General features: G+C 39.0%; 52 protein-coding genes and 2 tRNA genes (1 of these 54 running past the window's edge). 31 read left to right on the top strand and 23 right to left on the bottom strand.

Annotated elements, in window-relative coordinates; genetic code table 11:
* The 7 genes from ku to CSEC_RS12515 form a co-directional block, all read right to left on the bottom strand.
* Positions 1-125: the beginning of a non-homologous end joining protein Ku gene (gene ku / locus CSEC_RS02095; RefSeq protein ID WP_041016777.1), read on the bottom strand. The gene continues 679 nt to the left of window position 1, outside the view; the window shows 125 of its 804 coding nt (coding positions 1-125); it begins with the start codon at positions 123-125; its stop codon lies off the left edge, out of view.
* A gap of 126 nt (positions 126-251) precedes the next feature.
* Positions 252-1106, bottom strand: a complete 855-nt coding sequence (locus CSEC_RS02090) for a bifunctional methionine sulfoxide reductase B/A protein (protein ID WP_041016776.1) — start codon at positions 1104-1106, stop codon at positions 252-254.
* A 79-nt stretch (positions 1107-1185) separates the two neighbouring features.
* Positions 1186-2280, bottom strand: coding sequence for a hypothetical protein (locus CSEC_RS02085; protein WP_161780946.1), 1095 nt, complete (start codon positions 2278-2280; stop codon positions 1186-1188).
* Positions 2281-2454: 174 nt separating this feature from the next.
* Positions 2455-3951 carry a putative Na+/H+ antiporter gene (locus CSEC_RS02080; RefSeq protein WP_041016774.1) on the bottom strand — a complete coding sequence of 499 codons (1497 nt, stop codon included), beginning with the start codon at positions 3949-3951 and terminating at the stop codon, positions 2455-2457.
* A 6-nt stretch (positions 3952-3957) separates the two neighbouring features.
* Positions 3958-4587: an NADPH-dependent FMN reductase gene (locus CSEC_RS02075; RefSeq protein WP_053331696.1), complete on the bottom strand. Its 630-nt coding sequence runs from the start codon at positions 4585-4587 to the stop codon at positions 3958-3960.
* A 52-nt stretch (positions 4588-4639) separates the two neighbouring features.
* Positions 4640-5713 (bottom strand): serine hydrolase domain-containing protein, encoded by a 1074-nt coding sequence (locus CSEC_RS02070; protein ID WP_053331695.1) that lies wholly within the window; start codon positions 5711-5713, stop codon positions 4640-4642.
* Positions 5688-7346, bottom strand: a complete 1659-nt coding sequence (locus CSEC_RS12515) for a cytochrome c biogenesis protein DipZ (RefSeq protein ID WP_053331694.1) — start codon at positions 7344-7346, stop codon at positions 5688-5690. The genes CSEC_RS02070 and CSEC_RS12515 overlap by 26 nt, the downstream gene beginning before the upstream one ends.
* 410 nt (positions 7347-7756) lie before the next feature.
* Here CSEC_RS12515 and CSEC_RS02060 point away from each other — a divergent pair, with 410 nt between their 5' ends.
* From CSEC_RS02060 to CSEC_RS02035, 6 genes are all read left to right on the top strand, one after another.
* Positions 7757-9829, top strand: coding sequence for a DEAD/DEAH box helicase (locus CSEC_RS02060; RefSeq protein WP_161780944.1), 2073 nt, complete (start codon positions 7757-7759; stop codon positions 9827-9829).
* A 122-nt stretch (positions 9830-9951) separates the two neighbouring features.
* A complete protein-coding gene (locus tag CSEC_RS02055; RefSeq protein ID WP_041016773.1) occupies positions 9952-10863 on the top strand; it encodes an NAD-dependent epimerase/dehydratase family protein in 912 nt (303 codons plus the stop codon).
* A 48-nt stretch (positions 10864-10911) separates the two neighbouring features.
* A complete protein-coding gene (locus tag CSEC_RS02050) occupies positions 10912-11955 on the top strand; it encodes an Lpg1974 family pore-forming outer membrane protein (RefSeq protein ID WP_041016772.1) in 1044 nt (347 codons plus the stop codon).
* Positions 11956-12014: 59 nt separating this feature from the next.
* Positions 12015-12470: a DUF4442 domain-containing protein gene (locus CSEC_RS02045; protein ID WP_041016771.1), complete on the top strand. Its 456-nt coding sequence runs from the start codon at positions 12015-12017 to the stop codon at positions 12468-12470.
* Positions 12457-13239 carry an alpha/beta fold hydrolase gene (locus CSEC_RS02040; protein ID WP_041016770.1) on the top strand — a complete coding sequence of 261 codons (783 nt, stop codon included), beginning with the start codon at positions 12457-12459 and terminating at the stop codon, positions 13237-13239. Before CSEC_RS02045 ends, CSEC_RS02040 begins: the two co-directional genes overlap by 14 nt.
* A 138-nt stretch (positions 13240-13377) precedes the next feature.
* Positions 13378-15114 carry an ABC transporter ATP-binding protein gene (locus CSEC_RS02035; protein ID WP_041016769.1) on the top strand — a complete coding sequence of 579 codons (1737 nt, stop codon included), beginning with the start codon at positions 13378-13380 and terminating at the stop codon, positions 15112-15114.
* Here CSEC_RS02035 and CSEC_RS02030 read toward each other — a convergent pair.
* Positions 15111-16004, bottom strand: a complete 894-nt coding sequence (locus tag CSEC_RS02030) for an aminoglycoside phosphotransferase family protein (RefSeq protein WP_237559195.1) — start codon at positions 16002-16004, stop codon at positions 15111-15113. The two genes, CSEC_RS02035 and CSEC_RS02030, sit on opposite strands and share 4 nt — an antisense overlap.
* Positions 16005-16295: 291 nt before the next feature.
* Positions 16296-17684 (bottom strand): DUF952 domain-containing protein, encoded by a 1389-nt coding sequence (locus CSEC_RS02025; RefSeq protein ID WP_053331692.1) that lies wholly within the window; start codon positions 17682-17684, stop codon positions 16296-16298.
* A gap of 211 nt (positions 17685-17895) precedes the next feature.
* Between CSEC_RS02025 and CSEC_RS02020 the strand changes: the two genes are divergently transcribed.
* From CSEC_RS02020 to CSEC_RS02000, 4 genes are all read left to right on the top strand, one after another.
* The gene (locus tag CSEC_RS02020; protein WP_041016768.1) at positions 17896-18975 is read left to right on the top strand and encodes a linear amide C-N hydrolase; all 1080 of its coding nucleotides are present in this window, start codon (positions 17896-17898) and stop codon (positions 18973-18975) included.
* Between the two features lie 94 nt (positions 18976-19069).
* Positions 19070-20026, top strand: coding sequence for a class I SAM-dependent methyltransferase (locus CSEC_RS02010; RefSeq protein ID WP_079977944.1), 957 nt, complete (start codon positions 19070-19072; stop codon positions 20024-20026).
* A 67-nt stretch (positions 20027-20093) separates the two neighbouring features.
* Positions 20094-21176 carry a histone deacetylase family protein gene (locus CSEC_RS02005; RefSeq protein ID WP_053331691.1) on the top strand — a complete coding sequence of 361 codons (1083 nt, stop codon included), beginning with the start codon at positions 20094-20096 and terminating at the stop codon, positions 21174-21176.
* 3 nt (positions 21177-21179) lie between these two features.
* On the top strand, positions 21180-23108 hold the full coding sequence (locus CSEC_RS02000) for an aconitate hydratase (RefSeq protein WP_041016765.1): 1929 nt from the start codon (positions 21180-21182) through the stop codon (positions 23106-23108).
* A 4-nt stretch (positions 23109-23112) separates the two neighbouring features.
* Here CSEC_RS02000 and CSEC_RS01995 read toward each other — a convergent pair whose 3' ends face one another.
* Positions 23113-24084, bottom strand: a complete 972-nt coding sequence (locus CSEC_RS01995; protein WP_041016764.1) for a tRNA dihydrouridine synthase — start codon at positions 24082-24084, stop codon at positions 23113-23115.
* A gap of 115 nt (positions 24085-24199) precedes the next feature.
* Here CSEC_RS01995 and ycaC point away from each other — a divergent pair, with 115 nt between their 5' ends.
* On the top strand, positions 24200-24838 hold the full coding sequence (gene ycaC, locus CSEC_RS01990; protein ID WP_041016763.1) for an isochorismate family cysteine hydrolase YcaC: 639 nt from the start codon (positions 24200-24202) through the stop codon (positions 24836-24838).
* A gap of 26 nt (positions 24839-24864) precedes the next feature.
* On the opposite strand, the gene CSEC_RS01985 is transcribed toward ycaC, so the two are convergent.
* Positions 24865-25065: a dodecin family protein gene (locus CSEC_RS01985; RefSeq protein WP_041016762.1), complete on the bottom strand. Its 201-nt coding sequence runs from the start codon at positions 25063-25065 to the stop codon at positions 24865-24867.
* Between the two features lie 159 nt (positions 25066-25224).
* On the opposite strand from CSEC_RS01985, the gene CSEC_RS01980 reads away from it, so the two are divergent.
* Genes CSEC_RS01980 through CSEC_RS01970 form a run of 3 tightly spaced genes read left to right on the top strand, consistent with a single transcriptional unit; the run spans position 25225 to position 26641 of the window.
* Entirely contained in the window at positions 25225-26019 is a 795-nt protein-coding gene (locus tag CSEC_RS01980) for an SDR family NAD(P)-dependent oxidoreductase (RefSeq protein WP_041016761.1), read from the top strand.
* The gene (locus CSEC_RS01975; protein WP_041016760.1) at positions 26016-26288 is read left to right on the top strand and encodes a GIY-YIG nuclease family protein; all 273 of its coding nucleotides are present in this window, start codon (positions 26016-26018) and stop codon (positions 26286-26288) included. Before CSEC_RS01980 ends, CSEC_RS01975 begins: the two co-directional genes overlap by 4 nt.
* Positions 26285-26641 carry a peptide chain release factor family protein gene (locus CSEC_RS01970; protein ID WP_041016759.1) on the top strand — a complete coding sequence of 119 codons (357 nt, stop codon included), beginning with the start codon at positions 26285-26287 and terminating at the stop codon, positions 26639-26641. The genes CSEC_RS01975 and CSEC_RS01970 overlap by 4 nt, the downstream gene beginning before the upstream one ends.
* Before the next feature lie 36 nt (positions 26642-26677).
* Here CSEC_RS01970 and CSEC_RS13310 read toward each other — a convergent pair whose 3' ends face one another.
* Both CSEC_RS13310 and CSEC_RS12510 read right to left on the bottom strand, forming a co-directional pair.
* Positions 26678-27178: a BON domain-containing protein gene (locus tag CSEC_RS13310; protein ID WP_202593677.1), complete on the bottom strand. Its 501-nt coding sequence runs from the start codon at positions 27176-27178 to the stop codon at positions 26678-26680.
* Entirely contained in the window at positions 27147-27296 is a 150-nt protein-coding gene (locus CSEC_RS12510; protein WP_202593676.1) for a CsbD family protein, read from the bottom strand. Before CSEC_RS12510 ends, CSEC_RS13310 begins: the two co-directional genes overlap by 32 nt.
* 377 nt (positions 27297-27673) lie before the next feature.
* Here CSEC_RS12510 and CSEC_RS01960 point away from each other — a divergent pair, with 377 nt between their 5' ends.
* On the top strand, positions 27674-28552 hold the full coding sequence (locus CSEC_RS01960) for a DMT family transporter (protein ID WP_041016758.1): 879 nt from the start codon (positions 27674-27676) through the stop codon (positions 28550-28552).
* Between the two features lie 3 nt (positions 28553-28555).
* On the opposite strand, the gene CSEC_RS01955 is transcribed toward CSEC_RS01960, so the two are convergent.
* Entirely contained in the window at positions 28556-28960 is a 405-nt protein-coding gene (locus CSEC_RS01955; protein WP_041016757.1) for a VOC family protein, read from the bottom strand.
* Positions 28961-29148: 188 nt separating this feature from the next.
* The gene (locus tag CSEC_RS01950; RefSeq protein ID WP_041016756.1) at positions 29149-32025 is read right to left on the bottom strand and encodes an IPT/TIG domain-containing protein; all 2877 of its coding nucleotides are present in this window, start codon (positions 32023-32025) and stop codon (positions 29149-29151) included.
* 208 nt (positions 32026-32233) lie between these two features.
* Here CSEC_RS01950 and CSEC_RS01945 point away from each other — a divergent pair, with 208 nt between their 5' ends.
* Entirely contained in the window at positions 32234-33004 is a 771-nt protein-coding gene (locus tag CSEC_RS01945) for a cyclase family protein (RefSeq protein ID WP_041017203.1), read from the top strand.
* A gap of 123 nt (positions 33005-33127) precedes the next feature.
* Positions 33128-34225: an NAD(P)-dependent alcohol dehydrogenase gene (locus CSEC_RS01940; RefSeq protein ID WP_041016755.1), complete on the top strand. Its 1098-nt coding sequence runs from the start codon at positions 33128-33130 to the stop codon at positions 34223-34225.
* 14 nt (positions 34226-34239) lie between these two features.
* Here CSEC_RS01940 and CSEC_RS12930 read toward each other — a convergent pair whose 3' ends face one another.
* Positions 34240-35076, bottom strand: coding sequence for a GNAT family N-acetyltransferase (locus tag CSEC_RS12930; RefSeq protein ID WP_237559194.1), 837 nt, complete (start codon positions 35074-35076; stop codon positions 34240-34242).
* A 232-nt stretch (positions 35077-35308) separates the two neighbouring features.
* Here CSEC_RS12930 and CSEC_RS01930 point away from each other — a divergent pair, with 232 nt between their 5' ends.
* The 3 genes from CSEC_RS01930 (at position 35309) to CSEC_RS01920 (ending at position 40087) form a co-directional block, all read left to right on the top strand.
* Positions 35309-35767, top strand: coding sequence for a hypothetical protein (locus CSEC_RS01930; protein ID WP_154017599.1), 459 nt, complete (start codon positions 35309-35311; stop codon positions 35765-35767).
* A gap of 293 nt (positions 35768-36060) precedes the next feature.
* A complete protein-coding gene (locus CSEC_RS01925) occupies positions 36061-38547 on the top strand; it encodes an ankyrin repeat domain-containing protein (RefSeq protein ID WP_041016753.1) in 2487 nt (828 codons plus the stop codon).
* A 544-nt stretch (positions 38548-39091) separates the two neighbouring features.
* Entirely contained in the window at positions 39092-40087 is a 996-nt protein-coding gene (locus tag CSEC_RS01920; RefSeq protein ID WP_041016752.1) for an aminoglycoside phosphotransferase family protein, read from the top strand.
* An 18-nt stretch (positions 40088-40105) separates the two neighbouring features.
* Here CSEC_RS01920 and CSEC_RS01915 read toward each other — a convergent pair whose 3' ends face one another.
* From CSEC_RS01915 to CSEC_RS01905, 3 genes are all read right to left on the bottom strand, one after another.
* Positions 40106-40510 carry a hypothetical protein gene (locus tag CSEC_RS01915; RefSeq protein ID WP_041016751.1) on the bottom strand — a complete coding sequence of 135 codons (405 nt, stop codon included), beginning with the start codon at positions 40508-40510 and terminating at the stop codon, positions 40106-40108.
* Positions 40511-40522: 12 nt separating this feature from the next.
* Entirely contained in the window at positions 40523-41725 is a 1203-nt protein-coding gene (locus CSEC_RS01910) for an acetamidase/formamidase family protein (protein WP_041016750.1), read from the bottom strand.
* 62 nt (positions 41726-41787) lie between these two features.
* Positions 41788-43071: a carbohydrate porin gene (locus CSEC_RS01905; protein ID WP_053331690.1), complete on the bottom strand. Its 1284-nt coding sequence runs from the start codon at positions 43069-43071 to the stop codon at positions 41788-41790.
* Between the two features lie 245 nt (positions 43072-43316).
* On the opposite strand from CSEC_RS01905, the gene CSEC_RS01900 reads away from it, so the two are divergent.
* The 5 genes from CSEC_RS01900 (at position 43317) to CSEC_RS12925 (ending at position 48865) form a co-directional block, all read left to right on the top strand.
* The gene (locus tag CSEC_RS01900; protein ID WP_041016749.1) at positions 43317-43643 is read left to right on the top strand and encodes a DMT family protein; all 327 of its coding nucleotides are present in this window, start codon (positions 43317-43319) and stop codon (positions 43641-43643) included.
* 49 nt (positions 43644-43692) lie between these two features.
* Positions 43693-44544 carry a class I SAM-dependent methyltransferase gene (locus tag CSEC_RS01895; protein ID WP_161780943.1) on the top strand — a complete coding sequence of 284 codons (852 nt, stop codon included), beginning with the start codon at positions 43693-43695 and terminating at the stop codon, positions 44542-44544.
* A gap of 885 nt (positions 44545-45429) precedes the next feature.
* Positions 45430-46470: a pyridoxal phosphate-dependent aminotransferase gene (locus tag CSEC_RS01880; RefSeq protein WP_041016744.1), complete on the top strand. Its 1041-nt coding sequence runs from the start codon at positions 45430-45432 to the stop codon at positions 46468-46470.
* A 1-nt stretch (position 46471) separates the two neighbouring features.
* Positions 46472-47641: a hypothetical protein gene (locus tag CSEC_RS01875; protein ID WP_041016743.1), complete on the top strand. Its 1170-nt coding sequence runs from the start codon at positions 46472-46474 to the stop codon at positions 47639-47641.
* Between the two features lie 18 nt (positions 47642-47659).
* On the top strand, positions 47660-48865 hold the full coding sequence (locus tag CSEC_RS12925; RefSeq protein WP_079977941.1) for an amino acid permease: 1206 nt from the start codon (positions 47660-47662) through the stop codon (positions 48863-48865).
* Positions 48866-49076: 211 nt separating this feature from the next.
* Here CSEC_RS12925 and CSEC_RS01865 read toward each other — a convergent pair.
* Positions 49077-49159 (bottom strand) — tRNA-Tyr (locus CSEC_RS01865).
* A gap of 10 nt (positions 49160-49169) precedes the next feature.
* Positions 49170-49242 (bottom strand) — tRNA-Thr (locus CSEC_RS01860).
* Positions 49243-49428: 186 nt separating this feature from the next.
* On the opposite strand from CSEC_RS01860, the gene CSEC_RS01855 reads away from it, so the two are divergent.
* Entirely contained in the window at positions 49429-51114 is a 1686-nt protein-coding gene (locus tag CSEC_RS01855) for a hypothetical protein (protein WP_041016742.1), read from the top strand.
* On the opposite strand, the gene CSEC_RS01850 is transcribed toward CSEC_RS01855, so the two are convergent.
* Complete coding sequence (locus CSEC_RS01850) at positions 51052-52527, bottom strand: hypothetical protein (RefSeq protein ID WP_041016741.1); 1476 nt, start codon at positions 52525-52527, stop codon at positions 51052-51054. The two genes, CSEC_RS01855 and CSEC_RS01850, sit on opposite strands and share 63 nt — an antisense overlap.
* Before the next feature lie 217 nt (positions 52528-52744).
* Between CSEC_RS01850 and CSEC_RS13305 the strand changes: the two genes are divergently transcribed.
* The 5 genes from CSEC_RS13305 to rny all read left to right on the top strand — a co-directional run bounded on the left by CSEC_RS13305 (position 52745) and on the right by rny (position 56573).
* Positions 52745-52918 carry a hypothetical protein gene (locus CSEC_RS13305; RefSeq protein ID WP_202593674.1) on the top strand — a complete coding sequence of 58 codons (174 nt, stop codon included), beginning with the start codon at positions 52745-52747 and terminating at the stop codon, positions 52916-52918.
* A 13-nt stretch (positions 52919-52931) separates the two neighbouring features.
* Entirely contained in the window at positions 52932-53090 is a 159-nt protein-coding gene (locus tag CSEC_RS12920) for a small basic protein (protein WP_079977940.1), read from the top strand.
* 40 nt (positions 53091-53130) lie between these two features.
* Positions 53131-53586 (top strand): rRNA maturation RNase YbeY, encoded by a 456-nt coding sequence (ybeY, locus tag CSEC_RS01845; protein ID WP_041017199.1) that lies wholly within the window; start codon positions 53131-53133, stop codon positions 53584-53586.
* A 142-nt stretch (positions 53587-53728) separates the two neighbouring features.
* The gene (locus tag CSEC_RS01840; RefSeq protein ID WP_237559193.1) at positions 53729-54973 is read left to right on the top strand and encodes a hemolysin family protein; all 1245 of its coding nucleotides are present in this window, start codon (positions 53729-53731) and stop codon (positions 54971-54973) included.
* A gap of 43 nt (positions 54974-55016) precedes the next feature.
* Complete coding sequence (gene rny / locus CSEC_RS01835) at positions 55017-56573, top strand: ribonuclease Y (protein WP_041016739.1); 1557 nt, start codon at positions 55017-55019, stop codon at positions 56571-56573.
* 84 nt (positions 56574-56657) lie between these two features.
* Here rny and CSEC_RS01830 read toward each other — a convergent pair whose 3' ends face one another.
* Complete coding sequence (locus CSEC_RS01830; protein WP_161780942.1) at positions 56658-57233, bottom strand: suppressor of fused domain protein; 576 nt, start codon at positions 57231-57233, stop codon at positions 56658-56660.
* Positions 57234-57671 lie beyond the last annotated feature (438 nt).

Genomic DNA, 57671 nt, shown 5'->3' with positions numbered 1-57671 from the left:
GGGGATAAATCTTTTTTATGAAGCATATCCAAGCTAATGCCGCCGCGTTCATTGACGCCGGAATAGAGATTTACAGGGATGTTAATAAGGCCAAAGCTTAAAGAACCGGAAAAGAGCGCTCTCATGGATAATCTCCTTAACTTTTTGAAATGCTCAAAATAAGGGACTTACAAAGTATAAGGGGGAATGGATAAGCGTTTTTGAGGTATGTAAACTTTACTTTATGTCATTTATTTTTTTTAGACCAGGGTTCAAAATCTTTTGGTGTAAAAATGACAATAAGGCTCTTTGCCGGTTTTCTCATAGTAATTTTGATGGTAGGCTTCTGCCGGATAAAAAGGGCTTGCCGGAACTAACTCTGTTGCAACCTTATACCCTTTATCATTTAGCTTTTCAATAAGCCTTTCAGCAACTTTTTTCTGAGCTTCCGTAAGATAGAAAACAGCTGATCGGTATTGCGGCCCGATATCAGGGCCCTGCCTTTGTCTTTCTTCGGGGTTATGGATTTCAAAAAAATAAGAGGCAACTTTTTCATACGAGATAACTTCGGGATCAAAAACAACTAGGACCGCTTCTGCATGCCCTGTCTTGCCGGTACAAACTTCTTCATAGGTCGGGTTTACAACCTGTCCCCCCATATATCCGGACTCAACGCTTATAACACCTTTAAGTTTTTTAAAAAGATGCTCTACGCCCCAAAAACAGCCGGCTGCAAAAAATGCCCTTTCATAACCTTCTTTTGTAAAGGCCGGAATAAAAGACATTGAGATTGAGTTGACGCAGTGCCTTGTATTTTTTTCTGTAAAATATTCTCCTTCAAAGACATGACCTAAGTGAGCTTTGCATCTATTACAAAGGATTTCAGTTCTTTCTCCATCAGAATCCGGCTTTCTCTCAACATGGTCATTGATTTCTTCATCGAAACTTGGCCAACCGCATCCTGAATCAAATTTTCTTGAAGAAAGATAGAGGGGGTAATCGCATCGTCTGCAAACAAAGACACCGGGTTCATCATGTTTATCGAATTTCCCGGTTCCCGGCCTCTCTGTCCCTTTGAACTTAATGACCCTTTCTTCTTCATTTGATAAATCGTGTGCGGTTTTCATTTTCACATCTTTTTTTGCCTATTTATAAAAAGCCTTTCTACAAACGAAAGGCTTTAAAGTTTTATTCATAGTACAGGTTTTATTTTTCTAAAATCATTTTATACATAGTCAGCATCCCCTCCCTAAGCTCCTTCTCTACCTTTTCTTGAATTAAAGGGTCTACTGCTGCGAAAAAAGGAGGCTCCGCATAGGATTTATGCTTTTGGTTTAACGAGACTTGAGAATCAATAGAATTTTGCGGAAGCTTCCAATGGCACTCGATAAAATGAAAATCAAACTTTCCTTCATTAAAAGTTAGGGCAAAAGCAACTCTCATAGTTCCGTCGAAGGATTGGCCGAATAAATGATCGACGGCAATCGGATCCGAAGAGATGAATTCCTCGACTAAGAAAGTCTCTGCCTTATCCTTGCTCCAATAACTATAAGAAGGATCGGGATGTTGTGCTTTTTGATTTTTTAAGATGAACTTAAGGGTACCTTTTAAATCATTTTTGGATACGATAATTACCCCGTTTCCTTTAGTGGAATAAAGAGGTTTAATCACAACAATTTCTTCCGGAAAATCACGATTTATATCTTCAATCAAACGATCTGAAAATTTTTTGGGATAGATTTTCCAGTTGGGCCTTAAAGACTTTAATTTCTCATGGTCCAAAAGTTGAGCGACCGCTTGTTTGTTGCCCACTAATCCCATATAAGGAAAAAAAGCCGCGTCAATCACAATAATCCCCGGAAAATTGTTTCTAAACTGATCCAAAGAGCCTATGCTAAAGGGCAGGGCATATAAGGCCCCGGCATAATCTGAAAGTTTTGAGGGATCGTAAACTTTTCTTGAAGCAGCCTGTTGAAAACTTTTTGAGGAAAAAATGGAATTGATGCCGGAAAGGGATTCAAAGCCATGCATTTTAAGTTTTGTTTTTATCCTTGGATCGCAGATGTTCCTATCTACAAACCATCCCTCCCTGCAATGCTTGAACATCACATGGCTTACCAATTCAGCCGCTAACCCCTCTTTCCCGTTAATAAAATCAAAACCGTACAATTTGGATAAGCTTAAGCTTTGGATTTCACAAATTTTTATGCCGCCAAGTTTTTCGTTATACTTCAAATCAGCAATAAGAAAGGTTAAATCTGCAGGAAGCTTTTCTCCAAGACAAATTTGTGTCTTGAACAAAAAAATTAATGCTAATAAAAAGCTGATTTTTCTAAAAATCACCGGATTCATCTTTGGAGCCTCTCTTTTATTAATTTAAAGAAGCTTTATAAGCTAACTTGGGCCCCTAAATCAAGTCTAGATAAATATAGCCGGCTGAGAAAGAGTTATCTCAAGATTTAAAAAAATCAAGGGTTAGATCAGGAAAAAAATCAAAATTGAAATCAAAGTAGGAAGAAAAGCCCCTTTAAAGAGATTTAAAGAAGATATCCCGTCTTTAAAATAAGGATTGAGGATTTGTTGTCCGGCAGGATTCGGAGCATTGGCAATAACTGTTAAACCCCCTGCAGAAACAGCCCCTACCATCACAGCATATTTAGCGCTTTCTGAAAGATCCGGAATCAAAGTCGCCATATAAGTTAAAGCGGCATTATCGGTAACGGGCCCAAGGATCATGGAGACCCCCATCATTTTAAACGCATCCACATGCTCAAAAAGAGGGGCTATCCACCATTCTTGAAGACCTGCATGAATGACAAGGCCTGCAATAAAAAAACCGACAAGAAGAGCCGACCTTAAATGAAGCTCTCCTTGAAAAGCGCTTGTCGCTTGATAAAAACCGAGATAAAAAAGATATAGTCCAATAAAAATTACGGGCTGGTGGACATTGTAGGCCACCCCAAAGAGAAAAATTAGATTCCCTATGAAAACAAAACAAGGAATAGGTTCTTTTTTTATTTGGGTTTCTTCTGATTGGTTTGCGGCAGAGAAAGACTTTTCGAGCCCTTTAAATTCATCTTTAAAAAGCCAATAATAAAAAAAACTGCTGACGGCTATTGCAATAATGGCTCTAAAGCCAAAGGTAAAAAACATATAAAATGAATCCCACTTCCATGCGTGAGCTGCAAGTAAAGCCGGTGGGGATGCAAAAACAGTGATGATCCCTCCTAAAGAAACATTGGTAAATAAAAGACCAAGAGAGGCATAGGAGAGTTTGGGGCTTGGGCGCATGTCATAAAATTTTTTGGTTAATAAAACCGCGGTTAGAATCATGGCGCCGGCTTCTGTGATGATTGAACCTAAAAGAGGCCCTATAATCATTAACGAGAGCCACCAAGCGGACAGGGTATTTCCAAAAGAACGGGCTATGAAACCAATAATTTTTTCGACAATATAAACCATTGGTTTTGACGCAGCGATTGACATAATGACAACTACGGCTATCGCTTCCGTGTAGTTACGGCTGTTTAAGTAATCGACTGCTGTCTCCCAGTTATAGAAAGTGGTGATGCAAATCACAAGAGGGATCACCCAAATTCCAAAAACAATTTCCACCTCTCCAAGAAAACGCAGAATTTCAATTAAAAATTTTTTTAATTCCGTATCGGGTTTAATCTCTTTAGCTAAAAGAGAAATTTTTCGAACCGAGAGGATGTGCAAGACAGCCAGAATAAAAATAACGCTTGAAAAAATATTTAGAGGAGCTTTTTCAGCCCTATATAGAATTTCCTCGGAGGTCGGCCCGGAAGGCTCCCCCTCGTATTCACGAAGGGGTAGAAGAGAATCATCTTCTTGGCCCGGCAGGATCCATTCTATGTCATCTTCTTTTTCATCTTGCGTGTCTTCAATAGAAAAACAGGTTGATAATGAAAAAATTAAAACATAAAAAATTAGAAAAATGGATTTATGCATTAGTCTTTATCTAACCGGGTTAGGTGTAGGCTTGAGGGATTGTTCAATTTCTTGCTTTAATGCGAGCTTATAAGTGTTATTGATAAGTTTTCCATCGGAATTAAAAGCATTGGTTGCATTGGTGATAGAAACTTGCCTTGGGGACACTTTAGCGCCTAACCTCTCAAGAATTTGAGTTAAATGATTTAGAACTGATTGCCCTCCCCCGCCAAGAGAGGCACTCATTACAAGAAAAGTCTTATTTTTAAATGCGTCTCTTGAGCCATTTCCTTTCTCATCTCTGGAAGCCCAATCGATGGCGTTTTTTAAAGCCCCTGATAGCGAGCCATTGTATTCCGGGGTTGCTATTATGATAACTTGGGATTCAAGAAGATGCGATCGAAACTTCCTTACACTCTCCGGCATTCCTTCACTTTGCTCAAGATCAGAATCATAGATCGGCATAGGAAACTCTTTTAAATCGATGACGGTGACCTCGGCGCCAAGGCCTTTTGCTATCTCTGCAGCCTCATTAATTAATTTTTTGTTAAAGGAATCATTCCTCAAGCTACCTGAGAAAGCTAAAACCTTAGTTTCCGCCTGCAAACCGGAAAAAAAACATAATGAAAGAAAAAATGATAAAAATTTAAATCTCATAACCATACCTCTTAAAGCTATTATCCACTTTCCCTTAACCTCGAGAATTAAGTCAAGATTTTGGAGCGGGCTTCTCTTTTTGAAAAAGTTCCATTATAGGATTTACAAAAGGAGAAAAGCGAACAGGATTGGCATTAGCAAGAAAAATCAGACTGATTTCATCATCAATATGCCTAACAATCAGGCTTCTAAAACCGGCTATGCCGCCATCTTTTTTAGCTATCAGCTTACCCTTGTCTTGGAAGAGGTGCCATCCTAAACCCCATCCGCTGGACTGTCCATTTTTTAAGGCTTGTGGACTCCACATTTCCTTATATGACTCGGTCGATAAAATTTTCTTTGCCGTCATCGCCTTATCCCATTTGATGAGATCCTCAAGATTAGAAACAATACCGCCGGATCCGGACATTTGCTTCCAGGGTTTCAAATTTTTTGCGAGAGAGATTTGCCCTTCTACAATATGATAACGAGTAGCAATCCCCTGTGGAAAAAGATCCTCCGGAATTCTTGTTGCATGCATATTAAGAGGGTTTAGAACTTTTTCTTTTAGAAACTCGGGGTAAGTTTTCCGAGTTACATTTTCAATTAACCTTGTTAAGACAATATAGCCAAAATTGTTGTATTTAACACTAGTTCCGGGTTCAAACTGAAAAGGTTTCTTTGAAATCTTCTCCCATGTATTTGGCCAAGGGAGATGGGGTCCTTGATACTGGGGAATACCGCTTGTATGGGATAAAAGTTCTCTTATCGTTACCTCATCGAAGTCAATAGGCGCCGAGGGGAGGTATTCTCTTATGGAATCATCAATATCAATCTGACGGTTCTGATTTAAAAGCATCACTAAAAAGGCAGTCATGGTTTTTGATACAGAACCAATCCCAAACAGGGTTTGAGGGGTAACTTTTATTTTTGCCTGTAAATCGCTATACCCATACCCTTTTGCGTGTATAACGTTGCCTTTTACAATAACGGCCGCTGCAAAACCCGGAATATTTTGTCTTTTCATCTCATTTAGAATGATTTGATCGACAGCTTCATTTATTTGAGCCTTTTCTCCGAAGGAAAAAAAGGGTAAAATCAAGACTAAAGGAAGCAACCCCCTAATCATCGCCGAAAGTAAAGGCATAAACTTTTACTCCTCCTTCAAAAATCAACTTCAAATTATGTCGGGCGATGTCTTTCGAGCGAAAGACATCATATTTCCGGGGAGTTTTCACAATTAAATCGCCTTCCACATAATCGAGAGTTTTATTGCTATCCTTTACAGGCTCCCCGTCAATTTCAACTTTAATGAGCGCAAAATCCTCAGATTCCATGACAAGAAATACTTGGGTGGCAAGAAAATTTAACTCTAAAACACTCCCTTTTTTAGAGAGAGCATATTCTTCTCCTACTTTCCATTCGCCGTCCAGTCTAATCTTATCCTCAGAAAGCGGCATTGCCGCTTTATAAGTCTTCCACTGATCCGGAATAACGTTATTTATGTAAGCTTGAGCTCTTGCATAACCTAGATAAGTTTCTTTTGTCGTTCTTCTAATTTTTCTTGAAGCTTCCTCTGTCTTAATAGGCTCAAGGCCTAATAGTCTTCTGATTTCGTTTTCGGTCTCTTGATAAGCTCCTTCGCCAAAATGCTGCTGAACAAGCAGGCCTTCCCTGTTATATAGATAATGAGCCGGCCAATAGAGGTTTGAATAAGCCGTCCATATCTTATAATCGTTATCAAGGACTATCGGGTAGGTTAAGCCAAAACGCCCTATGGCTTCTTTTACATTGCCTTCTTTTTTTTCAAACTCAAACTCCGGTGTGTGAACCCCTACAATAACAAACCCTTTGTCCTTATATTTTTCATACCAATCTTTTAAATAAGGAAAGGTGCGGATGCAGTTAATGCAGCTATACGTCCAAAAATCCACTAAAACAACTTTTCCCTTCAGAGACTCTTTAGATAGGGGTTCTGAATTAAACCACTTCATCCCGCTTAAGAATTCAGGCATTTCTATGATATTTGATTTATGACCCTTAAGCTTGGCCAATTCTTTCACTACCGATTCTTGGGTGTCCAATTGAACAAAAGGAACATATTTCAAGGTCAACTTTTGAAGGTAGGCCTCCCCATGAAAATAAAGCAAAAGAGCGGTTAATATCATTAGGGCTCCAAAGAGCTTCCTAATACTTTCAAGGTGCTTTTTAAGCGGTCCAAAAAAATGCAGCGCTTTTCTGCTTGCAAGCAGAATGACTAAAAGGGTTAAGGCCGAGCCTAAAGCATAAAAAACCATGAGGAGAACAGCGTTTAGTGTCAGAGATTCTGTAGCTGAAAGTATAATGACAGTTGCTAAAATTGGACCTGCGCATGGGGTAAACAATAAACCCAAAATAAGGCCTAGGATAAACCCGTCCAGGATCGTCTCCCCGAATTGGAATTTCCTTTGAATGTTGCTTCCGAAACTTGCGATTTTTCCCGTTTTTAAAGCAAACCAATCACTTGCTTTTGGAAATAATAAAACTCCGCCGAAAACAGCCATTAAAATAATAGCTGACATCCTTAGAAAATCGGCCGAGATTCCTGTAAAACTTACCAGTGTTTTTAAAAAGAGGGTGAAAAAAATAAAACTAAGGGTAAGACCTGCAATAATTGCTAAAACTCTCCTACCGCTGCCCGAGCTTCCGGCAGCTAAAATAGCCGGCAAAACCGGTAAAACGCAAGGCGATAGGACTGTCATTATTCCGGCTAAAAAAGAAAATACTAGGAGTAAAAACATGCAAATACCCTATTAAATTTTAAAAAAATAATTTTTTATTAGAAAAGAATAACCTTTTATTGTATTCTAATTAATCTTACATAAAGAAATTTGCAGTAACTAGCAAGAATCTTAAGATTCCTCAAACTGCCCAACCTTTTTTGTGCATTCCTTTATTAACTCACAAACTAGGTTACTAACTTGTCCTTATGACAAGTGAAAATAATGGAATTTTTTTCGCATTATTTATATGTGAGTTTGCCTTTTATACTAAAAAATATTCGGCCCTATAAGAATCACAATACTTAAGAGCTTCATCTTTCCGTATTCGAAAAAACAGGTGTCGAATGATTTGATTTAAGTCTGATATGCTTTTTTAGCATCATTCTTAGACATTTGTTTATTAACATAATTTTACAATGTGTGGTTTTGTGTCTCAATTTGCCCAATTTAATTTAAACGAACTTATTATGAAGACCCTGGAAGAAATTGGGTTTTCAACGCCAACTCCTATCCAGGAGAAAGCGATTCCTCATGTGCTTGAAGGCAAAGATGTTATTGCCTGCGCAGAAACAGGAACCGGAAAGACTGCAGCTTTTATGCTCCCTTTACTCCATAGGCTTGAAAAAGATAAAGAGAAAAAATCCAGCCCTCAAGTACTCGTTCTTGTTCCGACAAGAGAGCTTGCAATACAGTTAGCTGAGCAAGCAAAGAAATTTTGCAGACATCTTCCCTTTATTAAAACGGCTTGCATTTACGGCGGAATTCCTTACCCTGTTCAAAAGAAAGCCCTTTCTCAACGCTATCAAATTTTAGTTGCGACTCCGGGTCGTTTGATCGACCACTTAGAAAGAGGACGGATCAATTTATCCCAGGTGGAATACTTTATCCTGGATGAAGCGGATCGTATGCTTGATATGGGCTTTATTCCGGCTGTCGAGGCCATTTCTGAACTTATTCCGGCTAAAAGGCAAACGCTGCTTTTTTCTGCGACAATTGATGGAAAAATAGCGCCGATTGCAAAGAAGCTTTTGAAAAACCCGGTTGAAATTCGCGTTAACCCGGCATCTTTCGGAAAAGAATGCATTGATCAAAAACTCTATTATGTCGACAACCTTCACCATAAAGTTCAATTGCTTGAGCATATCCTAAAGCAAGAAGAAGTCGTGCAAGCGATTGTCTTCACATCAACTATTATTCAAGCAAAAGACCTTTCAAGAAATCTGATAGAAAAAGGGTATTATTCAGACACCCTTCACGGAGATTTAAGCCAACGTGAAAGAACAAGGACTATCAATAAATTAAAGCGCGGAGACATTGATGTTCTCATTGCAACAGATGTTGCCGCAAGAGGAATTGATATTTCGACAGTCACTCACGTCGTTAATTTTGACCTTCCTTTTAAGCCGGAAGATTTTATTCACCGCATTGGAAGAACAGGAAGAGCCGGCAGGGAGGGCTTTGCAATTACTTTTGCTGCCTTTAAAGAATCCCTTGCAATTTCTAAGATAAACAAACTTTTAGGTAAACCGATTGTCCTAAGCACTATTGTAGGTCTTGAGCCAAAAGGTAAACCCCTTTCCCTTGATGACAAAAGCCAAGTTAAGCCAAGATCTTCAAGATCAAGAAGATTTGGGAACACAAGACAAAGAGATAGAAGCGACTTTTCATCCGATCGTCCAAAAAGAGAACGTCCTTCAAGGCCAAGAGACTCAGATGAGAGAAGCGACTTTTCATCCGATCGTCCAAAAAGAGAACGTCCTTCAAGGCCAAGAGACTCAGATGAGAGAAGCGACTTTTCATCCGATCGTCCAAAAAGAGAACGTCCTTCAAGGCCAAGAGACTCAGATGAGAGAAGCGACTTTTCATCCGATCGTCCAAAAAGAGAACGTCCTTCAAGGCCAAGAGACTCAGATGAGAGAAGCGACTTTTCATCCGATCGTCCAAAAAGAGAACGTCCTTCAAGGCCAAGAGACTCAGATGAGAGAAGCGACTTTTCATCCGATCGTCCAAAAAGAGAACGTCCTTCAAGGCCAAGAGACTCAGATGAGAGAAGCGACTTTTCATCCGATCGTCCAAAAAGAGAACGTCCTTCAAGGCCAAGAGACTCAGATGAGAGAAGCGACTTTTCATCCGATCGTCCAAAAAGAGAACGTCCTTCAAGGCCAAGAGACTCAGATGAGAGAAGCGACTTTTCATCCGATCGTCCAAAAAGAGAACGTCCTTCAAGGCCAAGAGATTCAGATGAGAGAAGCGAGTTCTCTCGTTTTAAGAAATCAGATGAATCAAGGCAAAGACCTGAAAGAAGCGAAAAAGTCTTCAGCTTTTTTGATCGTCAAGAAAACTCATCAAGAAATGAAAGATCTAATGTTTCCGGCAACCGCTTCCAGAATGGGAGAAAACCCTCTTCTCGTTTCGGTGAAAGACAAGGCCGTCCGGGAGCCAATAGCAATCGAAAGACAGGAGCTAAAAAAAGCTTCAATAGACCAAGCTATAGAGACTAGAATCTAACTTATTTCAATCCCATCATTTTCATAAGAAGTGAAATTTTTAATTTCACTTCTTTTTTTTCTTGCAATTCCTAAAAAAAATCCCATGATTATCCTTCTTTTTAAAGGTAAAGGATATGTCGTTAAAGATTTTTATTGCAGGTGCCGGAGGCGCCATAGGCCTGCCTCTGATTTCTTATGCCCGTCAAAAAGGGTATCAACTTTTTGCGGCTACGAGAAATGAAAATCGGAAGAAAAAAATCGAGAGCCTTGGAGCTGAAGCTATTCTCCTAGATGTTTTGGATGAAAAAGCGGTTCATCAGAATCTAGAGGCTATCCGCCCTGATGTGATCATAGATGTTTTAACCTCCCTTCCTCAAGAATACACCCCTTCTGCTATGCAAGAATATGGCCCAAAAGATGCTGAAGTTCGAACTAAAGGAGGCGGCCACCTATTAAAATCAGCCATTCAATTAGGGGTTAAGCGTTATTTATTGCAATCAGCCGCCTTTTGGTATGAACAAGGAGAGGGATTAGCTATTGAAGAAACTCCTTTTGCCTTTAAAGCAACTCCCGGAATTGCAGCAGGCACAAAACTGCTTTTCGTAAACGAAACACGCTTAAAAATGTCGCCTATTCTTTCCACAATCTTACGCTATGGCTTTTTTTATGGGCCCAAAACATGGTTTGAAAAAGATGCAAGCCTCGGCCGGCAAGCAAGAGAAGGCAAGCTGCCCTTAGTGGATCATGGAAACGGGATTTGGAATTTTGTCCACATAGAAGATGCTGCAAAAGCCACAATTGATGCCCTAGATGCCAAAGAAGGCACCTATAATATTAATGACAGCAACCCCATAGAATTTTCAAAATGGCTTAATGCCTTCTGTAAAAAAGTCGATGCCCCACCGCCCATCACCCTTTCTCAAAAAGAGTATCGCAAAAATAGAGGGGATGATTTTTTATACTACGCGACCTCTTTAAGAGGAGCATCCAACGAAAAAGCTATAAAGGAACTTAAATTTAATCCTAGACCCCTAGAATGGCTCTAGATTAAAGAAAACAATGGAACCGAAAATCGATGACTACGAGGAACGCTTATGCTTAAAAAAATACCTTTTATATTTCTATCATTACTTGCTTTTCAAGCAAATGCAGAGTTTGAATACCCCTGCTATTCCGGGGAAAATGCTTCTGTCTTTTTGGAAGATTCTTCCTGCTGTCTTGAAACTTGCAATCCTTGCAATAATTGGGGTGTTTGGGTTGAAGGTGAATATTTATACTGGAAGGCTTGCTTAAGCGACAATCGAGTCGGCATCATAACAACCATACCCGCTCGAACCGGTGAAAATACTTTCCACTACCTTTCGTACGACAGACAGTCCGGGGTAAGAGCATCCATCGGAATTGACGGCTTATTTTCACGCTGGAATCTTTGGGGCTCCTATACTTATATAAGGCCCGAGGGAAAAGTAAACCTTGAAGCACCAATTGAAAAAGGAAGCTTCATTATATCTGACTTTATGGTAGCTAATTTTGGCAACGAAGTTGCGGCTTGGAACTACGATTTCTCAACGGCCCTTTCTCAAGAGCAAAAAATAAAATACCAAACTTACGATATCTTGCTTTCAAGAGATTTTGAAGCTTGCTGTTTAGAAATTCATCCTTTTTTTGGGGTGACAGGATTATTGCTTGATCAAACGCTCAACTTTTCTACTGCCAACGGTCTAAACACAATTTCATTTGATGGCACAACCGACTATAGCGGCGTCGGCTTAAAGACGGGAGTAAATATTGTTTACCCGATTAGCAAATGTTTTAATATTTTTACAAGATCCTCGTTTGCTATGGTCGCCGGAAGTAAAGACTATAAGTTGGAGGCAGATGGCGTTACAAATGACTCAACACCTCTTCCTGTCACTTTTACAAGCAAGGGCAATGCCTGTGTTTATCTGCCGGGTTTTGACATACAAGTGGGACTTAGCTATACAGCCAATTGGTGCAATAAATTCATTAGCTTCAAACTCGGCTGGGAATTCCTAGAGTGGAGTAATGTTCCTCAAATAAACCTACTTAATACTACAAATGATACGTTGACTTTGGGCATGCAAGGGTTAACCGCCGGTGCTTCTGTTTTATTCTAACGTTTTCTAAAATAGTGCCAAGCTAAAACTTGGCATTATTTTTAATACAAGGAACTGTTTTGAAAAAAAAGACTCTTCTTTTTTGGATCAATTTTTGGCCCCCCTTTTTAGGTTCAGGAATAAAGGTCACCTCCATTTCACCTGATTTTGCAACTATTGAAGTTCGGATGAAGCTCCGTTTTTGGAATAAAAACTATGTCGGCACACATTTTGGCGGCTCTCTTTATGCCATGACAGACCCTTTCTTTATGCTGATACTTATCGAGAAACTTGGCAGAGATTACATAGTCTGGGATAAAGCCGCCTCGATTAGATTTATTAAACCGGGAAAGGGAACCGTTTACGCAAGGTTCCATATTTCAGAAGAAGAAATTTTAGATTTGAAAAACCAAGTCGATCTACACGGCAAAATAGAGCCGTTATTTACGGTTGATATTTTGGATGAAGAGAAAAATTGCATTGCAAGCGTTGAGAAAAAGCTTTACATCAAGAAGAAGAAAGATGCCCTATCTTAAATTGACGGATAAAGAGATTTATTATGAAACTGAAGGCACCTTAGAGCCGCTTATTTTGATTTCAGGCTATGGCTGCGATCACACTTTCTGGTCTCCCCTATTACCCTCGCTAAAGAAAAAATTCCAAGTTATAGTGTTCGATAATCCAGGTATTGGAAAAACAATAGATAACGGCCGGCCCTTTAGCATAGAAGACATGGCAAAGACGGTTTTTGAAATAAAGGAAACGTTAAAATTAGAAAAATGCCATCTTGCAGGACATTCCATGGGCGGTTCTATTGCAATGCTTGCAGCTTCAAGCTACGGTACTCACTTTTCGAAAACGGTTCTTTTAAATACCTCTGCCAATTGGTCTTATCGCTCCCATTTAGCGTTAGAATCGATGCTTCAATTACGCTCCCTTGATACCGATATTGAAGCGATTATAAAAGTCGCCCTTCCCTGGCTTTTTGGTCAGGCCTTTTTATCAAACCCTGAAAAAGTCGAAGAGTTTAGAAAAAGTGTTTACAATAACCCTCAAACCTTAAACGATCAAAAAAGACAGCTTCAAGCTCTAAAAGATTTTGATGGAAGACAATCTCTTGCCCAAATTAAAAATCCTTGCCTTCTCATTTCAGGTACGGAGGATCTATTGTCTTTACCTCAAGACTCGCATCTTTTGCAAAAAGAGATTGCTAATTCAAGACTTATATCTTGTAAATCAGGTCATGTAAGCGTTTTGGAAATTAGAGAAGAGATTATCTCCCTTCTTCTGACGTTTCTTTATTAGACTTCCTTTGAAACTCGCTTTGATGGAAGATGCAAATCAGTTTCTATTTGGCATTATTTGTATTAAAATCTTTAATCGTTATAACTTGATTCACCTCCTATTTTCTATTGAAGCGTTATCCAAAATACCGGGTTAAACATGAATGTTAGAGCTAAAAAATTTTTCTCCTACTATAGACCTTATTGGAAGCTATTTTTAGCCGATATGATTTGTGCCATTGCGGTGTCTTTTATCACGCTAGCCATTCCCCTACTTATACGATACCTCATAAAGAACCTTTTAGAATCTGATACCCCTGATGTTTTGACTCAAATTTATTGGATTTTTGCTCTAATGGTTGGGCTTGTGGCGTGTCTTACAGCTTGTCATTTCTTTGTCGATTATAAGGGCCATATGATGGGTGCTTTGATGGAAAGAGATATTAGGAGGAATTTATTCGAACATCTTCAAAAGCTTTCTTTCAATTTTTATGACGAGCATCGAACAGGCCAGCTTATGACCCGTGTCTCTAACGATTCCTTTGATCTTGCCGAGCTTTATCATCACGGCCCGGAAGATATTCTCATCTCTTCCCTTAACTTTATAGGGGCTTTTATTATCCTGCTCAGCATCAATGCAAAACTTGCTTTGATTACGTTCATTTTTGTGCCGGCCATGGCTTTTTACGGCTTTTATTTCAGTAAGAAAATGCACGCGGCTTTAAGAAAGAGCCGAGATAGAATTGGTGACATTAACGCTCAAGTCGAAGACACCCTTTCAGGGATACGTGTCGTTAAATCTTTTACCAATGAAAAAGTCGAAAAAGAGAAATTTGAAAAAGAAAATCAAAAGTTTGTTGAAAGTAGAAAAGAAGCTTATAAAAGTGAAGCCTTCTTCTATAATGGCTTAATAGCTTTTACACAGCTTATGACAGTAACAGTTGTATTTTTTGGAGCTGTCAGCATCGTAAAAGGGGCTTTGGATTTAGCCGATTTACTCACCTTCTTGCTTTACATCGGCATTTTGATAGAGCCCATCCAAAGACTTGGCAATTTTACAAGACTCTACCATGAAGGATTTACAGGTTTTGAACGAATTATGGAAATTTTGGAAATAGAACCGGACATAAAAGATCAAGAAGGGGCTGAAGATTTGCAAAAAGCCGAAGGTTCAATCGACTTTCAAAATGTAGGCTTTCAATATAAAGAAGGCTACAATCATGTTTTGAAAGACTTGAATCTGAGTATAAAAAAGGGCGAGTACTTGGCTCTTGTCGGCCCATCTGGCGTTGGAAAAACCACTTTATGCTCTTTAATTCCGAGATTTTATGAAGTCAGTAAAGGTAAAATCCTTATTGATGGCAAAGATATTCGACAAGTCACTTTAAGTTCGCTTAGAAAAAATATAGGCATTGTCCCTCAGGAAGTCTATCTATTCGCAGGGACTGTGTCTGATAATATCCGCTATGGAAATCCTGAAGCTGCCCCTGATGAAATTATTTCGGCTGCAAAAAATGCTAACGCTCATGAATTCATTATGGCGCTTCCCAAAGGCTACGACACAGACATTGGACAAAGAGGGGTTAAGCTATCGGGCGGGCAAAAGCAGCGTTTAAGCATCGCCAGATGTTTTTTAAAAAATCCCCCGATTCTTATCTTAGATGAAGCTACAAGCGCTTTAGATAACGAAAGTGAAAAAGCCATCCAAGACTCTCTTGAGGTTCTAACCGCTCATCGAACAACTGTTGTTATTGCGCATCGTCTGACAACTGTAAGACACGCCAAAAGGATTCTATTTCTTTCAGACAAAGGGATAGAAGAAGAAGGCTCCCACGAAGAACTGATTGCCAAAAATGGCCTCTATGCCAATTTATATAAAATGCAATTAAGGATTTAAATGAAAAAATTGTCTAAAAAATGACGATTCAATTGATACAATTTCGCACTCTTTCCTTTCCACAATGCTGTTTTAATTAAAAAGCCAAGGGTTGCAATCGCTTTATTTAATTTTAAAAGAGGCATCAAGGGTTTATAATTAGGAAGAGAGCGGACGCTTTCATAACCTTCCAAAAAAGCCTTACTGTCAAATCCAGGCCAAAAATTTTCATGTTCCATGGAACAAAAATCTTCTTCAGCAAAGCTATAGCGAGCGCTTGCCCAATCTATAATGCCTTGAAGTTGGCCTTCATTAACTATAAGATTTCCCGGCCGAAAATCCCTATGCACGATACAAGGGCCGTCTACCTGATCAATCAAAAAAAGATGATCTTCATAATACTTTGAACACTTTTCCGTTAAAACCTTCGGCAAATGGTTGTGGCATTCCTTAAGACCCTCATCAAATTTAAAAAAGAAATAAGTCCTAGGATCGGTATGTAAGTTCTCAAGAACCGGATCCCCATAGCCCGTCATTTTTTCAAGATGGATTCTTGCAAGGGATGCGCCTAGTTTAAATCCAAGGTCATTTGAAAATTCAGACGCTCTTAGCAAAGAACCCGGCAGATACTCGATTAAGAGCGCACCGGCCCTTTCCTTATCGGGTTCAACCCGGTCTATAATTTTTGGAACCGGTATCTTATCGGCAAAAAAATCTAGAAAGAAGGCTTCGCGTAAGAAGTCATTGCTTCTCGGACAAATTTTTAAGATAAACTCTTCTTTACCTACGACTACTTTATAAAAGAGAGCAACAAGACCATCTTCATGATCTATTTTTGTAAAAGAAGCGTGTTCAAGGATTTTAAAATTCTTTCGGTATAAAGAAATAAATGAGTCCATAAGAAGTTGCATTGATTAATTTATTAATCCAATTATTTAATTAAATAAAATTAATAATTTCAAGAAATTCTTAAATCAGATTTTATTTTCTGTTACTTCAAAAGCCAAAACTATTTTAAGAATTGAATGGAGTTTCGAAAGAAGGCTATTATAGAGGCGATGGCCTTTTTATGATCTTCGGGCCTACATTTGCCACCTATCGTAAGGGCTTTAAGAAAGAAAATTTATAAAGCGTCTCTCTTTTTTCTAGAGCTATGACGGAAGCACTTTCTTAAACTTTCGGATTTTCGTCCAAATCAAGGTTTAAGGTAAAAAGCGATGGTTTACCTCTACTATGGAAGCTCTTGGAATAGATCCTTGATATAGATGGAAATATTTATTCGTCCCTCCGGGATTAGCCTCAAAGCTAAGCTCCCCTTTAAGCTTACCCGTATCCAATTTTACGACAATGACTTCTTTTTGGCCTTTAAAAAACTTTTCAACAGTTGAGTTTACTTGATCTTCTGTTGCTAAATGAAAAAAGTTCTTATCTATTTTAGTTGGAGGCAAGGGATCTTTGCCCATGCTTGCTTCCCAATCTTCCAAAGAAAAGATTTTATATAAATAAGGGGGCTTATCAATGGGTTGCGACATATCTTCTGGAAAATGCTCCGGTTCTTTAAAATGCTGCCAGCCTTCTCCATTTAAAGCCTTTAAAAAGCTGACAAGCGCTTTTTTATCCGAATCGGATAGATGAAGCGGTTTCATTAAAGGATGAAGGTTTTTATTAGGGATTCCACCTACATCATAATACTCTATCACATCTTCTAAAGTTTTTAAACTGCCGTCATGCATGTAAGGATAAGTATTTTCAACATCTCTTAGGATAGGCGTTCTAAAAGCCCCCCAATCTCTTTTGTTTTTTGTGATTTCATAGCGGCCAAGATCAGGATTCGGTTCATTCATTCCAACCCCGATATTATGAAAACGCTCGTCGCTAAAATTAGGGCCTCTATGGCAATTGATGCAACCCACTTTCTTAAAGACCTTATACCCTCGTATCTCTTCCTCATTCATAGCAGTTGGATCCCCGGCTTTATAACGATCATAGCGTGAATTTCCGGAAAGCACGGTTCTCTCAAAAGTGGCAATCGCCTCGGTAATTTCTTTAATTGTGCAATCAGGGGTGCCAAAAGCTTCTTCAAAAAGCTTACTGTAGCCTTTTATACTCCTTAGCCTTTCCCGACACTCGATATAAGCTTCGTGAGCGTCATCAGATTCTGTCATTTCTTTAGGGTTGCTAAGGGGTCCCTTACATTGCTCTTCAAGAGAATTAGCCCTTCCATCCCAAAAAAGAAGCTTGAGATAAGCGGCGTTAATCACAGTCGGGGCATTGCGGGTGCCATGATGGCCATTTATCCCTTTAGAAACGGGCAGCTGATCCGTAAAAGCCATTTTAATGGCATGGCAAGTCGCGCATGAAATAGTGTGATTGGATGAGAGCCTTTTATCAAAATAGAGAAGCTTTCCAAGCTCCGCCTTTTTCTCTGAATAAGGGTTATCCTTCGGCCAAGGGACTCTTGGAAGACCCAAAGGCACTTTAACCATCTCTTCATTCTGCTCTTTAGGCTCCGAAACCCTAGTTTCTTGAACTTGCGTTTGCATTTTTGTAACGATTGCAAACAACAAAAAGCCTAAAATTAAAGAACGCATAGCGAAAACCCTTATTCATAAGCTTCTTTCACTTGAAGATTGATTCAAATTTAAGCAAAAAAAGGCACTAAACCTGTTTCATAGAATTAAATTAAAATTGGCAAATTCAATTTTCTTTCTCAACATAAAAATACCTGATTTGACTATTAGTAAATTATGAAAAAATGGTAATGATTATTTTATATTTAGGTATTTATTTTGAGGATATAGTATGTTTAAGAATCTAGTGCTTACAGCTCTTTTAACTGCTGCAATCCCCTTTTTTTCAGAGGCTTGCACAGGACTTATGTTAAAAGCAAACGATGGTTCTTTTGTCCATGGGCGAACTCTTGAATTTGGCATGAAATTGGACACTTCAATCCTTTTTATTCCAAGAGGTTATGAGTTTCATGGGACAACCCCCTTAGGCGATGGCTTAACCTACAAAGCAAAATATGCCGCTACAGGCGCAATGGCGTTTGATGTCCCTTCCATTATGGATGGCATCAACGAAAAGGGCCTCGCGGTAGGCGCCTTTTACTTTCCAGGATTTGCTGGCTATAGCGATATCACAAAAGAAAATCAATCAAAGGCTTTAGCTCCTGTTGAATTTACAAACTGGATTATAACTCAATTTTCAACCGTTGAAGAAGTCAAACAAGGGTTAAAAGAGGTCATCATCGCAAAAACGGTAGATAAAAGCTGGGGGGATGCGCCGGCTCCTTTTCATTTCATCGTTTATGATAAAAGCGGCAAAAGCTTAGTAATTGAACCGATTGAAGGTGCGTTTAAAGTCTATGATAACCCCCTTGGTGTTATCACTAATTCCCCTCAGTTTGATTGGCATATGACAAACCTAAGAAACTTCATTAATTTAACTCCTTTTAATGTAAGCCCTTTAAAAATAGATGGACTTACTCTTGCTCCTTTTGGACAAGGGTCAGGCATGGTCGGACTGCCGGGGGACTTTACCCCCCCTTCACGCTTTGTTAGAGCAGCTATTTTCAGCATTACAGCTATTCCAAGCGAAACTTCCTCAGAAGCCGTTCTTCAAGCTTTTCACATCCTGAATCAATTTGATATTCCGGTAGGTGTGGCAAAACAAAAAGTAGGCGATGTCATCCATACAGACTATACCCAACTAACCGGTGTTAGAGACCCTCAAAGCCTTAGATTTTATTTTAAAGGCTACGAAGATCAAACGATACGCATGGTAGATCTTAAGCAACTCGATTTTAATGGGAAAAGCCTTCTTAGAAAAAAAATATCTGGCACCCAAAAAGTAATCGATTTAAGTAAGGACTTAAAATAAGAGAGGAAGCACCCTACTTCCTCTCTCTTTTTCTGTTATAAAAAAAGATAAATGAATATAAGAAAGGTTTTTAAATCTTTCATCCGGATTCCTTATGCAAATGCTAAACTCCCTTTTTTTAGGTGAACCAACCCTTACAACAGCTACAGCCTCAGAGGTGCCTTCATCTGAAGCTCCAGGATTATCCTGGAAAAATCCGGGCATGTCTTCGCCAAAAGAAAGGGATCAATACCTTACAGGGGATCATGAAAGGGCTATAAAAGCTATCGATCGATGGGTTTTAGCCAAAAAGCTAGAAGGCCATAAGCATATTTTGGATGTGGGATCAGGCAGCGGTCTTACAACTTTTTATATCTGGCTTAAAGCTTTAGAATCCACCATTTTAGGTTTGGATACAAAAGAGAACGCAGAGTTCGCCGAGAAATATAGCGCTCTTTCAAATAATAGCGTTCGCTTTCAAGAAATCCTCTCGCCTTTAACACTGCCGAAAGCTGACAACACAAGAGGCTGGGACCTTATCTCAGGACTTGCCCTTTTTAGCTGGATTCAACAGGATTTACATGCCGCTGTTTTAAAAGCCATGTATGATGTTCTTTCTCCCTACGGAGAAATTTTGGTTAGAACAGAAGCTGTCGGGCATAGGCCTTATAGGGACGCCATGCACACTGTCATGGAAAGAGATGAGTGGGCTCCATTTTTCGTGGATTATAAAGCTCCTTTTTCAGATCAAACAGTCGAAGGCTTTGAAGCTGCTTTAAAAGAAGCAGGTTATGTTAATTCAGAAGTTGAGCTTATTAATGATGAGCTTAATTTCGTAGATAAAGATACCATGGTAAATTACTTTATCCAATGGCTTCCTCCCCTTGAAAGAATAATTTCAAAAGATCCGGCAGAAACCTATTCTTTGCGGCATAGTTTTACAAAGGAAGTCATTGATCAATACTGTTTAGACATTAAAAATGACGGGACGAAAATTCCTCTTATTTTCCCGGCTATTTATGCTACAGCCCACAAAAAGCCCGAAAAAACTTTAGGCTTTATAAAAATCTAATACAAATGATTGCAGTTGTCTGTTGTTTTTGCTATGGATAGCAAAAATAACTATCGCCGGTTTTTCAATGCAAGCTGTAGGAAATAATCCTTCCTGGTTTCAACCAAATAATCTTTTTCAGGAAAAAGGCTTAAATAAAGTCCTTATTGTAACATCTAACCTTTTTTTAAATCATGTGGCAGGCGTTGGCCACCCTGAATCTCCAAAAAGAATGGAGGCGATTTGGGATAAACTAAAAGAAGCGGAGCTTCTAACCCCAAATAATACGGTAGAACCTAGAATGGCAACAGAAAATGAAATTTTAACCTGCCACTCTTCAAACTATTATCAAAAACTCAAAGAGCTAACAAGTACATTAGGAGAGAAAGAAGGTTCTCATGCTTTTAAAGAACGCTCTTGCAAAAAAAAGAATGTGGAAGGCGATTTTGGGTACAATTTTAAAACTCTTGAGTCTGCGCTTTATGCGGCAGGTGCGCCTCTTACTGCGATCGATCATATTTTAGACCCTCTTAATAATATCAAAAGAGCTTATTGTGTTAGCAGACCTCCCGGACACCACGCTCACTATCCTACAGGCTCAGGGTTTTGTATTTTTAATAATGCGGTTATTGCCGCTAAATATGCGATTAAAAAGGGATTTGCCAAAGTCTTAATAGTCGATTGGGATGTCCATCATGGGGATGGTACCCAAACCATGACAGAAAGAGACCCAAGCATCTTTTATTTTAGCACTCATAGGGATACTTCAAATGGGTTTTATCCGGGGAAAAGCTTTGGAAAGAGAGAACAAACCGGGATTTCCAAAGGGAAAGGAACCGTTTTAAATTGTCCTATAGACCCGGACAAAGTGGAAGACACAAGAAAAGCTGTTCGGGACGCTTTTGACCAAGATTTAACAGCCGCCATGATCTCTTTCCAACCAAATTTGGTCATAATCTCATGCGGATTTGATGCCCATAAAAACGATTCTCTAGTAGAAGGGGGCCTTCAACTAGAAGATGAAGATTACGCCTATTTGACAGAAGTTTGCATTCGCATAGCCGATTTTTACGCCGAGGGGCGCATCGTTTCTATTCTTGAAGGCGGCTATAATTTTGAAGCGATAGCGAATGCATCAAAAATACATGTTGAAACATTAGCAAGGATTTAAAAAATGGCATCCGGTACAGTCTCTCAAAAATTAATAAAAGACCATCTTGTAAGCGGAGAGATGGTTCCAGGAAAAGAGATCGGTTTGCATATCGATCAAACTTTAACTCAGGATGCAACAGGAACCATGGTAATGCTTGAATTGGAAGCCATGGGTTGCAAAAGCGTCAAAACTGAATTATCGGCACAATATGTCGATCATAATATGCTTCAGGAAGATTTCAAAAATGCGGATGACCATATTTTTTTACAAAGCGCATGTCAACGCTTTGGAATTTGGTATAGCAGGGCCGGCAACGGGGTTAGCCATCCGGTCCATATGGAATCTTTTGGCATTCCCGGCAAAACCCTTCTTGGTTCGGATAGCCATACCTGCGCTGCAGGCTCTCTTGGCATGCTAGCTATTGGAACGGGTGGTCTTGAAGTTGCTCTTGCTATGATGGGACACCCTTTTTATGTAGCCATGCCTAGAATTTTTGGAATCAAGCTAACTGGAAAGCTCCAGAATTGGGTGAGCGCCAAAGATATTATCCTTGAAATGCTAAGACGGCATAAGACATCAGGCGGAGTTGGAAAAATTATTGAGTACTATGGAGAAGGCCTAAAAGGGTTGTCTGCCATGGATCGACACGTAATTGCAAATATGGGCGCTGAACTTGGAGCTACAACCACCGTTTTTCCATCGGATGAAGAGACCAAGAAGTTTCTAGAGGAGCAAGGCCGAGGCGAGAGTTTTATTGAAATATTAGCAGATGAGAATGCCGTTTATGATGAAAATGACGAGATAGACCTTTCTAAATTAGAGCCGTTAATAGCTTGTCCATCAAGCCCCGATAAGGTGGTACCGGTAAGAGAAGTCGCCGGAAAAATCGTTCATCAATGCATGATCGGATCTTCTGCAAATCCAGGCTTTAGGGACTTTGCAATCGGTGCAATGATTGTGAATGATAGACAGATTCACCCCCATTTAAGCTTTGATATTAACCCTGTCTCAAGACAACAACTTGAAAATTTAATTGAGCAGCGCTACTTAAAAAGTTATGTGCACGCAGGCGCTCGGATACACCAGCCCGGCTGCAATGGCTGTATAGGAATGGGTCAAGCTCCGGCGAGCAACCAAATAAGCCTTAGAACTGTTCCAAGAAATTTCCCGGGAAGATCCGGCACTGAAGATGACCTTGTCTATCTTTGCAGTCCCGAAACTGCCGCAGCTTCTGCATTAACCGGGAAAATTACAGACCCTAGAACTTTAAATATGCCTTACCCTCGCTATAAGCATCCTTCTAAGATGATCTTGAACCATGAAATATTACAGCCTCCAACAGAAGGAAGGGCTGAGCTCATCATGGGTCCAAATATTAAGCCATTCCCCTTCTTTTCCGAATTACAAGACACCCTTGACGGCCCTATACTTTTAAAGGCAGGCGACAATGTCTCGACCGATGAAATATTACCGGCAGGCAGTAAAGTCCTTCCCTATAGAAGCAACATCCCCAAAATCGCTGAATTTAGTTTTATAAGACTGGATCCGGATTTCTATAATAAGACAAAGCCCTATAAAGAAACCGGTTTTATAGTTATTGGAGGGGCTAACTATGGCCAAGGATCAAGTCGAGAACACGCTGTCATTGCCCCACGCTTTCTCGGACTTAGGGCGGTCATCGCTAAAAGCTACGCTAGAATCCATCGAAAAAACTTGCTTAATTTTGGAGTTCTACCTCTTGTCTTTGATAATCCGTCAGATTATGAAAAGTTAGAGGTCAAAGATGAGTTATCTATAGATTCAATCCGGGAGCTTGTTAAAAATTCTTCGAAAGTTTCTATTTTGAACAAAACTAAAGACTTTACTTTTACAGCTTCCCTTAATTTAAGCGCCCATGAAAAAGATATATTAATGGCAGGCGGGCTTATAAACTACGTGAAAGAGCATTAATGAATTAAAAAGCTTTTTGAAGCTCCGGAAGGGCAAAATCGAGAAAAGCCGAGACATTTTTTTCACCGAATTTAAGGATGTCTTGCTTTTTCTCTAAAAGCTTTTCATTTCCTTTAAATAGAAAACTCATCAACTGCTTCATTTTATTGACGCGGGTTTTTTCCGGGATTTCAAGAGGAATAGACGATAAATAAACATTAAAAAAATGAACTAAAGCGCTCCATTTCTTTTCATAAGGAACACCCGAAAAATGGGCTTTGATTTCATGAAAAATAAAAGGATTGATGACACTCCCCCGTCCAATCATAAGGGCGTCACAGCAAGTCTCATCCAACATCTTTAAAGCATCCTTCACAGTCAAAATATCCCCATTGCCGACCACCGGAATTTTAAGAATGGATTTGGCTTCTGCAATTAAATCCCATCTCGCCGGAGGACCATACCCATCGATTTTAGTTCTTGGATGCAGCGTTAAATAGGCAATCCCGCTTTCTTCCGCAGCAAGTAAATTTTCTTTGAAAAGACTCGTGTCATTAAAGCCCGATCTTAACTTCGCAGTAACCGGAATTGTGACTGCTTGAACCATGGCTTTAGCGATTTTATTAAGATAGGAAGGTTCTTTCAATAAGCTTGATCCGGCGCCTCTACCTGTTACTGTGTTGGAAGGACAGCCGCAATTTAAATCGATACGGGTAGCGCCCCTTGACTGCATTTCGATCGCCATCTCCGCCATAAGCTCAGGATCAGAGCCCATCAGCTGAGCTGCTAGCGGAATGGGCGCAATTTCATCAGACTCATATTGACGGGCTAGGCTCTTCACATGAGCATTTGAAGGGACTCTTAGAAAGTCCCTTACACTTTCGTCAAACCCGCCAATTGAGGCCATGGCCTTTCTAAAGCTTCTATCGCCAACCCCTTCCATGGGAGCTAGGATTAAAAAAGGGCAGCCGTCCGAATTTCGAGGTAAGAGATTCATTTTTTTATTATTAGGTTAAGTGATTTTAAAAAATTTATACAATTATATTAGTTATTATAATTTAAAAAAATTACTAATTTTGCTATTTATTAAAATAAAAATTTAAGGAGCTTCTATGCCAGCTTCCGTCAAATACAAACGTCTCGATAAGGATAATGCGGCTGTCTTGCTTGTTGACCATCAAACAGGGCTGATCAATCTTGTTCAAGATTTTACACCTAATGAGTTTAAAAACAATGTCTTGGCGCTAGCAAATCTTGCAAAATTCTTTAAATTGCCCACCATTTTAACCACAAGCTTTGAAGACGGGCCAAATGGTCCGATTGTCCCGGAACTTAAAGAGCTCTTTCCAAAATCCATTATTCCAAGGCCCGGTCAAATCAACGCTTGGGATAATAAGGACTTTGTGAAAGCCGTAAAAGCTACCAAAAAAAAGCAGCTCATCATAGCCGGTGTTGTCACAGATGTTTGTGTCGCTTTTCCGGCTCTTTCAGCTCTTGAAGAAGGGTATGACGTCTACGTTGTTGTGGATGCTTCAGGAACTTTTAATGAAGCCGTTAGGGACGCTGCTTGGCATCGGATGGCGTATGCCGGGGCGCAATTGATGAACTGGTTTAGTGTTGCCTGCGAGCTGCACCGCGACTGGAGAAACGATATTGAGGGCCTTGGAACATTATTATCGAATCATCTGCCCAACTATCGAAATTTGATCAACAGCTACCTCTCAAAGCCTTTAAATAAGAAAAAAGGCTAGGGTTTAACCCTAACCTTTTTATAATTTTAGTTATCAACTACAAATGTCACATTAGCATTAACACGGAAGCTTGCGATTTTATTCTTATTTACAATCGCTTCAACATGCTTGACGTTAATTTGTTTTACGTTTTTTACAGTTTTAGTCACGTCTTTAATGCCATTTTTTAAAGCATTTTCTATGGTATCGCCTTCACAGATAATTTCGATTACTTTTGCAACAGACATCGCTTAAAGTCTCCTTGAGTTAAAAAATTTATTTCCTTTTATCATGCAAAACTAAAGCCAAGCAAGATTTTTTTTTAATAAATAGAGAGTAATTGCTCCTTATCCTTCTATAAATTATATTTAGAATTTGAAGGTAATTTTCATTTTGAGGAAACTTCTATGGATCTTAAAATTAAAGATAAAGTGGCTCTTGTAACAGGCTCAAGCAATGGGATTGGATTTGCCATTGCAAAAGAGCTTGCCAAGGAAGGTGCGGTTGTCTTTGTTAATGGAAGGAATGCGGATCGAGTGAATGATGCGATCAACCTTATTCTTACTGAAAATCCTAAGGCTAAATTAAAGCCTCTCATAGCCGACCTTAGCGACTTAAAGGAAATTGATAAAACCTTTCAAAAGATCCCGAGCGTTGATATTTTAGTGAATAACTTAGGGATTTATGAAATTGTACCTTTTGATGAAATAACAGATGAAAAGTGGCAGCATCTTTTTGAAGTTAATGTATTGAGCGGCATTCGTTTGAGCCGGCATTACCTTAAGCCCATGTTAGAACAAAACTCTGGCAGGATTGTCTTTATTTCAAGCGAGTCAGGGATTATGATTCCAAGTGAAATGATTCATTACGGATTTACTAAAACCTCTCAGCTTGCTTTAGCTCAAGGGCTTGCTCAACTGACCAAAGGGACCAAAGTTACAGTGAATAGCGTTCTTCCGGGACCCACCTGGACAGAAGGGGTAGAGAAGTTTATTGCTGAGGGAGCTAAAAAGAAGGGCCTTACATCAAAGCAAATGGAAGATGATTTTTTTAAAACCATGCGACCTTCTTCGCTTCTGCAACGGTTTATTAAGCCTGAAGAAATTGCAAGCTTGGTCGCTTATGTTTGCAGCCCCCTTTCTGCTGCTACAAATGGGGCAGCTCTAAGAGCCGAGGGCGGTCTTATTAGAAGCGTGATATGAAAATTTTAGATTGGAAAGTTTATATAATCAAGGCAGCTTCGGGAAAATTGTATACCGGGGTGACAACGGATTTAGAAAAAAGATTAAAAGATCACCAAAGTTCAAAAAGAGGGGCGTCCTTTTTTCGATTCTCCCACCCTGAAGAAATTGTCTTTCAGGAAAACCACCCCAATAGGTCTCAAGCTCAAAAAAGAGAAAGCGCCATAAAAAAAATGAGCCGGCAAGCCAAGCTTGAACTCATTGGCAGCTTTTCCAAAGGAGACTCGTGAGCTTAATTCATCTTCCATCAAGCGATGAGGACCTTTTAGCTGAATGCCGCGTAGAAACGTTTAAATCAAGCGGAAGCGGCGGCCAGCATGTCAATACAACCGATAGCGCTGTTCGGTTGGTTCACCTGCCCACCGGAATCCGGGTCACAAGCCAAAAAGAGAGAAGCCAATACCTCAATAAGCAAGAATGCCTATCCAAAATTCGAAAAAAAGCAGCTCTTTTAAATTATCGAAAGCCGAGACGCGTCGCAACTAAAACGCCTAGATCAGTCAAATTAAAAAATAAGTTAAAAAAGACAAAAGAATCTCTAAAAAAGAAATTGAGAAAAGCGCCTAAAAGAGACGAGGAATAGCTCTCAACCGCCAAAGACAGTTGAGAGCTGAAATTGTTATTTAACCACGAGTTGGTTGTTAACTTGTCTTACATTTCGGATGTTTCGGATTGTTCGGATAATTTGATCACGCTCTTGTGGAGTTGTAACAAATCCACGGATAGTGACAACGCCATTTTGAGTTTCAATACGGATGTTTCTTTCAGTAGCTAAAGCGCCGTTTTCAACAAGAGCATTTCTGATGCTTTGAGAAATTAATCTATCTTCCGGTGTTTCAGTGATCATTCTTTCTTCAGTTGCAGTATAAGTTCTGCCGGCTTCCACTTCTTCACGCTCTTTTGCGTTATGGTGGATTAAATAACCGCCGATTAAAAGAAGTGGAATACCAAGGCCAAGCAACCACTTTAACCAGCCGTTGTCATCAGCTGAAGCTCTTTTTGTTTTCCAAGATTCGTCTTCTCTTGTAGAATAAGTTCTGGTTCTATCAAAATTCCAATTTCTTACTTCATCTTCTGCAACATCACGGCTATAGCCATCTCCTTTGTTGAATTTTAGCAATTAATTGGTCATAACGTCCGTTGATTTGACGGATGTCTTCATCAGTTAAATTGCTCCATTTGTCTCTAAGAATTGGTTTAATTTGAGACCATTGGCTTTCAAATAAATCTTTATTCATAAAACTCTCCTTTAAACTCTCTCTTAATATTGAAAAACTTAAGTTTTTTCTATGAGGTCTTTGGCAAGCGAGACAGGACTATTGAAACTCTATGATCATGAAAAAGATAACCCTTTCCTTTGGTGTATAACTATTAAAATAATATGTCAATTAAAGTAAAAAACTTCTTAAGTATAACAACTTAGCAACAAAGCTATTAAATGACTTAATTACAGAAAGATAAAAAAAATCTCAAAAAAACAAAAATATTTATTAAAAGTTTATTTAAGTTTTTTGAAATAAAGATGTTATTAAAGTATGCCAGGGGAAAAAATAAAGCAATCTCTTTGAAACAATATTAAACTCATGCTAAAGAAATAAAGAAATGGATAACTAAGGTGCTCATAAAATCAGACAGCGTTAAAGCAAGCCTTCTTGCCGTTACCGCTTTTTTCTTCATGGCAGTATTTGGCCTATTAACCAAAATTGCTTTGCAAGACAGCCCAACTATTTGGGTAAGTTTTATTGCCTATCTTACGGGAACGCTTGCCCTTTTTCCCTATATTCTAAAAAAAGGGTTTTCCTACCTTAAATCTGACCACTACACCCTTCTTTTCGGAAGGGCCCTTATCGGGACTTTAGCAAGCTTTCTCTACTCCCTTTCCATCCACTACATCCCGATCGTTAATGGTACGCTTCTCTTTAATACAGCGCCTATTTTTATTCCGATCTTGGCGCTTCTTTTTCTCAAAGTAAAAGTATCAAACAGTGTATGGCTAGCAGTAGCCCTTGGATTTTTGGGGATTACGATCATTATTAAACCTACAGAGGCCATCTTAAGCGAGCCCGGCAATTTAATTGCACTTCTTTCAGGCTTTTGTCTTGCCATCGCTTATTTACTTATGAAGCTTCTTACCGGCACCGATCCCGGGATAAGAATTATTTTTTATTATCTGGGCTTAGGGACTTTAGTGCAGATCCCTTTCCTGTTATTTAGCTCTTCCTGGCCGGGAATAGAAGGGTTTCTTTTTGCTTTAGCAAGCGGACTTTCTCTTTGTTTGGCGCAATATTGTTTAGTCTCAGCCTATAAATACGCCAATGCTTCTGAAGTTGGAGTGTATCAATACAGCACAGTAGCGTTTGTTGGAATCTTTGATTGGCTGATCTGGAATATGATTCCGGGATGGTGGGATTTAATTGGAATTCTTCTTGTGGTTATGGCCGGCATGATCATCATCCGGTCGCATAACCATAACGATAAAGTGAAAGCAAATTAAAATTTAATTATCGCAGTTCAGCATCCAATGAAAACCGTATTTGTCGGTTAGCATGCCAAATTGGGCGGCCCAGAAAGTCTCGGCAAGAGGCATTGTGATATTACCCCCTTCAGCAAGTTTATTAAATAAAGCTTTTGTCTCTTCGATGGTATCGACCGGGATGCTCAAAGAGATAGTGTTGCCGGCTTTCGGTGCCCCCATCGGGTCATCAGAGGCCATTAAAACAAAATCCCCTTTTGTTAGGGATGCATGCATGATTTGGTCAGGCTTCGCATTTCCGCAAGCAGATGGATCCGGCGCATCGGCAAAAGTAAATATTTCAAGGTTTCCGCCAAAGCAATCCTTATAAAAATTCATGGCCTCTTTACAGTTTCCGTTGAAAAGCAAGTAAGGTACGATGGGTTTCATAGTGTTTTATCCTGTTTTTGTTTTAAAGCGCTGAAGTTTAGCAATCTCGAACTTTATCCTCAAGAAAAGCTTTTTACTTCGAAGGAAGCTACCTTAAGCTTCAAGTAAAAATTATAAGATGTCGCTTGGTAGGATCTAAAAGAAAAAAGCTAGCTAAACTTTGGTTTAGCTAGCTTAAAAAAACAAGCTTATGGGGTTACCACAATAAAGACAGGATCGCTTTTTATCCCTGATCCATTTACAGAATAGAGAGTGTACTCATAAACCCTGTTCTTCCTTAAGTTATGATTTTCAAAAAAGGTAGGCCCGCTTGCAGGAATCACGGCAATGAGCGTTCCAAATTCATAAATTTCGTAACTCACCACCGTTGGATCCGGACTTGGAACCCAAGTCAAAAGATTAAAATATTCGGTTTGAGTGGCGAATTTATTTCTCTTAGCTTTTCCGGCAAAATCAGAAGGCGGTAGAGGTTGCGGGATGAAATAGGTGAAAGAAGTATTGGGTCCGGCAGATGATATTCCGCTTGGGGATACAACAAATACTGTGACAGTTCCAGGAACTCCCGGCGGTGCAATAGCACTGATTGAATTATCCGCCTCTACAATAAAAGAAGTTGCAGGTGTCATTCCAAACAAAACATTTGTAGCTCCTGTGAAGTTTGAACCGGTTATGGAAACAGCAGTCCCCCCATTAACTGTTCCACTCGTCGGACTAATGCTTGATACGGCAGGGGTTGTCGGCAAGGCTATATAAGTATATTCATCAGAAACAGAAGGTGTTGAGGGGCCATCGGCATTTGTGACAATCACATGAACCGTTCCCTCGCTTCCTAAAGGTGCTGTAGCTGTGATGGTGTTATCATTATTTACCACAAAAACAGCGGCATTAAGACCAAAAAATACGGAGGTTGCGCCTGTGAAGTTTGATCCTGATATTGTAACAATTTCTCCGCCGCTTGTCAGCCCGCTATTAGGACTGACACTCGTCACAACGGGTAAAACAGCTGTATAAGTGTAAAGATTTGCAGGGTCTGCAGCGGATGGGCCATCCGCATTTTCGACAATCACATTGACAGAACCAACACTGCCGGCTGGAGCTGTAGCTGTGATGGTAGTGCTATTATTAATTACAAATAAAGCAGGGTTAGCACCAAAGGTAACGGAGGTAGCGCCGGTAAAGTTTGTCCCTGTTAAGGTAACAGCTCCGCCGCCGGTGGTAGGCCCTGAGTTAGGATTCACATTAGTAACCGTCGGTGGATTACCATTAAAGATAAAATTGTCATTTGGAGTGATGGGAGAGGTTCCGGACAAGTTTGCAACCCTCACATCGACAACGCCGGCAACGTGGGCGGGGGTTGTTGCCGTAATTGAAGTGTCGCTATTTACAACATAGGAAGCTGCAGGACTCAAGCCAAAAGTCACCGATTGGACATCATAAAAATTGGTTCCTGTAATTGTGATAACAGTTCCTCCCGAAGTCGGTCCGGTATTCGGGTTAACGTTTGTGACAGTCGGTACGGGAGCTGGTGGAATAATGACTTCTTTTGTAACAGAAGCAAAAGACTGCCCATCATTGCTTACAGTTTTTCCGGTAAATAAAACCGTGTTGCTAGTGCCGAACTGAGTAGTCACAGTTAAGATGACATTAAAAGGGCCGCTTGAATTATAAACATGGTTAATAGTGCTGCTTGTTGTATTCTGGGTGTTGCCATCGCCAAAGTCCCAAGCATAATTTGAAAATCCTCCAACCGGAGAAAGAGAGCCTTGCGCGTTAAAGGAAGTCGCATTTCCGGGGGAGGCAGGTGTTGCAAAAAACTCAGCAATAGGTGAGGGTTCCGGCACAAAAGCTACCCCAAATGGATTGGAAGGAAATAAATTTCTTGAGTCCCCTAAAGTATTACCGCTTATGATCAAGGTAAGGTATTCATTGCTTCCAGGGGATGTAACATAGCCCATACCAAAAGAAGCAAGGATTGGAGAAATAGCCATATCTTCAGAAGATGAAATAGCGTTAGTCGGTGATCCTGCTGTGTTTGTCGTAATGTCAATCGGAGTTACAGTATTATCTCCTGAATTAAGAACATAAGCCGTTAGATTATTGCTTCTAATAGCTATAGCTCTTGGACTTGGTCCAACAGCTATTGGGGTGCCGGGCGTATTGGTTCCAAGGTCAAGAGGAATTACTGTATTTGAGCCCATAGAACTCACATAAGCTGTAGTCCCATCGGGGGTCACTGCTATCCCCCAAGGAGAAGATCCGATGGGAATAGCTGTTCCAATGGTATTGGCCGGAATGGTAATCGGACTTAAGCTATTTAGACCGCTATTCACGACGTAAGCTGTCAAACCATTGGTTGAAATTGAAATGTCTGTTGGAATAGAACCTGCCGGTAAAGCGATTAGAGTTCCGGCTGTATTTGTCGCAATATCAATCGGGGTGATATTTTCAGAGGTTTGATTCACAACATAAGCGGTTGATCCGTCTGGCGTAATGGCAATGGCGTAAGGAAGGGTTCCTCCTGTCGGAATACTGTCCACTTGTGTTCTTGAAGTAATATCAAAAACCAGCACCTCATTTGTACCGGAGTCTAAAATATAAGCAAATCGGCCATCCGGTGTGATCGCTAATCTCTCAGGGGATGTCCCAATCGAAATCGGAGTTTCCGGTAAATTTGATAAGACCGGTATTGGATAAACCTCGGAAGTGTTATTAGCTGTTATATAAGCGTAAGGGTTTCCCTCCACCATAATTTGATTGTTATAACTATTGCTATTTGTGCCTTCGGCTGTCGTGACAGAAACGTAATAGGGGCCTGGAACCATGGCAGGAAGAATAGCTGTTACAGCAAAATCGCCGACTTCATTAAAGCTTGCAGCTGTATAAGGACCGATAGAGACAGCGGTGGTTCCTGTAAAATTGCTGCCAAAAATAGTGATCTCTTCTCCTCCAGTTGTTGAATAACTTTTGGGATTAACACTGATAACTTCAGGCGGGTCAGCCCTCAACCAGTTATTCGAAATTAGCAAAAATGAAAGGGATAAAAAAAGTACGCGAATCAAGGACATGACTACACCAAAATTAAATTTTGAGAATGCGGGCGGGATTGTAAAAATAAATTACTATTTTTTCAAGGTAACGTTTTAAAAGAAATGCCTAAATATTGCTAAATAGCGATTTTTGGCAGCGAAAACTAAATAGATAAACTTGAAAAAAATTTTACATTTAAAAAAAATATCCATAGTTTATTCCCAAACTTGGAAAAGCCGGGACATTATGTTTGATAAAATTATTGACCTTTCGGTCCCGATAGAAAATAACCTTTATTCCGACCCTTCCTTCATGCTTCCTAAAATAACCTATACGACTCATGAGGAAAGCGTCCCGCAAATGACCTCGCTTTTTCCAGGTCTCGCTAAAGAGGATCTACCGGATGGAGAAGCTTGGGCTGTTGAGCATGTCGAGCTATCCACTCATAACGGCACTCATCTTGATGCCCCTTATCACTATGCAAGCACCATGGAGTGCGGTCAAAAAGCAACACGTATAGATGAGATCCCTCTGGATTGGTGCTTTAGACCCGGTTTAAAACTTGATTTTACCTCTTTTGAAGATGGCTATCTTGTCACTAAAAAAGACATTGATAAAGAACTAAAACGGATTGGATACGAAATCAAACCTTTCGATATTGTCCTTGTCAATACACGAGCCGGAAAGCTTTATGGAACCAAAGATTACCTATCTTCCGGCTGCGGTATGGGCCGTGAAGCCACTTTATACTTACTTGAAAAGGGAGTCAAAATCACCGGAACCGACGCCTGGAGCTGGGACGCCCCTTTTATTCATACGGCTTCAAAATTTAAGGAAAAGAAAGATCCTTCAATTATTTGGGAGGGTCATAAGGCAGGGCGAGAGCGCGCTTACTGTCATCTTGAAAAGCTAACCAATCTTGAACTTTTGCCCCCTTTTGGATTTACGGTTAGCTGCTTTCCGATCAAAATAAAAAGTGCTTCTGCCGCCTGGACAAGAGCCCTTGCCCTTCTCTAATTCTTAGGGATATAAAATCGTCTCTTTAGTTTTATTCTAACTAACTGATTATGAGCAAACTTGTTTTTTACCACTCTATGATTTATATATCAGGTAATAATAATTTCGTCAGGGAGGATAGAAATGATTAAAGCCATAGGTTATGCAGCCAAGAGTTCATTCAGTTCTTTAAAACCTCTATCCATTGAACGTCGAAACCCAGGTCCCCACGATGTCGTGGTTGAAATTCTATACTGCGGTATTTGCCACTCAGATATTCATCAAGCCCAAAATGAATGGAAAAACACGATTTACCCATGTGTTCCAGGCCATGAAATCACAGGAAGAGTCGTTCAAGTGGGATCCAAAGTAAAAAAATTTAAAACGGGCGATGCCGTCGCCATTGGCCCCATGATTGACTCTTGCAGTGAATGTCAAAGCTGTCAAGAAGGCCTTGAACAGTACTGCGAAAAAGGGTATTTGGGGGCCTACAATGGAAATGCCAGATACCCAAGCGAGACCAATTTAACCTTTGGCGGCTTTTCAAATATGATTGTCGTTCAACAAGATTTTGTTTTTGCAATCCCTAAAAACATCGATTTAGCAGAAGCGGCCCCACTAATGTGCGCTGGCATTACTACCTACTCTCCTTTACGATATTGGAATGTCGGGAAAGGAACAAAAGTTGGAATAGTCGGACTTGGCGGACTTGGTCACATGGCGATTAAACTAGCCTTAGCCATGGGGGCTGAGGTGACTTTGATCACCCACTCACCAGAAAAAAAAGCCCATGCAAAAAAACTTGGAGTTAAAAAGGTCATTGTATCAACCGATAAGAAATCCATGGAGAAAAATGCCAATACCTTGGATTTTATCCTTAGTACCATTCCGGAGTCTCATGATGCCAATCCGTATATCGGGCTTCTTAAGCGAGATGGCGTCTTGACTGTTGTCGGCTGTATTGCTCCTTTAGCCAAAGCCACAGATCTTAGTAAAATGATGTTTGATAGAAAAACGCTTAGCACCTCTTTACTTGGTGGAGTTAATGAAACTGAGGAATTATTAAAATTTTGCAGTAAAAATAACATCAAAGCGGATGTTAAAATTATTCCCATAGAAGACGTTAATAAAGCGTTTAAAAGCATCGGAAAATCAGAACCTGATTTTCGATATGTCATTGACATGACAACCATTAAAAATAAGAAAGAGGAAAAAGGATTGCTTCGAATACTTGGGCTATAAGCTGTTTGATATAGCTAGCAGCGGGCAAGAGGCGAAACCATAAAAGGTTTCGATAGAGGCCAGTTTCCATACGCCATAAAATACCCGTTGTCATATTGATAGGGCTTAGCTTCTGCATCAGAGGATAGTCGGTCCGGTGAAAAATAAAAGATAACTTCTTCAATTTCTTGGTAAAAGTGATCTAAAATCATATCAAGAGACGGGATGCTATTTGAAACTAGATCAAATAAATGCAAGGTCTTGCCCTCTATATGATAAGAAATGAAACCATTGAGAGTGTCGCTATAAAAAAGTGACCAATAGTCAGGGTAAGTGGCAAATAGAGAATTGAAAGAGGCGAAAACGCCATTGTCTCGAACCCACAAGCGATTAGATAAAGACGCCCGGTTTCGAAATATCTCTTTAAAAAGTCTATCATCGGCAGGCGATTGAATCTGTCTTAATGCTTTTGTTCCGGAAGAGTGGTTTACTCTTAAATGAAATCGATATTCTTGAAGAAGTTTAAAGGACAGCTTTTCATAAAAAGCCGGAATTTCCGTGAATAATACAAGGAGTTCATAACGACCTTTAGCCCATTCAATCACTTTTTTAATTAATTCCGAAGCGAGGCCTTTGCCTCGATTGGGTGATTTTGTGCAGATCGCATGTAAAGCAGCCGCTTTGATAAGACGCCCTTCCACTAACATCGGGTATTCCAAAACCCCTACATGCGAAAGTACTTCTCCCCTTTCTTCCTTAAGAAAGGGTTTGCTCACCCATGGGAAACCTATTTTTTCCGTACGAACTATATTTGCTTTAATGCCGGGGAAGCATTCATCCAGTAAATTAAAGTGATTTCGATGATCCATCATGATTTTTCGTAAAATAAATAGAATTACTTTAAACTTATTTTTCTAAATTGTCCAAAATAAAAGCTTAATGAAGGCCTCTTCTTAACTTTGGTCCTCTACAGAAGAGAGGCAAAGAATCAAGCTGTGTTACTTCTCGTTTTTTGGAGCCGATAAAAGAAAGGCTTGCAAGGTCAAATAAATTTCTAGTTTGAAAGAATTAATTTTGCTACCTTGTTTCAAAAAAACAGGTTATATGATTAAAAAAATCGTCTTACTTTTCGTATCCGGTTTAATTCCATTTCTCTCAGAGGCCTTAGACAGTCGCTCTGATCCCGAACTGCTAAAATGCGCTACAATATCGTACTTAAAACTCATTGATCAAATCAGCTGCGGTCATTTTTCTCCAGAAGATGGCTCCCCTATTATTTCTCCAAGCTGTAAAAAAATACTAAACGGCCAACTATATACTGAAACAAGAGAGGATTTTTTAAACGACCTTTATTCTGTCTATAGCGCTCAAGGCTCCTGGAAAATACGACTCAAAGATCTTTTTATAGATCCTGAAAGCAACGCTTCGGTTTTAAGATTGTTTATCGAGATGGAAAAATTAGGCATCTATACAGCTATTGTTATTCTAAGATACGATTCAGATTATTTAATCACTGAAATTAACGAGGTTCTAACTCAGGTGACCGGCTCTTATAATTTCTAAGTTTTGAAACAGCACAATGCCGAGAATACGAACTTTTTAGGCAGCTTCAATACCCCTTTTACGCAGATTTTACAGTTTTATATCAAAAGACCATGCAAAAGACTTCGATAGTCACGTGCTAATATTAGAGAGCCTTTACCATCGTGATTTGACCGTAAGTTCGATTGAACTTCCTGAGTTAATTAACTAAATCTTAATTAATCAACAATAAAATAATTGAAATTCATTAATAAAGATGATAATTTATTAATAAGATGATAATTTATTAATAAACGAGATTAATGGATTTATACATGTCTTATTTAGCATGGGATGCTTCAAAAGACTTATTTATCAACTATAATGTGGATAGTTTACATGTCGTAGAAAAAGATCATGAATTCGATCAATTGGATTTTAGAGCAAAAATCAATGATCGCGTTCTACATATTAAGGTAAAACTCCAGTCTAAAGACGATTTACAAGAGGAAGACATCAAGGAAACAGTTATTGACTTAGCCAATCAAATCAACAAACTGGTTCTTGAGAGTGAGGAAAAAGATGTCTTTTCTGCAACATTCGATGGACATGTAATTCAAACTTTCCAAAGCTCTTGGAATCATGAAAAATCCTTATCCACTAAGCAAAAATTCTCCACAAAAAATGAACGCATTCATTCCTTCGAAGCAGAAGTTGACCTAGCTGATGAAGAACTGAAAAAAGTACAAGACCTTTTTCAAACAACCCTCTCTCAGCCGGATTTAAAAAAGGATTTAGACCGATTATTCAAAGCCTTTTCAAATAAGAGAGGTTTTTTTTTCTCTAAGGCAGCGTTAAGCACTAGATTCATTCAAGAGTTTATTGAAGCCTTTCAAAAAATCGACAGCCCAACTCTTCGAAACTCTGTGATTGAGATAGTGAAACAAGAATCTAATGACTGGCTGCCTTGCGTTCTCATGATTCTTGAATCGGGAAAAAAAAACTCCTCTCCTATGTCTTGGAAGTCATTATTAGCCTGTTGCTCCGACTCGCCCGAACTCTATCAGGAAATTTTAAAACGAGGCATTAATATCAATGCCAAGGACCCTAAAAGCGGCTCGACCCTTCTAATGGCAGCGATTTCTATGGGTTACAAGGATTTAGCTTTATCATTGGTTAAGCACTGTGAATTTGATACCCTGTTTGCCATCAACAAGAAAGAAGAATCCGCCTTGTTGATGGCCTTCCGTCAAGGTTATTTAGAGATATTCCAAGAGTTTATGAAAATTGAAGGTATTAGAGAAGGTCATCTTGAAGCCTATCTTGGCAAGGATTGTCTTCAATCCTTTCTCACGGTCGCAATTGAGTTTGATCATTTGCCAATTGTTAAAGAACTTCTTTCTTTGAAGAGCCTCGATGTTAACCGAAAAAGCCGCCTTAGCCATCAAATCCCCCTAGAATTAGCCATTTCAAAAAACCATGTAGAGATAGCTAGAGAGCTTCTTAAAAATAAGCAAACCGATTTAAATGCGCGAACAAGTGATGGAAGTTCTTTACTGGAAAAGGCTTTCACTAGAAACGATTCTCGTATCTTGGAAGAATTTTTTGCAAGAGGCGACATAGATATTCGTCCCCTATTCTCTTTAGTTGAAGCTCATCCCCGATACGCCTCGATCCCTCAAATGGAAATACTAAGCCGGTATTTTAAAAAAGAGTCCGAAGACTTTTTCCAAACCCATCCTGCCATAAAAATGGCGCAGCTGTATATTCAAGGGCAACAAAAAGAAGCTCAAGAATTATTAAATGCCAACTTAGGGTCTAATAATAAGGCTTTTAATATCACGCATCTTTTGAAAGCAGGCGAAGGGCTAGATCCATTTATCGAAAAAAACAAAACTTTAATCTGTAAATGGCTTCTTGAAGGCCAAATATTAGAAAATCTCCCTCAAGAAGACCAGATTTTCGTCCTTAGCAAATTTTATCCTAAATTCTACCAATTCATGGATGCGGCAGGGACGCTTTCTCAGAAAGGAATTGCCATAGTCATAGAGTCTCTCAAGAACAAGGATATGCCATCAATTCCCCCCGAAGAAAGTATAACCCTTTGTCAAGATCGCCCTGATTTTGAGGATGCTTTAGTCAAGCTTGCTTGCAATGATACTGATATCAAAGAGGGCGACGTACGTCTTTTTATAGTTAATGCCTCTGATGATAATCCCCATGGTATTGCAAATCATGTGACCCCTCTTTTTTTTAAAAGAGTAGAAAACGCTTGGGAAATTATCATTACCGATAGCACAACCGATTATTCAAATTGCAAAAAAACAGATGGTTACTGCGCCCCGCTAGTTGACATTATTCTTAATATGGAAAAATATTTTGTCGAATTTAGCGTTAGACACATCCATGTCAACACCTTTTGGCGTCAAACAGACGATAGGAACTGCTTTGTTTTCGCAATCAGCGACCTTATTAATTTCACGAGGCTCGGCGATCAATTTTTGAGCAGCCTTCCAAAAACCAAACAAAAAGTTCATTACTTTAGGGATTTACCGCTTAAATGGATGAAAACTACTCAATCTATTAGTGAAATAAAAAGATATGCTGAAATGAAAAAAAGTGGCGGTGAGAGCCTTTTAATGAGTAGAAGAAAAGGGAAAAAAGATGAAACGCTACTCGAAAATCTTTCGCGTCACACAAAAAAAGCTGCCTCAAGGGGTAATAGGGAAGAAAATTTTCTCATCGAAGACAGATCCAAAAAGTATAAGCAAATGGTTATTAACCGGCTAATAGCTAATTTAAAAGAAATCTATAAAGATTAAAACGATTCCTGTTTGTCTTAAGTCTATCACATCATCTGTAGCCGAATCAAAATTCAAGGTGCGGATCCTTCGGGAATATCTTCTTTATTGTTAAGATATTCAGCGAGGCTTCGCCCGATTGATAATTTCCGGCTCCGATATCCAAAGCATAAAAATCCTTATCCCCCAAAGCTGCTTGTCCGACATTTTTCTCATAAGTTTCTATTCTTTAATGCCGGAGATACCGTATGAATCACTTCCATTAAACCAGCTCGATTGGCTTTTGCCGGCTACTTGCTTTAAATGCGCTAAGGATACAATGATTTATTTCCGATGTCCTTTCTTTCCAAGAAAGATTAGTCTCTGAAGTAGGTTTAGAATCATGAGTCAACACTTCAGAACTTTTGTATTCTTCCGGTGAGACTTACTCATTGAAATTAATGAAGAACACCTATTTTTTGATTTAATAAAAAAAGGGTTATTATATAAAATTTTTTAATTAAAAATAAATAAATAGAACTAATTTGTTTATGAAAACTAAATTTATTTAAGGTCAAAATTAAAAATGCTTCATAGCCATCCCTTTTTAGATACCCTTATCGATTGTCTTAAGGTTAATTATAGGTTAGATGTAAAATCAATCATCCCCCTTTCAGGAGGAGCTGACATAAATGCTTCTTTATATAAGGCTCAAACCTCCGATCAATCTTACTTTGTAAAGTTGAAGAAAGGCGATGAGAATGCCTTTAGTTTCGCACTCATGGATTTATTATGGGAAAGCGGAGTTCAAGAAATTATTCCTCCACTCAAAACCATTGACGGCTCTTCGCTCCTGCAAATTGAAGATTTTAATTTAGTTATATTTCCATTTATTGAAGGAGTTAACGGATTTAGTCAAAAGCTTACAGGTAAGCAGTGGACATCGTTAGGTAAGGCGCTAAGGCGAGTTCACGATTTTGATGTACCCCCCTCTCTAATCAAAGGGATCAGAAAAGAAACCTATTCATCAAAATGGAGGCAGTTGGTTCGCCTTTTCTATAGCGACCTTCGAAAGAAGCCGCCCGAAAAGGATCATTTGGCTCTAAAGTTTTTAAATATTATGAATAGAAATAGAGCTGTTATCGAGGATCTTATCGATAGGGCCTCAGAGCTTAGTACCAAAGTCAAAAACATCCCTTCAAAGTCTGTATTATGCCATTCTGATATACATGGAGGAAATATACTGATAAAAAATTCGGAAGTTCTCTACTTAATCGATTGGGATGACCCTATCATGGCGCCAAAGGAGCGAGACCTTATGTTTATTGGAGGGGGTGTAGGCAATGTCTGGAACGACCCCCAAGAAGAGGCTTCATTTTATAAAGGGTATGGAAAAACAGAGATTGATAATTCGCTATTAGCTTACTATAGATATGAAAGAATAGTTCAGGATGTTGCGGAGTTTACAGAAATTCTATTGGATTCCCAACATAAAGATAGGCCCGAAATGCTTGATCACTTTATTAGCATGTTCAATCCAAATGGAGTTGTCGAGATCGCTTTAAAAACCCCTGTAATTTAACAATCGATTCTTTTGTGATTAACAGCCGGAACCAATCATTAGTACGGCCGGAACTAAATAATCTTCTTTTAGTTCATAAGTTTTATCAGGGATAATATCAACCCAATTGGTAAGAAGATCCGGCTCGCCGCTACCCTTAGACCAAACAACGACTCTAAAATACTCAGCTTTTTTGGGGCTGTTTAAAGTTAATTTTCCGTTTTCAGTTAAGATTTGGAAGGAGGCGGGATTCAGTTTTAACCCGTACATAATGGCTTTATTTGCTTCGGCAACTTCATTTGCGCTTGTTGCCCATTGAATGCCAATCCTAGACTCATTCATGGGATGGCCGGTTTGGTTGGCAAGCACAATTTTTTCTGCGAACCCATGGTTTGCAAAAACAAGCATCGGAAGAATCAAAAGAATAAGTTTTTTTAACGTCATTGGATTACCTTATTATTCAACTGTTATCCCTTCTTGGGGAGAGCAAACCGCATCTTCATCTATTTTTAAAGCTTTTATCGGAAATATTCCTTCAGAGCAAAGCGTGCAAGTCTTTCCATTAGCTTTAAAAGGCTCTTTAGGGATATGAACTGTGACATTCTTAATTAAATTAACAGCTTCAGCTATTACAAAATCCCCGACCATGCTCAAAAATTGATAGCTTTCTTCCGGTGTAAAACCTTGAGTTTTTACTAAAAAATCAATGGCATTTTTAGTCGCCATTTTCATCGCTTCAAACAGGTCTACATTTAATCCAACAATCATCCAATGGGTTTCATTTTCAATGATAGGCCAGCTAAAAGCATTACCCAATTTTCTTTTCGTTTTATCGGTGACAGCTTCGGCTTTTAAATCTTTTCTGACTATAAATTGGAGAACTATAGACTCATAAGAGGTTTCTAAGGCTGTGACATCTACTTCCCCGTTGCTTTGCATCGCGTGGGAATCCCCTGTCCAAACAAGTCCTCCTTTTTGAAATACCGGCACAAAAAGAATGGAGCCTGCCTGCAATTCAGGCTGATCTAAATTTCCGGCAAAAGGTCCCGGTGGAACGGTATTAAACTCGCCGGCAACCGGCTGTCCCATCTCTTTTTGCATATTGACGGGCCAACCTTCCGGCCAATCCAAGGGCGGGGCTACCGCTAACACTCCCGGAAAAGGCTTAAGGTGTAAACAGACGCCTTTTGTAAACTCTGTCGTATTGTTGTTTCTGTTATATTTAAAATATTTGATTCGAGGTTTTGTAAAATCGGAAAGAATCCCTTGAGTAGGGCTTAAAAAGTTATATCCAAAATCATTCAATCGAATATCTAAAATCCTGATTTCTAAAACATCTCCGGGCTCTGCTCCTTCAACATAAACAGGTCCTGTAACACTATGCATACCCCGTCTTTTCTGAATATCATGCTTTTCATAAAATTTAGCGACGTCTGCCGGGGTTGTTTTATTAAAAACCATTTCATGCAAGCAGCTATTCCAAGTTTCAAGTGAAACTATATCGCCGGACTTTATTTTTACTGCCGGCTTTTTATTTAGGTCAAAGAGCCCGAGTGTAACAGTATCAGAAGTGGCCGGAACCCGATAGGTATCTCCTACTAGACATGCTGTCTGTAAAGTCGCCAAGAAGAGAAGAGAGGTTTTAAGTTTCTTCAACATTTTTTCACCTGTTAGATCAAAATCTCTATGTAATATTTTTTTTAAAGAAAGACAAGAATAATCTAGAATAGGGCCGTCATTCTGCCGGTTAGAGCCCATACATTGGATTTATTAGGATGCGCCCCCGGATTCGGAATGTAGCTGCATACGGGCTGGAAATAAACCGATTTATAGACAGCCGCTTGGTAGTAACCTTGAAACATGATCTCAGAGGCTCTTTTAAACGTATGCGTATTAAGCTTTGAGCAGGCAACACCAATGCCAAAAGAATCGTTCGGCCGGTTAGGGGTAAAGCCAAACCCTGTCAATCCAAGACCTGCGAAACGATTCATGGGTCTTGTCCTGGAGTTATTCCAACCTAATTGAAAAAAACCTGAAATGTTTTGTTTATTCTTAGACCCGGCGCCGCTTATCCAAAGCGCTTGCGATCCAAAAGCATATAATCCTCCGGTTCCAACTTCACGTAAGAGTCCGGCTTTTAAAACACCGCTTTGATGCCATGCGCCTATGGCTAGGATTCCAGGTTTTGGCGCGCCCCACCCGTAACCTCCCTCAATGATTGAAAAGTAATAACCATTAAAATGAGGACCTGTAAGCCCTGTTTGCACCCCTCTTGCCACATTGCCATCATAAAAACCTATGTTGATATAGGCTTCTTTAATGGGTGTAATGGTCGCTGTGACGCCATAAACTGAATTATAATAGCCGCCTATTAATCCGAGTAACGTGGTATTCACAAAAATAGGCGTATAAATAAGGCCTGTGACAGATGCGATCGAAAGAGCCGGGTTAGCGACCGGAACCGGTTTTGTTACGTTATTGAAATGATAAATAGGAACTGTTTTACCGATTCGAACACTAAATCTATCATTCCAAAATCTCTTAAGAATCCAAATTTGGTAAAGTTCTGATCGATTAAGAGGCGGTTCTCCGGGTAGCCCATTATACCCTTGCACAACCCCTGCATCCTCATTTGTCGGCTGTCCGTTAAATTGAAGAAATTCAGCCCCGAAATAAGTATTCTTCCATCCGGCAGCTTTTTCTAGATCTACAAACAAATCGAGGATAAAAAGGCTATTGCAAGTCCATCGTCGATTATGATGAGTGCCATTGCCCCCGCTAATTAGGTCGTTGCAATCACCGATCCAAAGCCCCCCGAGTCTAAACCCTGAACTTTCCGGAATATGCAGCTTCTTGCCAAGCTCTCCTGTCCCCGTTAAAATATTTGTAGCCCCCGGATTTCCACTAATCCCGTGGCTTACCAAGGTATCGTCAGCTTTTAAAAAGGATAGCTGGAGGAAAAAGCAGACAAAAGAAGCTAGGAAAAAAGAAAAAATGGGGTTCATTGAAATTCAATTGTAAAAAAAAACTACAATATTTAATCGAGGTAGTTGTCTGCAACTGATCTTTCATTCTCAAGATTATAAAATCTAAAGACCCAAAAGCCTATATAAGATTTAGAAAAGTAATCGCCTTATCTCAAAAAGAACATGGAAAATATTTGCTTAGACCTCTAAATTAAAACTTTAAATACATCACAAAGCGCTTCTTTTCGATAAAACGAATAATTAAGAGGTAAAATTAAGAGCTTGTGCTAACCATTATTTTGTTAACCATATCGAATATTTTTATGACATTTGCCTGGTACGGGCATTTGAAATATCGAGATACCCCTCTCGCTCTTGCTATTTTAGTAAGCTGGGGGATTGCTTTTTTTGAGTACTGTTTCCTTGTGCCGGCAAATAGATTCGGCAGTTATCAATTTTCAACCACCCAATTAAAAACCATCCAGGAAATTATTACCTTGGTGGTGTTTTGTTTTTTTTCGTACTTTTATTTCGATGAGGGTGTGAAAACAAATCAAATCATAGGGTTTATTTTTATAGTTTTAGCCGCCTACTTCATATTCAAAGCCTAATTGCTGCTTCCATACCTGAATGACGTTAACCAAGCAAAATCAGATTTATATGATTAAGTACTTAACTTTAATGCTATGCATTGCAAACTGTTCTTTGAATTGTTTAGAGCTAGATATTTATCAGGCGATTTTTGATGCGGAATGTGAAAATTTAACCATCCCGGAAGAGCATGACTACAGGATTTCTACACTAAATAAATACGGCTATATGTTTACAAAATTTGATCCCACTGTAGATCGTTTTCTAAAGCTAATTGAAAATAACCTAAAACAAACCTTCTTTGAAGTGGGTGGAGCCTATGGAAACGTTGCAGAAAAGGCGTTAGAGAAAGGAATTGAAAAATATTACTTAAATGATTGTGAAGAGCGTCATTTAAAATCTTTTGCCAGAAAGCTATATAAAGAAGGAAAAACGCATCTTTTCCCGGCACTTCATTTGATTCCCGGCAGATGTCCCGATGAGGTATCAATGCCTTCAAACAGTTTTGATGCCATACTCGTCAATAAAGTGCTTCATTTTTTTTCTCCTCAAACAATCGATGCCTTTGTTGAATGGCTGAATGATCTGCTGAAGCCAGGAGGCAAGGTATTTGTGTTAACGATAAGCCCATTTTATAAAGGACATGAGGAATTGTTAAAAGACTACCAAAAGCAAAAAGAAGAAGGGGCAAGGTTTCCGGGATATTGCTCAAGGTATGAAACCTCTCACTCCGGAGAGCAATACCCCTCAGAAGCTCGTCCCGCTAGTTTGTTGTTTATGGAGATCGACACTTTAAAAGATCTTTTTGTTCAACATGGATTTCAGATCGAAGAAGAATTTAAATTAGCCATTATTAATAGCGATAATTCGGAGTGGAGAGCCGGCAATGATATGGTGGGTATCATAGCTCATAAACCCTAACCATTCAGTTTGACAGAAGTTATCCAATAGACTTCTTTTGAAACTCGCTTTGATTGGAAGAATGGGCTGGTTTTATGCAAATTTTTTGATAAATTCTGAAAGCATAGGATAGGCTATGCATGTAAAATTTAGGAAAAAAGATGCCAAAAACAGCTTTTTTAACAATTTAATGGAGTTTCGAAAGAGAACTTTTGACCGGGATAGAGTAGTCAAAAAGCTTGAGACAACTGAGTTCCTGAAAGACCTCAAAAAAATAACTTCAAGGAAAAATACCATATTTGGTAGAATTGAATCTTAAACCTGGAAAAAGGTAATTTTTAATGCGTTACATACAGTCTTCTGCCTACTTTTATTTTTTCTTTTTTGGAATACCCATGAGGCGGGAGGCTAACTGACGCTTGTAAAAATTAACAAGTGTACAAAAGACCCCGCCAAAAGCGGGGTTTTTTTTTGCCCTAAAGTAGCTATTTTTTAACTTTTTAAAATGAGGATTCTCATGAACACGACATTTAACTATCAATTTAAAAACAAAAAACAAGGAGCAGTAAACCAATTATTAACATTAATTAAATTAGGAAAACAAGATGAGAAACGTAAAATTAAATCCTTGTCATAATCATTGTTCATTGCTGAGTACAATCTCTTGCAATAACCTTTCCACCAATTCCAATTTTTTCTATTCCTTCAGCGCCCCATGCGCATCATATTTTTTCTTTTTTTCATTTTTTCGATTTAGCCCCTTTTTTAGCTAGGGCTAGACCTGCTTCTTGAATCGCATAGCTAGCTTTGTCTATTGCACGAACTGACTTTTGTTTTGAAGTTGGCTTTTTGTTCAATGCAATGCTCTTGTAGAAGACTTTAAAATGTTAAAAAAAAGAGTTTATTATGACCGGTTTAAAAAATTCGTATAGTCACACTTATGCTACAATGCAACGTGCTGCTGTTGACTTAAGTTTATCGGAAAACCCACTTGGACCTTCTCCTAAGGCAACCGAGGCTATCATAAATGCAGCTGGAGTATTACATCTATATCCTGATGAAGAAAAGACGTTAATTGCTTTGCTTGCTCGTCATTACAATATTGCAGAAGATTCTATCTTGCTGGGTGCCGGAGCGAATCAGCTGCTTGAAGATTATTTAAAAGTATTTGCTTTAAACAAAAGCATAGTTGTTCCTTCAGCAACCTTTCCTGAATCTGTTGCTTGCATGGACACATTAAATGGTTCAGTTAGGATTGTTCCTCTTCATTGCGACTTAAGTTTAAATCTTGATGCTCTGCGCAAAACTTGTACATCTGATACGGCATTAATTCATCTATGCAATCCCAATAATCCGACTGGGATTTGGACTGAATGTAGCCAGTTATTAGAGCTTGCGGAGTTATCTCCAGTACCATTGCTGATCTCCGAAGCAGGAGCAGACTTCGTAGGGAAAACAATCATCAACCCATCTTTACATCCGAACATTATTGTTGTGAGGTCATTTTCAAAAGCCCACGGATTAGCGGGACTGCGTATTGGTTATAGCATTGCATCCTCAGAGAAGATCTCTCAAATGAAGTCTAGTTTACGCTCTTATCGGGTCAGTTCTCTAGCTATTTCTGCGGCTATAGCTGCACTACAAGATCAAGAACATCTTCAAAAATCAATCGCCTACATCTTGCAAGAAAAGACCTGGTTGATGAACGAAATGCGTGCATTGGATTTTAAAGTCATACCCTCGCAGGGGCAAACATTCATCGCCCAAGTACCTAGCAAATTCGGCAATGCCAATCGCTTTTGTAGTATCGCAAAACAATATGACATGGCTGTAGTCAATTGTTCATTGTATTCGGGATTGGATCAATATATTCGTATTAGCCCACAAAAACACGCAATAAATAAAAAATTTATTTTAATTTTAAAAAAAATACAAGGAGGAAAATAAAATGAGCATAAATACAACACAAATCTTATCACAAGGATTATCTCTAGTAACTTACAATCGAGATACCATATTAGCACCAAAAGATAATCAATTAAATATCTTCATGGGAATCGGTTTATGGTCTCTAAAAGATGGCCTAAGTCAAGGGTTGCCTATAGATGTCATGCAAATGTTGTTATCGGCGACTATGATGAGGTCTCAAATATTAGAAGCAAATCGGGGAAAATCTTCGAAAATTATTGTACTAATAGCCGATAGCATGGCTGTCCGGGAAGGAGCAGATCGAGAAAAGATTTCCAAGCTAGTTGAAATTTATAAAAGAAGCCTACGGCCAATATTAGATTTACTTAACTTAACAGAATCTTCTGAGGTTATTCTATCATCTGAATTAGAAAGATGTAGCCAATATCAAGAAGCCCTCGAATCTGTCGAAAATTCAAGAATTGTAAAACAGTTAAGAGTAGAAGATGAAGCGCACTATGCTTATGTCCGCACTCAAACTGCGATCACCCATTACATGAATAAATACGAACATGCAGGAATAAAAGTAGGATGGATTTGTGCTGAATCTAGTAAGAAATTAATGGGTCGAGTATCGGCTCAATCTTTAAAGCAATGGGATGAATTAAAATTCGATCGTTGGTGTGAAGAGATTTGCGAAGATTCTACCATGCAATATTTATACGCAAAAGCAGGCCTAAAACAGTCGGGAAAAGAGAAGAATATTAGTGTCAGTGAAGGCTGCCCTTATACTGCTTATTCTAAAGATCAGCGATACATCATACGGACACAAGATAAAAAAGACATAAAAACGATTTGCCCAATTCAAAAGAAAGTAGCTGCTCATTGGAAGGGTGTTGCTGAAGTTTGTTCAAGTCTTATACAGGCACACCTTGTACATTGTATGCTTTTGCCTGAAGATTGCATCAAAAAAAGCAATGCTATAGCCACAGTATACAATATGTTGAATCATTGGGCAAATCCTCCGGTGCTTTCCCCTAAAATAGTTTGTGAAGAATTGGTTTCCCCCCTCCAATCAGATTTTTTATCAAATTATGATCCAGCGATTGAAGATTCTTATAGGCCATCAATAATGCTTGAAATGCCTGAAATGGCTGTGGTTAAGAGCATAGATAAACCAAGAACTCGGCCAAAATGTGTATTGCTTTAAATTTTTAGAGGAAAAATCATGTATAAACAATTTGGAGCAATACTCCTTGTAGCAGGAACTTGCATTGGTAGCGGCATGATAGCCCTACCACTGGTACTTGCCAAATTAGGCCTTATACCTAGCATACTACTCATGGTAATGATATGGTTCATCATGTATTACACTTCGCTAGTCCATCTGGAACTCAACTTGCAGGCAGGTCATGGGCTTTCTTTAGGAGCATTAGGAAGATATTTTTCTGGAAGAACTGCAGAGTTAATAGGGACAATTAGTCTCAAATTACTTTCTTATTCATTGCTAGCTGTGTTTATTTATGGAGGATCATCTATCCTGAAGGAACTAATTGCATCAAAGATGGTAGTTGAGTATTCCTTCAACAATATAGCCACTTGCTACACCCTTCTTTCAATCACCTTGCTTTTGTTACCAATAAAATTAATCGATTATCTCAATCGTTTTTTATTCGTGAGTTTACTTACTGTGGTTGCGATTTTACTTGCTGGTATAGTAATAACAATTAATTGGTCTGAATTGCCGCTATTTTCTGAACAGCATAGTGACCTATCAGTATGGATGGCGATAATACCCGTGGCATTTACATCTTTTGGATTTCAAGTCATCTTTCATACGTTAACCAATTACTGCCATAAAAATGTAAAAATGCTTAAACAGGCGTTCTTGTGGGGAAGTTTAATTCCGGCTATTGTTTATATCGTTTGGACCTGTAGCATTTTAAGCGTAGTATATCAGGATAATCCACAATTCTATGACCAAATGGCAGGAGGAAAAGCCGAGGTTGGGGAATTAATCCAAGTACTTAGTGGTATTGCAAAATGGCAATCGGTCCAACTTTTAGTCTGGTGGATATCAATGCTTGCCATCGCTACATCAGTTCTTGGTGTCGGTTTAGGCCTTTGTGATTCAATTAAAGGAATGTTATCCAAAAAAGTGCCGAATACTGCCATTCGCAATATACTTGCTTCTATAATTACAATATTGCCTGCTTATTTAGTGGTGATGTATGTACCTAATGCGTTTATAACTGTTTTGGGGTTTGCTGGTATGATTTTGGCAGTGATCGCTATCTTATTGCCGGTCTATCTGTTTTGGCAAATTAAGGGCGGGCAATTGTATTATTCAGAGTTAAATAGAAAATACTTGCTTCATTTCTCTGTCGTGGTTGCTATGACAGTCATTATTTGTGAAATATTTAACATGTTGTAATATTCCCACAAATAGAAATAGATTTTTTATGCAAATGGTAATGAATTTAGCCGCTCGCGCAAGGGAAATCTTCGAGAGAGCTCTGAAGTGGATGAAAAACGCTATTTTAAATTTTGTGTTTCAGAACTTGAAATTAGACGGTAAAAGTTTATCCATACAGACATGTGAAATATTACTGTTTTAGTAGACTAGAAAGAAGTGTCTAGAGAGATGGGGGTGGTTGGATTCGAACCAACGAAGACCGAAGTCGACGGATTTACAGTCCGTTGCAATAGGCCGCTATGCAACACCCCCTGTAAAGGTTTGCTGGCAGTAGGACTTGAACCCACAACCGCCTGATTACAAGTCAGGTGCTCTACCAGTTGAGCTATACCAGCTAAAGTATGCGCAAGTTATAACAAAAATCATCTTTTCCACTCAAGCATTTTATAAGAGAAAATAATAAAAGCTTGCCCTAGGTAATAAAGAAAATAATTTAATTCATTAACCCGCTTGTAATCATATATTTATACCCCTAATCTGATTTTCATAATTTGGATAACATTTATCTAAGGGTATGAAAGATGACTGTCAGCATTTATTCCTGCAGAACAGAACTTATAGAAAAAGAAACTCTACCACAACCTCTCTTAGAACCTCAAGAGTGTATTAACTATACCCTTCAAGAGCTTGTAGAAATAGCTAGAGCTCCCTTCACTTTAGAGCTTTGGATGTACGCTGAACTAATCACTTGCTTGAAAGCCAAAGCTTCTAGCTGGGTCGAAAATAAAAATTGCAGCACTACAGTTCAAAGCATTTTTTTGAATATGGCCGAATATCTTAAAAACACTCGCGTATTAGAAGGCGCTCTTGGTAGAGTTCTATTTGGAAAAAAAGACGCCTTAGAGTGGTATCGGAAGGATGCACATAAAAGTTTTTTTGATTTCCATGACCTTTTTTATCAAATGAAAAGGAATCAGGAAAAGGATCCGGACACAGGCTTTCTTTACCGCATAAATTCCGTCTCAAAGGGGCGAAAAATCAATTTTCTTTTGTTACAAACAAATGATAGATACTTGATTTTAGAAAATCATTTTGATGATATTCTTCCTTTTTCCTCTCCGAAGAGCTTTGCTAACTTAGCTGCATTAAAAAAATGTCTCCATAGCTTAAATATTCCCTTTTTTTTCGCCGACTACAAAAGATTTTCATTCTCAAGCGCCGCATGCGAGATTGAAAAAGCCAAAGCTGATTTCATCAGTCAAAAATGTTCCGATCGAATTTTTTTAACCCCTTATTCTTGTCTTCCCCTTGGCTTTAAAACGCTTGCGAACGTTCGTTTCTTAATTGAGAGGCCTCTTAAAATTTTTGATGCGGAATCAGGTCTTGGATCTCATCTGCTCACTCTTTTAGGATCGGTTGATACGGCTTGTTTAGAGCCTGAACTTTACTTGTTCGATAGAGGCATTAAACTTTTAACTTTAATTGAAGATCGAAATCCAAATGACGTAGATTACATCTTGACCATTCCCTCAACTTTAATCTCTCACTGCAAAATTAATACTCTTGCTATCTCCTCTCTCTTTTTAGGACCGGCTAAAGTGATTGATAACTTTGTCCATAAAATCACAAGTTACAAAGCTTTTTCAAGGGCCTTAAAACTTGGAGAGACCACTCTTCTAGATAGTAAAGATTTGGATCAATATAGGCTTTATATCGTTCGTTTGAATTCTTGCTACCTGGCTTCAAAAGTGGCGAATGAAATTTTTGGAGGCCACTTTTTTATCGTCTTGCAATTTTCAAGATTTAATGAAAGTAAAAATAAAATTGAACCCGTTTATCGCCTCTATAACTCTTTTCTTGCCACCGCACATCCGGCAGGGCGGGAAACAGCCGTCCCCTATTGGAATCGTACCTTCACGAGAGAGCAATTTAATTTATATTTCAAGCGCAGATTTAAACAAATAACAAGCGCAACAGAATGGACGCGAGCTGTTAATAGAGCGTTTAAAGACCTCTTCGGCAGCTTTCAATTTTCATTGACAGAACATCAGTTTTTATACGGAACGGTGCCTCTTTCATTTATTGAACTTTCAGGCAACGCGAAAGATAATCTTACTATAGAGCAAACCGAATTTGAAAAAAAATACCCTGAGATTCAAGTAAGACTTGCTTCTTGCGAATTTTTTCAAGCGAACTTAAAAGGCTTAGCTGCTTTTAGGATCATTTTTAAACCAACTCCCCATCTCGAGAGAAAGTTCATTGAATAATAGTTGAAAGGATTTAAAAACTGATTTAATAAACCAGCTTGAATAGCTAAAAAAATAGCCGATTCGGTTTTTTAGCTTTATTAGAGTTGAGCCAAGCACCTTTATTATATTGAGAAAAGTAAGGCCTTTGATTACTTTTTTAAAAAAAGAATTAACCTTAAGCCTATATAGATTGAATTGATTTTGAAATTTTTGACGAAGGGCGTTAATTGTTATTTTTAAAAAATTGTTAGCGGTATGAAGAGCCTCTGCAACCCTTCGATAGGATTTTTGAGCAAGTTGAATGGATTTTGGAATAAAAGGCAATTTTTTACAAATCCAAGGCCAAGCGGTTTCCTTTAACCAGCGTAAAAAACGATGCCACTGATTTGAAACAGTATTTTGAGCTACTTTGAGGCGTTTTGAAACCTTTTTACCAATAAAGGAGGCGGCTTCCTTTACCTTTTGACTTGCTTTTTTTCCCTGTTTTTCAAAAAAAGAAATTGCTTTCGTTAATGTTTTTCCCACTCTCTTAGCTTGAGCGCTTGCCCACTTAATTCCGGGTCCCACCCATTTTCTACTTTGGCGGTAAACCTCTTTGGCCATATTTTTTGGAATGGAAAGCAAGTTTTTGGCAGTTTTTAAACCACTTTTAATATTTTTTAGAGGATTAAAAACTGAGAAATCATAATTTTTTAAAAGCTCAAATTTTAAAGTCGGAAGGGGCATTGAAAAGGACGAAAAACTCATTAGATCAAGACTAAATTTCTTTACTTTCGCTTGAGCTTCTGAAATCGGATGTTTTATTTGCTTGGCAATATCAATGATTCGTTTTTTTAGCTTTTCAAAAGACCTTTTCATACCTTCGCTAAAGGATTTTAGAAGCGCTTCAGCTTTCTTTTGAGCAACCTTAGCTCCTTCCCTAATTTTAACGAGAGGGAAATTCAAAACTTTTAAGGCGTTTTTGAAAAAGGAAAGCTCCCCTTTCTCAAGTTTTGTCGGAGTCCATCTTATCATTCCTTGAAGGTCTCTAAGGGAAGCCGCAAGTTTTTCATAAAGTGCCTGCAACATTTTTTGAACCAAAGATTGACCTTGATTCAAAACACCCATCATCGAAGCAAAAAGTTGAGGGACAGCTGATACTAAAACCCATTTCGGGAGGGAATAGAGTAAAAGATAAGGAGGCGCTGCAATCGCAAAAAAAACAAAGCGGCCCGCTTTTCCAATCTCAACGATGCGGTCCTTCGGAACTCTAAAATCTGAGGGTTCGACTTTGGGCGGTGCAGGAGTATTTTTAGCCTCGGAAGTGCTTATAGTGTCCGGGGCAGATGATTTATTTTGAATAGGAGCTGTTTTTACCTTGCCGGGAGCGTTCTGGATTGAAAAGAGATCCGCCGAGCCGTCATAGCGCGAAATTGAATCCCCTCTAGGCATAGAAAAAATCTCCTTAATTTTTCTTACCTTAAAGTATAACATCTTAATAGTTATTTTACAAGGATTTGGTAAATTTTTATTTTAAAGCGAGAATAAAAAAGAGGCCCTCTAGAAAAAGCTTCTTAAAGAGACTTCTAATCTAAAATTCTTTCCTTAAAAATCCTTGCGAAAGAAAAAAAACTAGACTATACTTTGGGTCTCAATTCAGGAGAATATCATGACGCGGATGAGCAAACAAAACGAAAGACGGATGCAATCTCCTCGCAAGCATCGCAAGCCGTCAGCAAAAACTGGCCCTTTAAAGGATAATTTGCCAAAAGGGTTTAAAGAAAATTCAAACGCCTTGCAAGGTGACCTTGCTAAGTCAGCGTTTATCCCCAAATTTAAATAATTTAGGTTTAACAATGTCAAGACATCCAAGCTTCGGGAAATCCAACAAAGGTACGCAAAAACGAAATGTCGTTAAAAGATTTGAGCGTATCGACATCTTAAAAAAATTAGGTCGTTGGGAAGAAGGCAAAAATAAGCGCGTTACTGGCCTCCCAAAAACGCCGGTTGCTTAAAATTATAACTCGCCGTTTTTGCGGCGAGAGATTTAACCCTGTGAAAGTACTCGTTCAAAATAATCAAAAAGACCTAAAAATCAAAGCTTTGCAAGTGAAACAGCTTGTTAAAGAAGCTCTTGATTTTAAAAAAGTGCCGACTAAAACGGTATCGATCTATTTTGTTACAAAAAAAACAATTTCCGCTCTTCACGATGAGTTTTTTAACGACCCCTCCCCCACCGATTGCATCTCTTTCCCCCTAGATCCAAGTGATGATGAACCGGATGAGCTTAGCTGTCTTGGTGAAATTTTTGTCTGCCCGAAGGTAGCCATAGAATACGCAAGCTCCGAAAACCTCCCCGTCAATGAAGAGGTTTCCCTCTATATAATTCATGGCCTTTTGCATCTTATCGGCTATGATGATATAACGGAAATTGAACGCAAAGTGATGCGGTCGGAAGAAAAAAAAATTATGAATCATTTAAAAAAACAAAAACTGATATTAGAAGTCTAATACCTGTCTTTCGGAGGCCTTTCTGTCACCGTTTTATTTTACTTTAATAGCTTTTATATTCCTCATAGGAGCTTTCTTTCTAACGGCTTTAAGTTCTGCTTTAAGAAGCATCCATGAAAAAGAAAGCATCAAATGGCTGAAAATGCTTGGAAACCGATTTTTCTACCGTCCTTTCCACAAGCTATTTTTTCCAAACGAAGAATATGAAGGTCTTTTTTTTGCGACAACCTCAGCTCTAAACATCTGTCGATTTATTTTTGCAGGAAGCGCGACAACCGCGATTTTGCTCTCTACGGCAAGCTGGACTTCCAATCATGAAATACAATTTAATCCTCTCGCTCTTTCCCTTTTACTGCTCCTCCTTATCGGCTCTTTTGCCCTTTCGGATTGGCTGCCAAGAATACTTGGAACAAAATACCCGGAAAGCACGTTAAAAAGGGTCACCCCTATCGCGTCCCCCTTTCTATTTATCGCCTTCCCCTTAACCTACCTCTTTTTAAAAATTACAAGGATCTTCTCAAAGACGATCTATTTAGATACGGCGGGCGAGCCTGAAACCCTGGCTAAAAAGGAATTGATGAGTATTATCCGTCAATCCTCCCTAAAAGAAGGCCTCGATAATAACGAAAAAAAATTAATAGCCTCCGTCCTCTCTTTTTGCGAGCATTTAACCCGCGAGGTTATGGTTCCAAGGGTCGATGTCTTTACACTCGAGAGTACAAAGTCCATAAAGGAAGCTGCGAATTTACTTGAAGAAGAAGGCTACAGCCGAATACCTGTTTATGATGAGACGGTAGATAACATCGTCGGGATATTGATGTACAAAGATATTCTCAGTAAATACATGGAATATGCGGCTAAGAATAACGACCCGGCTGTTTTAGAAGCCCCGATATCAACCATCATGAAGCCCGTGATGTATACTCCCGAAACTAAAAAAATATCTTCCCTCCTTCAGGAATTTCGAAAAAAACAAGTTCACCTAGCTATTGTGGTTGATGAATATGGCGGTACAGACGGCATCATTACCATAGAAGATATTCTCGAAGATATTGTCGGTCAAATAGCTGATGAGTATGACGAAGAAGAAGCCTTGTTTATTACGCAAGCCGACGGCACTTGGCTTGTCGATGCTAGAATGAGTATTCTAGATATCGAAGAACAGTTAGGCATTACGATCCCGGAAGAAGGTGAATACGATACCTTGGCAGGCTACCTTTTCCATTGCGCCGGTGAAATTCCTCCAAAAGGGTTTATTATCGATAGCGATGAATTTACGTTGGAAGTGATTAAGTCAAATGACAGGCTGGTTGAAAAAGTCAGAATAAGACCAAAAGTACAGTATGATAGCGAAGATGGAGATGTTCTTTCCTTAAAACAGGATTAGTGTCATAACCTAGAATCTCCAGAATGATGAGTGGGTAGCGTAAATGGATGACGATCTTTTCTTAGCCTTTATTCTTACAACAGGTGGATTTTTCTTCGGCATCCTAGCGCTTCTTATCTATCAAAAAATCAAACTTAAAGACTTCCATACTCTTGCCCAATCTATTTTAGCTAAAGCTGAATCAGAATCATTAAAAGAAAAACAAGCCAAAGACTTTGAGATCAAGCAAAAAGAGCTTTCCTTTAAGGAAAACTTGTATGCCATGGAGCAAAAAGAAAGGCGAAAATTAAAAGAAGAAGAAGATCGGTTAAAGGTCAAGCAAGACAACATAGAATCCTACCTCTCCTCCCTCGAAAAAAAAATGCAAGAAATTGAAAAAAAGGAATCCTTCTTAAAAGAGAAAGAAGAGACTTTAAGAGATCTTGAAGCTTCCCTTTTGAATAAAAAAAAGGAAATCGAAGGTTCTTTAGAAAAAATTTCTGAAATTTCGAAAGAAGAAGCGAAGCGTCTATTCATCGATAGAATTGAAACGGAGTTAAAACAAGACAAAGAGAAAGCGGTTCAATTATTTTCAGAGGAATTAGAACAGCAAAAAGAGGCTCTTGCAAAAAAAGTCATCGTAACAGCTATTGGAAGGGTGGCCCTAGCTTGCGTCTCTGAGTGTACCGTATCGACAGTGCATCTTCCGGGTGAAGAAATAAAAGCTCGCATTATTGGAAAAGAAGGCCGGAATATTAGAACCTTGGAGCGTATTTCAGGGGTTAACTTTCTTATTGATGATACTCCTAAAGCCATTATTATTTCGGGCTTTGATCCCTTTAGGATTCAAACGGCAAAGCTTGCTTTAACTGAACTTGTATCTGATGGCCGCATACACCCAACCCGGATTGAAGAGGTGTTTGAGAAAGCGAAAGAAAATTTGGAAAGCAAGCTTTTAAAAACCGGAGAAGAGGCTGCTTTTAAAGTGGGTATTTTCAATCTCTCTCCGCAATTGACAAAGCTTCTTGGGCATCTTTCCTTAAGGTATAGCTTTGGTCAAAATGTCCTTGAGCATAGTATAGAAGTCTCCCATCTGATGGGGCTAATGGCAGCAGAACTTAATTTAGATGTTAAACTCGCAAAACGAATCGGGCTTTTGCATGACATCGGTAAAGCGCTCACCCATGAATTTGAAGGCACTCATGCTTTAATTGGGATGCAGATGGCCCTTAAAAATGGGGAATCTATGGAAGTTGCCAATGGGATAGGATGCCACCATCAAGAAATTGAACCGATAACCCTTGTTGGAAGCTTAACCTCTTCAGCTGATGCTTTATCTGCGGCCCGCCCCGGTGCAAGAAATGAAGCTGTTGAAGACTACATCAAACGTCTTGTTAAATTAGAAGAAGTGGCCTCATCTTTTAGCCAAGTGTCAGAAGCCTATGCTTTACAAGCCGGCCGCGAGGTCCGCATTTTTGTTAAGCCCGATCTTGTCGATGACAACAGCTTGCCGGATTTAGCTCGTGAGCTAAGAAAAAAAATTGAGCTCAACGTCAATTACCCGGGGAAGATCAAGGTCTCCGTCCTAAAAGAGAAAAGAATCGTCGAATACGCAATGTAGCTTAAGGCATAAACTTTAAGCCCGCACCAACTCTTGACTAAAATGAAGTAGCTTTTCATTAAAGTGCATGAATCACACAAGCTTTTATAAAAGGCGAGCCACGTTCACTCGATCCACGATAAGTAATTCATTAATGCCATTTTGATTAAAAAGATCAAGGAGTACGCCTGTCCCTTGCTCCTGCTTCAAGTCCATTTCTTCTTGATATAAAGGGACCACACTAAAAAACTGAATGTGTTTTTCTTTGTTTATGGACAGCTTTTGAAATTCCTTAGGCATATAACAAGGAGGAAGAATGATGGTTCCACATAACAACGTATTGTTTGAAAAGGAGGCAAACGAATCCCCATTAGGGATCGTATGTCCAAATCCAAGCCACGTGCCATATGAATGAGGAAAGTGGGCTAGATATCTTAATAAATCAATGGGCCAGTGCCATTCTTGTTGATTCTCCCCAACTATTTCGAAGGATTTCGGCATCTGCCAATTAGATGGCAGCACTAACATTAATTCGATATAAGCCGGCACATCAGCATTTGGTGTATTCATTGGAAGGTCGCTCATTCCAGAGGTAATAAGTACATGAAAAGGCTTCTCCTCTGTTGCTTTGATAATCAAAACATCTACATGCGGCGGCTCTCTTGAGACCTCATGCAGCACACCATCTACTTGTCCAAAAAATTTTTCCACATGGCGGGAGAGAATGTCATAAGTATTTTCATCGGAAAGCATCAATCTACTATTATTTTATTAATATAAGGATTAAAATATAAATTAACCTGCCATTTTAATAGAAGTTCCTGTTTACTTCAAAATGTTTTATCCTATCTAGTCATTTGATTTGGTAAGTAACAATTTTTCTCTAAAATCTGAACTCTAAGTCTATTTTTAGATTAGCGGTTCCCAATAAATCTTTTGCGCACCGATTTCTATAAGATCACTTTTAAGTCTATGATAGGTTGGAAAATAGCTTTCCCACTTTATATAAATTTTTACATGAGTACTGCTGAAAAATTTTATATAGAAAATATCTCCCGCTCTGTTTCCATTTTTAGTTCACTCACTACTTTTCTGTTTACAGTTAAAAAAAGAACTGTC

Source organism: Criblamydia sequanensis CRIB-18, assembly GCF_000750955.1.
In the GTDB taxonomy this organism is placed as follows: domain Bacteria; phylum Chlamydiota; class Chlamydiia; order Chlamydiales; family Criblamydiaceae; genus Criblamydia; species Criblamydia sequanensis.
Note: the sequence above shows the minus strand (reverse complement) of the source record. Positions and strands in the feature narration are given on the sequence as shown.

Coding starts and splice junctions, on each gene's coding strand:
- CSEC_RS02090 (WP_041016776.1), bottom strand. CDS start 1,106: ATGAAAACCGCACACGATTTATCAAATGAAGAAGAAAGGGTCATTAAG.
- CSEC_RS02080 (WP_041016774.1), bottom strand. CDS start 3,951: ATGCATAAATCCATTTTTCTAATTTTTTATGTTTTAATTTTTTCATTA.
- CSEC_RS02075 (WP_053331696.1), bottom strand. CDS start 4,587: ATGAGATTTAAATTTTTATCATTTTTTCTTTCATTATGTTTTTTTTCC.
- CSEC_RS02070 (WP_053331695.1), bottom strand. CDS start 5,713: ATGCCTTTACTTTCGGCGATGATTAGGGGGTTGCTTCCTTTAGTCTTG.
- CSEC_RS12515 (WP_053331694.1), bottom strand. CDS start 7,346: ATGTTTTTACTCCTAGTATTTTCTTTTTTAGCCGGAATAATGACAGTC.
- CSEC_RS02055 (WP_041016773.1), top strand. CDS start 9,952: ATGTCGTTAAAGATTTTTATTGCAGGTGCCGGAGGCGCCATAGGCCTG.
- CSEC_RS02050 (WP_041016772.1), top strand. CDS start 10,912: ATGCTTAAAAAAATACCTTTTATATTTCTATCATTACTTGCTTTTCAA.
- CSEC_RS02040 (WP_041016770.1), top strand. CDS start 12,457: ATGCCCTATCTTAAATTGACGGATAAAGAGATTTATTATGAAACTGAA.
- CSEC_RS02035 (WP_041016769.1), top strand. CDS start 13,378: ATGAATGTTAGAGCTAAAAAATTTTTCTCCTACTATAGACCTTATTGG.
- CSEC_RS02030 (WP_237559195.1), bottom strand. CDS start 16,004: ATGCAACTTCTTATGGACTCATTTATTTCTTTATACCGAAAGAATTTT.
- CSEC_RS02025 (WP_053331692.1), bottom strand. CDS start 17,684: ATGCGTTCTTTAATTTTAGGCTTTTTGTTGTTTGCAATCGTTACAAAA.
- CSEC_RS02020 (WP_041016768.1), top strand. CDS start 17,896: ATGTTTAAGAATCTAGTGCTTACAGCTCTTTTAACTGCTGCAATCCCC.
- CSEC_RS02010 (WP_079977944.1), top strand. CDS start 19,070: ATGCAAATGCTAAACTCCCTTTTTTTAGGTGAACCAACCCTTACAACA.
- CSEC_RS02005 (WP_053331691.1), top strand. CDS start 20,094: ATGCAAGCTGTAGGAAATAATCCTTCCTGGTTTCAACCAAATAATCTT.
- CSEC_RS02000 (WP_041016765.1), top strand. CDS start 21,180: ATGGCATCCGGTACAGTCTCTCAAAAATTAATAAAAGACCATCTTGTA.
- CSEC_RS01995 (WP_041016764.1), bottom strand. CDS start 24,084: ATGAATCTCTTACCTCGAAATTCGGACGGCTGCCCTTTTTTAATCCTA.
- ycaC (WP_041016763.1), top strand. CDS start 24,200: ATGCCAGCTTCCGTCAAATACAAACGTCTCGATAAGGATAATGCGGCT.
- CSEC_RS01985 (WP_041016762.1), bottom strand. CDS start 25,065: ATGTCTGTTGCAAAAGTAATCGAAATTATCTGTGAAGGCGATACCATA.
- CSEC_RS01980 (WP_041016761.1), top strand. CDS start 25,225: ATGGATCTTAAAATTAAAGATAAAGTGGCTCTTGTAACAGGCTCAAGC.
- CSEC_RS01975 (WP_041016760.1), top strand. CDS start 26,016: ATGAAAATTTTAGATTGGAAAGTTTATATAATCAAGGCAGCTTCGGGA.
- CSEC_RS12510 (WP_202593676.1), bottom strand. CDS start 27,296: ATGAATAAAGATTTATTTGAAAGCCAATGGTCTCAAATTAAACCAATT.
- CSEC_RS01955 (WP_041016757.1), bottom strand. CDS start 28,960: ATGAAACCCATCGTACCTTACTTGCTTTTCAACGGAAACTGTAAAGAG.
- CSEC_RS01950 (WP_041016756.1), bottom strand. CDS start 32,025: ATGTCCTTGATTCGCGTACTTTTTTTATCCCTTTCATTTTTGCTAATT.
- CSEC_RS01945 (WP_041017203.1), top strand. CDS start 32,234: ATGTTTGATAAAATTATTGACCTTTCGGTCCCGATAGAAAATAACCTT.
- CSEC_RS01940 (WP_041016755.1), top strand. CDS start 33,128: ATGATTAAAGCCATAGGTTATGCAGCCAAGAGTTCATTCAGTTCTTTA.
- CSEC_RS12930 (WP_237559194.1), bottom strand. CDS start 35,076: ATGATGGATCATCGAAATCACTTTAATTTACTGGATGAATGCTTCCCC.
- CSEC_RS01930 (WP_154017599.1), top strand. CDS start 35,309: ATGATTAAAAAAATCGTCTTACTTTTCGTATCCGGTTTAATTCCATTT.
- CSEC_RS01925 (WP_041016753.1), top strand. CDS start 36,061: ATGTCTTATTTAGCATGGGATGCTTCAAAAGACTTATTTATCAACTAT.
- CSEC_RS01920 (WP_041016752.1), top strand. CDS start 39,092: ATGCTTCATAGCCATCCCTTTTTAGATACCCTTATCGATTGTCTTAAG.
- CSEC_RS01915 (WP_041016751.1), bottom strand. CDS start 40,510: ATGACGTTAAAAAAACTTATTCTTTTGATTCTTCCGATGCTTGTTTTT.
- CSEC_RS01910 (WP_041016750.1), bottom strand. CDS start 41,725: ATGTTGAAGAAACTTAAAACCTCTCTTCTCTTCTTGGCGACTTTACAG.
- CSEC_RS01905 (WP_053331690.1), bottom strand. CDS start 43,071: ATGAACCCCATTTTTTCTTTTTTCCTAGCTTCTTTTGTCTGCTTTTTC.
- CSEC_RS01895 (WP_161780943.1), top strand. CDS start 43,693: ATGATTAAGTACTTAACTTTAATGCTATGCATTGCAAACTGTTCTTTG.
- CSEC_RS01880 (WP_041016744.1), top strand. CDS start 45,430: ATGACCGGTTTAAAAAATTCGTATAGTCACACTTATGCTACAATGCAA.
- CSEC_RS01875 (WP_041016743.1), top strand. CDS start 46,472: ATGAGCATAAATACAACACAAATCTTATCACAAGGATTATCTCTAGTA.
- CSEC_RS12925 (WP_079977941.1), top strand. CDS start 47,660: ATGTATAAACAATTTGGAGCAATACTCCTTGTAGCAGGAACTTGCATT.
- CSEC_RS01855 (WP_041016742.1), top strand. CDS start 49,429: ATGACTGTCAGCATTTATTCCTGCAGAACAGAACTTATAGAAAAAGAA.
- CSEC_RS01850 (WP_041016741.1), bottom strand. CDS start 52,527: ATGCCTAGAGGGGATTCAATTTCGCGCTATGACGGCTCGGCGGATCTC.
- CSEC_RS13305 (WP_202593674.1), top strand. CDS start 52,745: ATGACGCGGATGAGCAAACAAAACGAAAGACGGATGCAATCTCCTCGC.
- CSEC_RS12920 (WP_079977940.1), top strand. CDS start 52,932: ATGTCAAGACATCCAAGCTTCGGGAAATCCAACAAAGGTACGCAAAAA.
- CSEC_RS01840 (WP_237559193.1), top strand. CDS start 53,729: ATGCTTGGAAACCGATTTTTCTACCGTCCTTTCCACAAGCTATTTTTT.
- rny (WP_041016739.1), top strand. CDS start 55,017: ATGGATGACGATCTTTTCTTAGCCTTTATTCTTACAACAGGTGGATTT.